The following is a 57,671-nucleotide window of genomic DNA, read 5'->3' as shown; positions in this document are numbered from 1 at the left end:
TCTGTGTACGTAGGGCACTGATCCGGGTGTAGGGTAAATCGCACCGTTCTATTTACCGCTCTTCCTTCGAATTTAATACACTTGTCTTCATTTGGAGTGTACTTATAAATGTATGTCGGTCCATCATTATAGGTGGTAGAATAACAGTAATTCCCCTCCTTAACCATGGAGTTTCGGTTACAATTAGTTGCAGCTGCAGTATCGTATGGAAGTGAAGTGATTTCTTCAGCATTGTCACAGTCATAGCCTGTAGCAGGAGGTTGACAATTTGCCCCTTGAGACAGGTTAAAAGTAAAGTCGAAACACTCACTCCTTGCAGTTACTTGGAAATAATATGTTTTTCCAGCTTTGAGTTGAACGTTTTCGATAGTTGCAGGTTTGGGAGTTCCAACTCTGTTATCTGGGTTTGTAAACTGTGCAACACATTTTCCATTTAGGTCGTCTGGACATCCCTCGGTAATAAACATTGCAATAGGAGCATCCGAGCCAGTTCCTGTTAATACAGGACTTGCCGTTGCAGTTACACAAATGTCGTTGTTGGGAGTAAATTCATACATGAACTCCTCATCCCCCATGTAAAGATTACCACAGCGATCATTTCGTTCGTAGTTGTCTCCTTTACCGCAGGTAGTTTCATTGGTAAGAACTGGTGTAGAATAGGGTATGCCGTTAATTTTAACGGCTGTAGCACAAGTTTCACCTTGTGCAAACACCAAATTTGCCAGCCCTAGGAGGGTGGCCGACAATAATAATTTTAATCTAGACATACTGGTAAACAATATAGTTCTGCTTTACTTTTCGTTAAACTGACGTTTTTGGTTGTCTTGAGTATGCCTTTACTCGATAAAGGAATTAGTAAAACTTGGAGGTCTGATAGAATTTCTTTCCTTTTTAATTATCCCGCATTAATAAGCTACAAGGGAGATGTGTAGCCATTGGTATTAAATGTGCTTTTAGGGTTGCCAATTTTTTTTCTTCGAATTTATAGATGCAATTAAACTGTAGTTTGGGTAGAGATTGGTTTTTAAAGTTGGTATAGTTTAATTTAATACGGAAATCATAGGGTGTTTTTAAATCATTTTTTACCGGGGGTATAAATTGAAATCCTAAGCCTTAAATTTTAGGTGATTGAACGAAATGAATGTTTGTAATAAAAGTTAAGCGCAGAATAATAAGTTGTTAGATGTAGATATGTCAGTTTATAAGGTAGGTTAAATGCTATTTGCTCCCAATCCATGTCTTTAAATTCTTAATAGTCGTTTTTTGGCAATAGTTTATTTGGTAATGGCTTTTTTATTGTTTCACCGTGCGGTCTGGTTTTGCAGAAATAGTATAGGGCAAGATTAGTGAAGCTGGGTAAAGGAATAATTACTGGGTTTGTGGTTAAGTAATGGGCTAATAAAAAAAGGGTTCTCAAATTAATGAGAACCCTTTTCGGTTATACGTGTAGGGTAGTTGTTATGTTACTTGTATATAGTAATACTTCCTGCTTTAGTGTGCGGAATATCATATTGATCTAAGTAGGTGAATCGATAAGCATAAGTGCCAGTCATTACATCATCCCCTCGATATTTACCATCCCACTCTTTGTATTCACCTTCGCAGCTGTAAATTAATTCACCCCAACGGTTGTACACTTCAAAGCTTTGGAATATAATCTTCTCAGACATGGATATTCTAAATGTTTCATTTACTCCATCATTGTTTGGCGTAAACACGTTTGGAATGTATAGGTCGTCAAAGCAGTCCTTATCCTCAAACACCATAACGGTTTGTTCCGATCTACAACCGTGTTCGTTGTAGATTTCAAGGATAAACTTGTCTTTAGGATACACAGTAATAGGGTTGGTTTCTACACCATTCCAGATTGCTCTAGCATTTTCTGTAGTTACCATAAGTTGTGCACTGTCTTTAGGACAAACGTAGATATCTGGGACTTCCTCATCAGGGATGTTGTTAATGGTAACCCAAACGGTGTCTTTAATTACACAAGGTCCGTCTGTTATGGTTGCCACATAAATTCCAGATTCTCTTGGTACAATAGAATGTCCTGCGCCTGCTCCCATGTTCCATGTAGTGGTTAATCCAGGAAGTCCTGTAGAGATCGGCACTAACTCGTTAGCACAAGTTACCACCGGAGGAGTCATGTTGGTAATTGGCATATCTACCACTTTAAGATCGAAGTAGTCGGTATTGAAACAGTGTTCGATTTTAGCGGTTTCCACGTATTGACCAGCAAGTCTCACGGTAATGATTGCCGTATCCTGTCCTGTATTCCAGTTGTACTGGGTTTTGTTGGTATCGAGTTGGTCTTTTTCGAAGAAGTCTCCGATAGTAACCGAATCGATTTCACAGATGGTAGCACCAGGTTGTAGGTCGATGTAGGGGTGAGGAACAAAAATTACATCTGCGCTTTCTGTAACAGCACACACACCATCGATAACGGTAACTGAGTATACGCCGGTACCACTCACCTGAATTTGATCGGAGGTTTCTCCAGTATTCCACAGGTATTGTGGGTTTTGCGCATTGGTACTGGTGCTAAGCAGGTATTCTTCACCTTGACAAAGCAAGCTGTCTTGCGATAAAGTCAGGGTGTGCGGTGTTTGTATGCTCACTTGGATTTCATCGGTATCCGAACAAGTACCTTGTATAGCTTTTACGGAGTATAATCCTGGAGCGGTAATGTTAATGCTGCGGTTGTTTTCACCCGAGATTAAGTTTCCGTTTCGGTACCACTCGTAAGTCTGTGCTACGGTATTTGCGTCAAGTACTGCATCGATTCCGTTACACTGCACGATGTCTTCGCCTAGGTTAGGCTTTTTAAGCTCATCGAACTGCACGTTGATTTCATCCGACTCCACACAAAGTTGTTGTGTAACGGTAAGGATATAGGTATCGGTAGAGGTTACCATGATAGAATCGGTGGTTTCACCTGTATTCCAGCTATAGGTAGCGTTAGGAGCAGTAAATCCAATGGTAAGTGCATCGCCAAGGCAAAGTACTTTGTCTTGTCCTAGATCTACCCCAGGAAGCGGTTGTACACCAAGGTTAAGGTCATCGGTATAAGAACACAGACCGTTGGTAGCGGTAACCGAGTAATTACCAGCATTTTTAATGGTAATAGCTGGTCCAGTATCTCCAGTACTCCAAAGGTGGGTAATGGCTGGATTGTTAATACCCGTAGTAATTACACTATCGTCGGTTTCACAGATACTAAAGTCAGGTCCTAGATCAAAAGTAGGGATGGTGTCTAGGAATAGGGTCATGGTATCGGCGAACGAACACAGTCCGTTGGTTGCTACTAAGATGTGTTCACCTGCGGTGTTCACCGTGTTAGTAGGTCCTGAAGTTCCATCTTCCCATTGGTAGCTAGGCCAAGAGGTGTTGTCAGCTACAAGGGTAGTTTGACTGTCCTCACAAATGGTTTGATCGGCACCAATAGAGAAAGTAGGTACAACATCGTGGGTAAGCTGTAGGGTATCGTTAATGATACAAGGACCCGCTACAATTTCAATGGTGTATTCTCTGGCATTGGCGATCCAACGGGTAGCGCCGTTATATCCATCACCCCAGGTGTAGGAAGCACCTTGGTAGGGGATAGAGGCATCTACGAAGAAGGAATCGGTTTCACAGATGTGTGCATCTGGGAAGTTCAATGCATCGGGAGAAAGTACACTCACGAGCATGGTATCGCTATCGCGACATACGTTGGTGTACGACTCAAGAATGATGTTGTGGTTTCCAGCTTCGGTTACAATAATGTTTGGAGTAGTGTTGATAAGCGTTCCGTTATCGAACCAGTTGTAGTTCTGTCCAGAAGGACTTGCAGTAAGCGCAACCGACTCACCCAAACAAATAGAAGTATCATTAGGCAGCTGTGTTGGAATCAACTGCTCGAAGTTCACGTTGATTTCATCCTCCAGCTGACAAGCACCAGAGATGATGGTTACTGAGTAAGTACCAGAAGGATAATAAACAGTTCTTACCCAATCATCGCTTCCGTCATTCCAGAAGATTTCTTCACCCATATCGGTAAAGTCGAAGGTAAGGCTGTCTCCCTGACAAAGTAGGGTATCGTTGCCCATGGTAAATGCTGCAGGGTCTTGGTAGGTTTAAAATACCGTATCGCTAGATACACACCCGCATTGTTCTACATAAAGGATGTATTCTCCAGTTTGGGTAACGGTAATGCGTTCTATTTCTTCACCGGTATTCCAGTAATATCTGTAGTCGTCTAGCAGTTTGTTTCTGTTTTTGATAGGAATTTTATAGCTATCTCCCAGACAAAGCGTTCTGTCTTTTCCAATATCGGGTTTTACCATGGTGTACTCATCGGCGAATACAGAATCTCTATTGTAACAACCCGTTTCATTATGGTACGTAACATAGTAGTACTCATCGTTCACCAATACTTTAGCGGAAGGACCGTAAGCTACGGTATCTCCATCGGCATTGGTCCACACCATGTTTAGCATAGGGTTTTGTGCGGTAAACTCAACCGAGTCACCCACACAGTTTCTAGCACTTTCAGGAGTGATTTGTGCATCTGGTGCAGGGATTACATTCACTTTCACCGAATCGTAAGCGTACTGACAGTACATAGGGCCATCGTCTAGGTATGCGGTTACGTAATAGTATCCGCCTAAGGAATCGGAAGCTTTAGGATGAATGATTTCTTCACCATCGTAGGTGTATCCATCGGGAGTTTCCCAAACAAGATATTCGATTGGTTTACCAGCATCAGGAATAATGATGATGCTATCGCCTTCACACACGGTAATTTCATCTACCAGCTCTAGCATTTCTTCGTAGTAATCGATGGTTAATATCATCGACATGGTAGAGTCTGGACAGTAGGTGTGCGTGGTGTGTACAAATATCTCAGTGGTAGAATCGGGTTCAGCCCAAGGGAATTGTACTGAAGGATCATCGAAGATATTCGCTGGCGTCCACGAGTAAGAGAACTCATCTTCACCACCTGAGGCGAATAACTTCAGTCTACGATCTAGGAAACACTTATTGGTATCGTCTTTGATTTCGTATGTAGGAAGCGGCACCACATCAATGTAGGTGGTATCGTACCCTTTAACACAGGTATCGGCTTTAAGAATGGCTTCGATAATGTATTCTCCTTCGTTTTGTAATCCAACGATATTCACCAGAGGTGTTCTATCGCTAGAACCGAAACCAGGTCCTGTCCAGCTGTAGGTTACATCTCCAACATCTTCAGCAAATAAACGGGTGGTATCCCCTTGACAAATTACAATGGTATCTATAGCGTTCAGCGGCGGAAGTGTAGGGAAGTCAGGAATGTGAACTTCCTTGATAACGGTATCCACACAACCACCGGTGTTTTTAACGGCAAGACGCACATCATATGTTCCAGGGCCGGGGAAGGCGTGATATCTATTGGTATCGGGATATTCACCGGTTCCATCACCGAAGTTCCAGCTCCACGATTCAATGGGGAAGGATGGAGAGCCAAGAGACTGATCGGCAAAGTCGATAAACTGATCTATACAACCTTCTTCGAAGACAAAGTCTGCAGTAGGTTGGTCGGACATGGTTACTTCTTGCTCTAGGGTTACCTGGCAGTTTAATAGTGGGTTTTGACCGAACGGAGTAAGGATTACCGTGTAATTTCCAGGGGTATTTACGGTTATCGATCTTTCCGTAGAACCGGTAGACCACTGGTAAGAAGCAAATCCATCTGGAGCAGTTAGCGTTAAGGATTCTCCTGGACAAATAGCGTATTTACCAGTATTGGTCAACATTTCAATATCTCCACAGAAGGCATCGATATAAGCATATCCGTAGTGTCCACCTTGATCGCAATCCTTAGTTGTAAATTCAATACGGACATCCTGCCCCATAAAATTATCTAATGGTACCGTAACTAGGGTCCAATCTTTCCATCTAATGGTGGTAGAGGTGGAATTTCTTACGTGGTCGTAAGTCTCCTGGAAGGTTGGGTCATTAGGATCGGCTCTTACTTCGTAGGCCGCACATTGAATTTCTGTTTCAATACCATTATCATCAATGGCTACCATTTCTACACCAAAGAAAGGTTGTTGATTAACGTTATGGCTCGGGTCGTTAAATACTACAGCGTAGTAGTAGAAGAAGTTTTTTGTTTCTGGGGTTACGGTAAATTCGTAATACAGAACATCTGCTTGATATCCAGAGTTTCGGTTTCCAATTCTTGCAGCATAACGCTCCCCAATGGGACCAGTGGTTCTCAATTTATTTTGACCTACAACTGGATCGTATCCACCCGCATTCATGAGTGTGTGTCTTGAAAGAGGGTCGTTGGTGTATGTGGTATCCAGTCCCGGAGTTTGTTTGGGGGTACCGTATCTACCTGTCCAACCCTTCCAGTTTTGGAAGTTACCTGTTTCGAAATCGGCATTTAAACAATCGTCACAATCATTTGGGTCTGGACAGTTTGGATCGGCAGCTTTACATCCATTGGGGGTGTTATAGCGCTTTCTAATTTCAATGTCAAAGCTAAAGAAGCTTCCAGTGGTGGCAGCACCAACAATGTAATAGGTTTTCCCACCCTTAAAGGTAACATCCATATAGATGGAATCGCAGGCTACTTCACAGGCAACTGCACCCTTACAGCTAGATTCGTCATTACTAGCATCTGGACACTTATCAAATAGCATCAATCCACCAGTACCATTCACATTTCTACCCACTATGGTTCCGCAAAAATCTTGTGGTGGGGTATAGGTGAAAACGTAATCCGCACCACCAATTAAAGGAATACCACAAGCGTCAGAAGGATCATAATCATCTTCTTTACACTGTACTGAAATTCCCTGTTTTTTAACGTTAGTCTTAGAGGGAAGGGCATCAGGAGTTGAGCAGTTTATACCGGTTGGGTCGAGCTTAGCGGTAGAGAATCTAAAATCAAAATCGCGATCGTATTCGTAGGTGGTTCCTGACCAAGGAGAAGTATATGTATAACTACTTGCTATAAAGTAATAGGTACCAGGATCGACAATTGTGTACTCTATTCCAGCAGTATAGTCTGGCCATCTTGAGCAGCCATCAGCTAGATGGGTAGGATTGGTTGCACTAGGACAACCTTTGTACATGGATAAATTTAAATAATAGCCGCTTACATTAAACGCCGCTGCAGAAATACATTCATTTCCGTCGGATTCATATTTAAATACCACTTCGTTGAAGGAGCTGTATCTCGAACTGTTAATACATTTTGGCTCCACGGAGATGTCATCTCCCATACACCTTGTGGTAAGGTCTAGTTTTTCGAAATAATTATTGGTAGGTTCTATTTTTATGGCGTCGGAACAAGTCTTTCCTTTCCCATCCACAGTGGAGATGTTTAGGTTGTAGGTCATACATGGTGACCGAGATGATACTTGGAAATAGTAGGTTTTTCCAGAGTCAAGCGTGAGGTATTCAACGTAGGTGGAGCCGTACCAATAATCCGTCCATTTACAAGTGGTGTCTGAGTAAGTTGGGCACTGGTCTTCGTGCATGGTAATTCTACCAGTGGAACCAGATTGTGATCCCGTTATTTTAATACATTCCTTTTGTTTGGGGGTGTATTTATAAAGGTAAGACGCTTCGTCATTATATAGTGTGGAATAACAGTCATTTCCTTCTTTTATAAACGATTTTCGGTTACAGTTACTCGCGCCTGTGGTGTCAAAGGGTAGGGAAGTGATTTCCTGGGCAGTCTCGCAATTGTAGCCCACAGGATCTGGTTGACAATTGTTGCCTTGATTAAGGCTAAAAGTAAAATCGAAACACTCACTCCTAGCGGTAACCTGGAAATAATAAGTTTTTCCAGCTTTAAGATTAATATTCTCAAGGGTGGCCGGTTTGGGTGTATTGTTGGCGTTGTCGGGGTTGGTGAATTGAGCAATACATTTACCATTCAAGTCATCTGGACAACCTTCGGTGATAAAAAGCGCGATGGGAGCATCGGCTCCTATCCCAGTTAAAACTGGGTTTACCGTAGCCGTAACGCACATGTCAGCATTTGGCGTGAATTCGTACATGAATTCTTCGTCATCCATATATATGTTACCACATCGATCTTCTCGGTTGTAGTTATTTCCTTTTCCACAAGTCGTTTCATTTTGAAGAAAGGGCGTGGAGTAGGGGACGTTGTTAATAGTAACAGCGGTAGCGCATGTAAGTCCTTGACCGTATGCTATTGCGGAAAATCCTACTAGAATTCCGCAAAGTAAATAGCGAAGAGTTGCCGTCATATCGGGTGTTTGTTCGATTTAAATCGACAAGATGACGTGAAAATCGGCTTAGCGGCGCCTGAACGATGAAAAATGAAAAGTTTAAAATTGGACGGCTGAAAAAGGCTAATGAAAAATTTGTTGAAAAAGCTTGATTTTATTAGGGTAGTATTGTTCAATTCTGAAATGAAGGATATTTTCCACCTTGTAGGCTAAGAAAAAAATGAGCGCAAATTTTTGGGTTTAAATGCAAGGCTTGTACTAATGACGGTAGATTATATAATTAAGTTTAGATATGAAGTCATTATTAAATTAAATTTTACGAACACCTATTATTGAAAACCTAAAGTTTGAATTTAATTAAATTTGGTTAAATGTAAAATGTGCGGTTTTTAATTTGTCATATAATGTAAATATGAGCACATATATATACCACTCTAGAGATATACCAATTTAAAACGGGTGTGGAAAGTGTTTTTTGGGGTAGGTTAAAAAAAAAGCCCGTTCAATGAGATGAACAGGCTTTGCTATTAGGATTCCAAATAATAGTTATCCGAAATTTTGAGATAAGAAAAGAAGGTTGCTTAGTCGATATAGTATTCTTGCTCCAACATTTGCGTTCCATTCCCCATTTTCTTCTGGAGCCACTTCACATAGGTCAAATCCAACAATTTTCTTGCCGCTTTCTACTATGTAATACAGCAGATATAAGACCTGGTTAAAAGTTAACCCTCCAGGGACTGGTGTTCCTGTGTCTGGAGATAGATAAGGCGCTAAACCGTCTATATCGAATGAGATATAAACATTCTCTGGTAAGCTTCGAGAAATCTCTTCACAAATGCGGCTCCATAATTTACCTTGATATTGTTGCTCGCTCAGATCCCAATCGAAAAAGGTTCTAATTCTACCGTCTTCATCGATTCTGGCTGCTTCTTGTGGGCTTAGATCTCTTATACCTACCTGAGTTAAGTTCGCGATACCCTTAAGTTGCAGCGCATTATACATAATGCTAGCATGTGAGTAGGTAAATCCTTCGTACGAATTGCGAAGATCAGCGTGGGCGTCGATTTGAAGAATTCCAACTCCTGGATAAACCTCAGCAACCGCTTTCATCAAGCCTAATGGCGCTCCATGATCGCCACCCACTAATCCTATCCATTTGTTTTTGTTTAACCAGCGTTTTGCTTCTTGATAAACATAGTTATTGAGTTCTGTACAGGCGCTATTAACCTTTCCAGTTAATTTCTCAACCACATCAGCGTCCAGAGGTGTTTCTCCACAATGACTATCACTAACCATTTTAGCCCATTTCCTGGCCTCAGCATTTTTAACAGCAATATCCTGATCTACCGGGATAGTTGCTCTTTTATAATTCCATGCTTTGGGTACGCAGGGGTCAAAAAAATCGAGTTGGGTGGAAGCTTCTAAAATAGCTTCAGGTCCATGTGAAGTTCCTTTGCCATAGCTAGTTGTGGCATCCCATGGTATGGATAAATAAACTAAATCAGCTTCATCCAATGAAAATGGAAATCCGAAGTATTGTCCGTTCGGAATTCCCACGCCATTGATGTCAAAACTATTATTCATTAAGCATTTTCTTTATGTAATTCGGAAGAATAAATGCTGCTCCATGAAGTGCGGAGCTGTAGTATTTAAGTGCGTTGTTTTTCTCAAAATCGCCTGCTAAATCCTCTTTAACTTTTGTAGGATTAATGTTTCCTTTAGATGCAATTTGGAAACTCCATATTCCAGAAGGGTAGGTAGGGATGTGGAAAAGTAGCGTGTTAACCGAATCTTTACCGAAAATCCCTTTTAAACAGGTATTTAATTCAGCAAAAACTTCGTGGTTAAACATTGGGCTTTCTCCTTGTGTTACCAAAAGTCCATTATCATTCAAGGCTTTTTTACAAGCTTCGTAGAATTTGGCAGAAAACAATCCCTCTGCAGGACCTACAGGATCGGAACCATCCACAATAATCAGGTCGTAGGTCCCAGGAGCGGCGTCGTTTACGAATTTGATACCGTCTGCTATTTGCAAATTAACCTTTGGATGATCGAAGGCGCTAGAAAGGGTAGGGAGGTGTAGCTTTGATGCTTCTACAACGTTCGCATCGATTTCCACCATGTCAACTTTCTCTAAGCTTGGGTGTTTTACCAGCTCTCGGATGGTTCCCCCATCACCACCTCCAATAACCAAAGCTCTTTTTACGTTTCCATGAGATAACATAGCTGGATGCGATATCATTTCATGGTAATGTGCCTCATCGGTTTCGGTACACATAAACATATTGTCTATGGTTAGTGTTTTTCCGTAACCGTAAGTATCTATAACCCTAACTTTTTGGATATCAGAGTCTTTGTCGTATAAAACTTCTCCAGTATGGCGAAGAGATAATGCTTGATTATCATCCTTATCTGTAAACCATACGTTTCTCGTATACTTTCCTGGATTAACATGCTTTTTCGCTTCTTCGCGCATAGAATGCATGTCAAAGTCTACTCTATTTAAAAGGTTGAGTGCACCTCTTCTCATTTCAAGGGCCGAGTAATTCTTAGCACCAAATACCTTTTTCAGGTGATCAAATGAAATCCAGGCATCCATTTCACCACAGGTAAATAAATCTACCGCAGCGTAACCGTATTCTGGCCAGGTATGTATAGCTAAATGGCTTTCTTGGATAACTACAACCCCCGAAACTCCATAAGGAGAAAAATGGTGGAAAGTAGAATTGATAACTGTAGCACCTGCTATTTCAGCACCTGTTACCATGGCTTCTTCAATAACAGAAACATCATTCATTATTTCGGGGATACACCCCATGTACTCAACAATAATGTGATTTCCTAATGCGGTCATTCTTTAATCTTTTGTCAAATGTAATTTTTTACTAATAGTTTATGCAATTCGAACGGTTTTTACGTTTTGAAAGGCTTTAATTCCAGGTTCACCCAACTCCCTTCCAATGCCAGAAATACCTATACCGCCAAAGGGGAGTAGGGGATCTGACTTAACTATTGAATTTATAAATACCGCCCCTTCCTCCAATTCGTCAACTAACCTGTTTTGGATGGATTCATTTTTGGTGAATACTGAGGCTCCAAGCCCAAAATCACTCTTATTTGCTAGGTCTATAGCCTCTTCTATTGTACTAAACTCCGTAATGCAAAAAACCGGTCCAAATAACTCCTCTTCAAACGCAGGGGAATCTGATGTAACATTACTTAAAAGACAGGGCCAAACTTTGGCATCCTCTCTACGAAACTTAACCAATTCTACAGCTCCATTTTTAACCGTGCGCGCTACCTGCTCTTCTAGCTTTTCAGCGAGGTCTAATCTGGCTAATGGTCCCAATTTGGTTTCTTCCGAAAGCGGATCATTAACGCTATAATTGTCGATTATATATTTTAATTTATCGATAAAATTCTGGGACAAATCTTTGTGAATAAGGAATCGCTTAGGAGCAATACATGATTGTCCAGCATTTTGAAGTTTCGCTTCCGCCTGGGATAAAACCAGGTCCATATCAGCGTCGGGAAATACAATAAATGGGTTATTTCCACCTAGTTCAAGAACAATGGGTTTGATTTGTTTTCCGGTTATTTCTCCAACCTTGCTCCCCGCGCCAACTGAGCCGGTTAGCGTTACTCCCTTTACGATGGGGCTTTCTATTACCGTCTTTGCCAGCTCCTCACTAATTATTAAATTTTGAAAGGCATGTTTAGGTGTTCCTGCTTGTTCAAATATGTCTTGAATGAAATTCGCGCATCCAAAAACATTTGGGGCGTGTTTCAGTAAAATAACATTCCCACCTGCAAGGGCTGGTATGGCAAACCGAATTACTTGCCAGAATGGGAAATTCCAAGGCATAATCCCGAAAATAACTCCTAGAGGTTGATACTGAATCCAAGCTTTTCCCTCGGGAACATCGATTGGTGTTTTTTCAAGGTAAGATTTGCTGTAATTGGCGTAATGGCGACAACAGAGGGCGCATTTTTCCACTTCAGCAATTCCTTGGGCTAGGGGTTTTCCCATTTCTATTGCCATCAATTCAGCGGCTTTAAATTTTTGGCTTTCTAGGAGATCAGCTATTTGAAGAAGTAAGACCGATCGTTGCTTAAAGTCTGATTTACGCCAGTTTTTATATGCGATTTGAGCATTTTTAAGAACAATAGGTAGATCTTTTTCGTCTAAATAGTCGTATTTACTAATGACAGATTGATCAAAGGGATTTACAGTCTGGTAATTCATCGATACTTTTTTATATCAGGGCAAATTAAGGAAGAACTTCCTCTAAAAAGCCTTAAATTAAAAGGAAACCAAAACACAGATAATCAATAATATATGGAGCCAAGTTCAAATGCACCTACCATACTTACCATGCGAGATGGAGGTCCTCTCTACACCGAAACCAATTTAGATCAGTTCATTGTTGAGCCATTTAATACCATTTCAGCTTTGCTGTTTTTATTTCTTGCAGGTTACTGGTATCTGCGGTTACGAGGACAATTTGGGAAATTTAAATTCTTAACTGCGGCAACGATAACATTAACCGTAGGAGCAGTGGGAGGGACAATTTACCACGCATTTAGACTTGACGCCTTTTTTATGTATATGGACTGGGTACCCATTGTTTTGTTGTGTTGGGCTGCAGCGGTTTTCTTTGTATACCGGCTTAGCAATTCATTTTGGGTAGCAGCTGGGATGCTAATTTTAAGTCTAGTATCTCAAATATTGGTATTCCGCTTTGTGCCCGATCACCAATCCACCAATATTTCCTATGCCATAATGGGGTTTATGGTAGTGGTTCCTACTGTGTGGAACATTATTAAATCTCGATTTTTTCAATGGTGGTGGGTGGCATATGCCTTTGGTGCCTTTTCTTTGGCTTTACTTTTTAGAATTCTAGATCCTTTGCAGTTGATCTCAATCGGAACTCATTTTCTGTGGCACAGTTTCGGTTTTCTAGCATGTCACTTTATGTTCAAATACATTTTTGAACTTCAGAAGGCAAGAAAAATGCAGCCGTCAGTTGTGAGCGTATAGGGTACAAAAAGAAAAACCCTGACGAGGACTTGCCTGTCAGGGTCTTAAAAGCTTTTATAACTTGATGACTAGTTCACGCTATCAGCTAAGTCAGCACCAGCTTTGAATTTAACAACCTTTTTAGCTGGAATGTTGATTTCTTTTCCAGTTTTAGGGTTACGACCTTTACGTGCAGAACGCTCAGAAACGGCAAATGATCCGAATCCTACAAGAGAAATTCTTCCTCCTTTTTTAAGCTCGCCAGTGGTGGCGGAAATGAAAGCATCTAATGCTTTTTTAGAATCTGCTTTCGACAGACCAGAAGCGTCTGCAATTTGATCGATAAGTTCAGCTTTGTTCATTACTTATTTGATTTAGGGTTAGTACTTTGTTTTGACTCAGACAAATTTAGCCGAAATGTCACGTCAGTCAAGAGATTCAAGAGAAAATCCTAAATTTTGTTGATAAATCTACCTGAATGTTAATAAAGACGGGGCTTTCAGCTCGAAAAAATTATTTTATTGAGTTGGAATCCATTCGCAAATTCCCTTCCAGACATCCTTTGTTTACCTGAAATTTGCACCATTTCTAGTGCAATTACGCCGTTTTCGAGTCCCAGAACCAGCTTTTTCTCCCAAAATTCCAGTTTTCCAGAACCCAATTTTGGTCCTTCATCGAGTAGTTCACTCTTATATATTTTAAGTACGGCGGGTTTATCCAAATAGCTTATATCAAAGAAAGCCCCTGGATAGGGACTTAGTCCTCGTATTTTATTGTGTAATGCCGCAACTGGTTGGGATAAGCTCAGCTTGCAATCGTCTTTAAAGATTTTAGGTGCATGCTTGGGGCTAATGTTTTCTTTATTAATAAGGTCCTGCTGATCAACTGGAGTGATTTCATTAGAAAATAAGCCTCTAATGGTTTCTGCGAGGAGGGGTGCGCCTGCCTGCATTAATTTGTCGTGAAGATCTCCAGCATTATCATTTGGGTCTATGTCCACCTCTTTCTGTAGGAGAATGTTTCCAGTATCAATTTCGTGTTTTAGGAGAAAAGTACTTACTCCCGATTTTTCTTCTCCATTTATTATGGTATGGTTAATTGGTGCGGCACCACGGTAATTGGGTAGAAGTGAGGCGTGTAGATTTATAGTGCCCATATTAGGGAGTTTCCACACTTTTTCTGGAAGCATTCTAAAAGCTACCACCACTTGTAAATCTGGCTTTAAGGCTATTAACTCCTCATTAAACTCCTCAGATTTTAAATTGTTGGGTTCTAATACAGGGATATTATGGGCTAATGCTGTTTCTTTTACCTCACAAGCCTGTAGTTTTCTTCCTCTTCCTTTTGGGCGGTCGGGAGTGGTTACAACCCCTACAATGTTAAAGCCTTCTTTTATTAAATAACGAAGTTGGAAAGCCGCAAATTCTGGTGTTCCAAAAAATATAATTCTATTCTTCATATTGTTATATCTGTATTGCTCTCCAGTTTTTAAACCTGAAGTAGAGTAGCGATCCTATAAGCAAGAGTCCAAAATATACAAACTCCATACACCACACTATTAATATGGGTTGTGGATTGACAACAGTAATATAATAGGCGGTGAAAATGTAAATGGTGATGCAAAGGTTTTCGATAATGAACGCCCATCGGGTATCTCCAACTCCTGCAATAGCATTAAAAATTACGGTAGCAGCCATAAATACAAGGGCTTCGAAGAAAACCAATTGCAGTACGGGTGCGGTGTCTTTAATTAAAGTCCCGTCGTTTGTAAGTATTCCAATAATGGCCTGGGGGTAGAGTAAATACCCATGTATGAGTAATACAATTATTACCAGCGAAACTTTGGTTAAATACTTTATGGCTTGGGGCACAAGTTCGAATTTATGCTGGGCCATGTAATTAGAAACATAGGTTTTGGTGGTTGTTCCAAATCCCATTATGGGAATAAAAGCAAGGAAATAAAGGCTTCTAATTAACTGGCTGATGGCTAATTCATGACGACCAATTTTCTCAATTAGAAAAAAGAAAATGGTCCAGGAAATCATTGCCAGAAAACGCTGTCCCATAATAGGTAAGGACAATTGAACTAGTTTTTTGATTTCCTCTTTTACCAATTTGAACCCCGTAAAACCAATCCAATCCATAACCCGTTTATCCCGCCTAACATAGGATATACAATACAGCAGAGCGCAAGCCTCTGCAATAACCGAGGCCAATGCTGCTCCATTTAACCCCATTTCTGGAAATAACCAGATACCATGAATGAGGAGATAATCGAATACTAGGTTTACCGAGGCCATTACGGTTGTACTGGTAGCTAGGATTTTGGTTTGGGCTATTCCAGAATAAAAACCAATTAAGGTTAGCTGGGCAATTGCAAAGAAGTAACCAACGCTTCGTATTTTAAGAAAGCCTTCTATTGCAACTTTTAACTCGCTATCCGCGGTAACGTAGGTTAACAAAGGGGAAGAAAACCATGCGACCAGAATATAGGCCAACAAAGCCAGTGCAATGAGCAAGAAAAAGGCATTCCAAAATAAATTTCGAAGTGCCAGATGGTTACCCGCACCAATACGCCTAGCCGTAATAATTTGTAGTCCCTCACTTAGTCCTTGGGCAACCAGAAAAAAGGTAATATAAACCAACCCAGCATTCCCAGCTGCATTAAGTTGCAATTCACCAATATGGCCGAGAAAGGCGGTGTCTACAAAGGTTAAAATGAATTGTACAAAACCCCCAAGCATTATGGGGTTTGTAACTTTTAGTACGGATTTTAAATTTAATTGGAGCTCCACTAAATTAATCTACCTGAATTACAAGACCCTTTAAATATTCTCCCTCCGGGTGATAGATGCTGTATGGATGGTCAGCAGGCTGATGTAATTGTCCCAATACTTTTATTTCTCTACCCGTTGGGATAGCCGCGGCTAAGACAGTGCTGTTGAACAAGAATTTATCTACAACCTGACTGCAAGAAAAAGTTAGGATAAGCCCGCCTGGCTTAATGTGTTCTATGGCTCTTGCATTTAGCCTTTTGTAACCCTGAATAGCCTTGTGTCTCGAGGAAATGCTTTTCGCAAATGCAGGAGGGTCTAAAACGATGATATCGTAATCGGTTTCCATGCTCTTGATGTAATCAACAGCATCGGCCTTAATAGTCTTATGATTTGCGTTTTCAAGCCCATTTAGAGCAAGGTTTCTCTCTAGTTCCTGTAAAGCTGTTTCAGAACTATCTAGGGAGTGAACCTCTGCAGCGCCCCCTTTTAGAGCTTCAATTGAAAAACCACCAGTATAACAGAAGGTGTTAAGTACCTTCTTACCTTTAGAGATGCTTCCGAGCCATTTTCTATTGTCTCTTTGATCAATGAAAAAACCTGTTTTCTGGCCTGTTTCCCAGTTAATGTGGTATTTGGTGCCATTTTCTTTGGCAATGCACTCACTTATTTCATTCCCGTACACCAATTCTTCATCAACACCGTGTAGCGTTTTAATGTGTTCGGGCATTTTAACGTAAACAGATTTCAGTTTACTTCCCAGCTTGTTCTTTAAAAATTCAACTACGATGTCTTTGATATGATAGGTTGCTATGGAGTAGGCTTGCATTACTGCATGACCATCGTACATGTCAATAATTAATCCGGGTAAACCATCACCTTCTGCAAATACCAGTCGATACATATTGGTTTCATTATTCTCCACTAGGCCTAGTTTCTCTCTTCTTCGCCATGCTTTTTCTAAGCTGTCGGTCCAAAAGCTGGTACTTGGAGTATTATCACCAAAGGTGATCATCCGGATACATATGGTACTTTGATCCTGAAAATACCCATAGCCCAATAAACCGCCCTTGTTGGATCTTACTTCTACCACGTCTCCGTCTATGGGTTCACCTTCCCACGACTTTACCGCTCCGGAGAATACCCAAGGGTGATATCTTCTAATGGATTGATCCTTTTTTGTTTTTAGGGTTGCTACTGCAGCTATGTTTAACTTTTCCATACTTCTTTAAAATCGTTATCCGAAATAATTTTTCCCGATTCAGCGAGATCGCGCAAATGTCTATAAAATGCTTCGCTTTGCAATCGAAATACCCTGTTAAGCTTAATCAATTCGTCAATTTTTATTCTTTTCTCAGATGGAATGGCTTCAAAAATCAATTTGGAAAAGTCTTTAGTTTCCTCCATGCTTAGGCATAAATCGCATTTGCCACATTTTTCAATTTCATCACCAAAATATGCGCAAAGGTATTGCTGGCGGCAGGTTTCGAGCTCTAAGTAGGATTTTATCTTCTCGAAATGTCTCTTTTTTAAAGCATTAAGAACACCAAGCTTTTTTCCTGAAAGAGCATTTTTCATACTAACCGGCCGATTTTCCAATAAACTTAGTTCCCACTTATTTTCCAATAGGTAAAGTTGAATAAGCTTTAGGTCTGCCAGTCGCTTTAATTGCTTAATTACAGTCTGCTCGTTGGTGGAGCAATACTTGGCCAATTGTCTTGGATGAATAAGCGTAGGAAACTCGAATATTCCTTGATAAAGCCGGCCGAGTGCATCCATTAAACTCGATAATTCAGTGTAGCGTATGCTCGCAGCATAGAATTGTCTGGGGTTAACGGTAATCTGCAATTTGGGCTTTCGAATACTTGGGGTATCCCAGTCTATAAGCCCTTCAACCCTTAACGCATCCAAAAGAGTTGCGATTTCGGCAGTACTTTTTTTAGTGAAAGATGAAAGCAATTTAGGGTCGAAATATACCAGGGTGCCTTTTCCTGTACCCAGAGCGATTTTTAAAAAACTCATCAGTTTGTTGTAAAAATCCAGTAAGTCTTTTTTCTCAACTTGTCGATTGACCAGTTTATCCTCTAAAAGTTTCAAGTCATTATCGTCGTACAGGGTTAGGGCGTATGATTTTTCGCCATTTCTACCCGCTCGTCCTGCCTCTTGTATATAGGCCTCCAGCGATTCAGGGAGTTCGGGGTGGATCACAAATTTTACGTTGGGCTTATCTATTCCCATACCGAAAGCAGAGGTTGCCACCATAACATGCCTATTAGATTCCATCCATTCTTTTTGGTTTGCCTCGCGAAGACTTGTAGGCATTCCAGCATGATAGGGAAGGGCAGGGATTCCATTTTCATTGAGGAAATTACTCCAATGCAGGGTGTTTTTTCTACTTCGGGTATAAATAATGCCACTTCCTTTTTGTTTGGTGCAAGTGTTTAGGATGTATTCTTGCTTTTGCTCCGTTTTTTTTACGAAAAACCGAAGATTTTCCCTGAAAAAGGAGCTTCTTATAAGTTGGGGTTTTTTATGGAATCCAAATTCAACAATGTCTTCAACAACCTTTGAGGTAGCAGTTGCCGTAAGGGCAAGGGTTTGGACATCAGGATTGGGGAAAAACTCTTTAACTTGTAAGTAAGAAGGTCTAAAATCGTGTCCCCATTGCGAAATACAATGAGCTTCGTCTAAAACCAATAAGTTCACCTTCATTTGGCTTATCCTGGTGGATACCAATTCATTTTGGAGCCGTTCTGGAGAAAGAAAAAGGAATTTAACATCTCCGTAAACACAATTATCTAGCAGACGATCTAAATCTTTAGGGTGAATCTTGCCAGCAAGATTGATAGCTTTTATTCCTTTACTTTTTAGTGCCTCTGCTTGGTCATCCATCAGTGAAATTAGCGGTGAAATCACTACTCCGATGCCTTCTTTAAGTAAAACGGGTACTTGATAACAGATAGATTTCCCCCCACCAGTGGGTAGAAGCGCAAGGGTGGATTTACCCTCTATAAGCGATTGGATAACAGGGGTTTGTGCTGGGCGAAAATCTGGATAACCCCATACTTTTTTCAACAAATTTCGTGCCTCTTGCATTTCCGTTCATCCAACTTTGGGGCTAAATATCGGCTTAATGATTAAATTTGTGCGCTTTTAAAGTGGAGAGGTATGAAGGATGTTATGGAAATACGAGTAGATAAAACCACAAATTCTAAGATCGCAGAGGTAGATTTCGACAATCTTCCTTTCGGAAAAATCTTTTCCGATCACATGTTTGTGATGGATTATGCGAATGGGGAGTGGAAGGATCTACGCATTACTCCATATCAGAATATAGAAATTAGTCCTGCTAACTCTACACTGCACTACGGTCAGACCATTTTCGAAGGATTAAAAGCATACAAAGCGGAAAATGGAGAGATTCTAGTTTTTAGGCCTGGGGCAAATTTAGACCGACTTAATAAATCGGCTCAGCGCATGTGTATGCCCGAAATTCCAAAGGAACTGTTCATTGAGGCGCTTAAAAAGCTTATCGATATAGATAGAGCATGGGTGCCAGGCAAGGAGGGGCAAACGTTATATATAAGACCCTTTATGTTTGCAACCGACGAGTTCATTGGAATTCGCCCGTCTGATACATACAGATTTATCATTTTCACTTGCCCGGTGGCGAACTACTACAACAAGCCGGTAAGAGTTAAAATAGAAGAGCACTACTCGAGAGCGGGACAAGGAGGATTAGGTTTTGCAAAAACTGCAGCAAACTATGCCGCTTCACTGTATCCAGCTAAACAAGCACAGAAACAAGGTTACGACCAGTTAATTTGGACCAACAGTGGTTCGCACGAATTTATCGAGGAGAGTGGTACCATGAACGTTATGTTTAGGATAAACGACACCTTGATAACTCCGGCTAGTAACGATTCTATTCTAAGAAGTATTACCCGTATGTCCGTAGTGGAAATTGCTAAGCATTGGGGATATAAAGTAGAAGAAAGAAAGGTTTCGGTTGATGAGGTGATTGCTGCAATTAAAGATGGTAGCTTAAAAGAGGCCTTTGGTCTTGGTACTGCAGCAACTGTTGCCCATATCGAAAGTCTATCTTACCGTGATGAAGATTTTGATTTGCCTCCTATAGAGCAAAGAGAATTCTCCAACAAAGTGGCCGATTACCTAAATGCTTACAAAAGAGGCCTAGAAGAAGACGTATTTGCTTGGAATATCCGCGTATAATTCACTTTCTTATTAGAGGTTAGGGGAGAACTTTTTAGGATACACAAAGTCCTTTAGCGTTCCCGTTCCCAGAAAAATTTCATTCCAAGATTTGATTTCGAGTTGGATGTGAGCTATCCCCAGTGTTGGGATATTGCTTATGTTTTCTCCGCATAGCTCATTAACAAAATCGGTTACACCTGGATTGTGTCCAATATAAAATGCCTTCTTGCAGCTAGTTGGTATTTCACTGATGGCAGAGAAAATGGTTTGGCTGGAGGCGTGATACAAAATCCGGTTAGGAGATATTTTTAATTGATCCGATTGAACAAAGGGGAGAAGCCCCTCAAAGGTTTCGGTAGTCCGTTTAGCGGTGGAATAAAGAATTATGTCGGGCTTAATTTGTTGGCTTTTAAGGTGTTCACCCATGATTTCTATGGATTTATAACCTCGATTATTAAGGGGTCGGTCGTAATCTTTTAACTGATTTTCAGCCCAAGAGGACTTTGCATGGCGAATAACAAAAAGTTCTAAACTCATTGGTTTAACAAGTATTTTAATCAAATATTTTGTTGCTGTGGTCGAAAAATTAAATTTGCACAAAATCGCAACAATTAACAATTAAAAGACCTATGAAAACTTTAAAGAAAGTAATGCTTGGTTTGGCATTGCCATTTTTAGCTGGTGCAGTACTAGTTTCTTGTGAATCAGATGGAAACGGTGGAGAAAGCAAAAGGCCAACCCTAGTATTGGATAACGAAAACAATTTTATTGCAGGTGATACCGCAGTAGCTCCTCAAGCTCTTCTTAACTTTAGGGTAGTGGCTACTGAAAACTCTCAATCTAAGAAAAACCTTAAGAATTTTAAAATAGAGCGTATTTTCAACAACACTCCAATAACTATTAAGGATACTAGTATTAGTGGAACATCTTTCCAATTTGAGCTACAGGATACTGCAAGATCTGTTTCTGGTGTAGAGAAGTTTATTTTTTCTGTAACAGATAGAGATGGAGAAACTGCAAGAAGAGAAGTTAACGTAACTACCATTGGATTAGAGTTAAGAGAAGGTAACATCCGCCACATCGCAGGTCCCGCAAGCTGTCTTGGTTCCTTCGATTTGATAAACGTTCTAGCGGTAAGTTCAAGCTCAAGTGATGATAATAAGGATATGGTAAATACCGACCAGGCAGATGCTGCATTCACTGGATCTTTTACGTCTAAAAACGGAACTCGTTTCGTAGTAGGAAATGCAGTTAATACTGCAAACTTTAACTTCGAAAATGCAACTGAATCCCAAATTCAAACCGCATACGGTTTAGGTCAATCGAGCACAACAGTTAATAATCCAGCAAATGCTGCGCAAGGACTTATCTTTGTTAACCTAAGAGGTTTAAATAGATACGCTGTAATACGCGTTGTTGAAGTAGATGCTTCGAATAAAGAATGTAACCCAGGTGCACAAAGAAATTTTGGTAAATTCTCTTTCGAGTACAAGATTGCTAACGACGTAGTAATGAACTAAGCTTTATAGCTAATACATTTTAAAGGGCGATCCAAAGGGTCGCCCTTTTTTTGTGCTTTGCAATTTTATGGTTGGTTGAAATAAAAAGACCGCCCGTAAAGAGCGGTCTTATCCATTTTCCTAAAACATTGGTTTAAAATAATGCTTCTTCCTCCAGCGGTTTTCTAAAGACCACCTTGCCCTCAAAAACATCCATTACCAATTCTTCTCCAGCCTTAACCTCGCCACCTAATATAGCTTTCGACAGTTCGTTCAGGATTTGATTTTGAATCAATCGCTTAACTGGACGCGCTCCAAAACTTGGGTCATATCCTTGATTTATAAGCCATTCTAATCCTTCCTCGGATAATTTGATGTTTAGGCCCTTGTCCTCGAGTCGAGCATTTACGGCGTTCATCTGAATTCGAATGATGTCTTTAATCACACTTTGATTCAGTGGTCGGAAGGTTACCACTTCATCAATACGGTTTAAAAACTCGGGGCGCAAACTTTTCTTCAATAGTTCGAATACCTGAATTTTCGTGGTTTCGTAGGTTTCATCAAGTTCGTTGTCGCCCGCATTTTCGAAATTGCTGGCAATAATATCCGACCCTATGTTGGAGGTCATAATAATTATGGTGTTTTTAAAATCTACGGTGCGGCCTTTGTTGTCAGTTAATCTTCCATCGTCAAGAACCTGAAGTAGAATGTTAAATACATCGGGGTGGGCCTTTTCGATTTCGTCTAACAATATTACCGAATAAGGGCGGCGTCTAACCGCTTCGGTTAATTGACCACCTTCGTCGTACCCCACATAACCAGGAGGAGAACCTACCAAGCGGCTAACAGCGTGACGCTCTTGGAACTCACTCATGTCAATTCGCGTCATGGCTTTTTCGTCGTTAAATAAGAATTCACTTAGTGCTTTAGCCAATTCCGTTTTTCCTACCCCTGTTGATCCTAGGAATAAAAAGGATCCAATTGGTTTCTTTTCGTCCTGTAAACCAGCCCTAGATCTTCGAACGGCATCTGCAACAGCGGTAAGAGCCTCGTCTTGCCCTACAACGCGCTTTACAAGTCGTTCTTCTAATTTTAAAAGCTTCTCCCTTTCGCTTTCCAGCATTCTATTTAGAGGAATTCCTGTCCATTTACTAACCACATCGGCTATTTCCTCGGCATCAACTTCTTCCTTTAACAATTTAGAGCTGTGTGCACGCTCTTGAATTGCCTTTTTCGCTTCTTCTAGTTTTAACTCTAGCTCTTTTAATTTTCCATATCTAATTTCTGCTACTTTTCCGTAGTCGCCTTCTCTTTCAGCCTTTTCAGCAGCGAGTTTAAGCTCGTCTATTTCCTCCTTTACGCTTTGTACACCGTTTATTATTTCTTTTTCCTTTTCCCATTGGGCCTTAAGGTCGCGGCGTTTTTTATTAAGGTCGGCTAATTCTTCTCCAAGTTTGGATAATTTCTCTTCGTCTTTTTCTCTTTTGATGGCTTCTCTCTCAATTTCCAACTGAAGGATTCTTCTGTCCACCTCATCTAACTCCTCGGGTTTAGAATTCATTTCCATGCGAAGCTTAGATGCCGCTTCATCCATTAAGTCAATGGCTTTGTCTGGTAGGAATCTATCGGAAATGTACCTTGTAGAAAGATCCACTGCACTTATAATGGCTTCGTCCTTTATAAGAACCTTGTGGTGGGTTTCATATCTGTCTTTAATACCTCTAAGTATCGATATAGCGGCCTCTCTATCTGGTTCACTTACAAATACTTTCTGGAATCTTCTTTCTAGGGCCTTATCCTTTTCAAAATACTTTTGGTATTCGTTTAGGGTGGTGGCTCCTATAGCGCGTAATTCTCCTCTAGCAAGGGCTGGTTTAAGAATGTTAGCGGCATCCATAGCTCCTTCGCCGCCACCGGCTCCAACCAAAGTGTGAATTTCGTCTATAAAGAGTATGATATTACCATCGGAGTTTACCACCTCTTTTACAACCCCTTTGAGGCGTTCTTCAAACTCTCCTTTGTACTTAGCACCAGCAATTAAGGCACCCATATCCAAGGCATAAATTTGTTTGGATAATAGGTTTTCTGGAACATCCTCCTTCACCATTCTATGAGCAATTCCCTCTGCAATGGCCGTTTTACCAACACCAGGTTCTCCAATAAGAATGGGGTTGTTTTTGGTTTTTCTGGATAGTATTTGAATTACACGTCTAATTTCATCGTCACGGCCAATAACGGGGTCTAATTTTCCATTTCTAGCCTGCTCTTTAAGGTTGATTGCAAATTTCTCAAGCGCTTTGTATGCCGTTTCCTGGGTATTTGATGAAACACGGTCTCCGTTTCTTAAATCGGCTATGGTATTGATTACGGATTTCAATTTGAGTCCGGCATCTTTTAGCATTTGCCCTGTTTTGCCGCCGTTATCTAGAATTGATAAAAGGAGGTGTTCCGAGGCGACATACTCATCTTTAAATTCTTTCAGGTAATTCTCTGCTTTCACCAAAACTTTGGAACTGTTCTGGCTCAATTGAACGTTTCCGCCTTGTACTTTTGGTAAACGATCTAAATCTAGCTCTAATACCGATTTAAGATTTAGAAGGTTGGCGGAATGTTTCTTAAAAACATAGGAGATAAACTCCTCTTCCTTATCAATTAATGCTTTTAGTAGGTGAGAGGGTTCTATAAATTGATGATCCCTTTTAATGGCTTCAGCCTGCGCGCTTTGAACGACTTGCTGGGCATTTTGGGTATATCTGTCAAAATTCATTGCTATTGTTTTTTCCTATTTACAACAAAAAGCAATCCAACAGATTTTTATTTCTAAGCTTCGGATTTTTTGTCAGCAGCAAAAAATAAAAATGGAAAATTAGTCAGACACTCACTTTTAAGCAAGTCTAATTGACATGGTATAAATGTCAGAATATCAGTTAGTTAAAACCTTCTGATTGTAGCGTCTTACTAAATTGATGATTTGGTTGTATTCCACCTCCTCGTAATACAGCTTATCGGAAATTTCGTCTACCCCTGTTAGGTGGTCTGAAAGAATTTCGAGGTAGTTGTCGGTGTTAAGCTGAAAAACCGTTCCGTTTTCATTTTCGAAATAGTAGAAGGTTCTTATTTCGTTTTTATAATACTGGTCAAAGGCGTATAAATTAACTTTTCCATAGGCCACCATTTCTAGGAGCTTTTCCTGTCCGTTAATTTCGATTTTGCCATACCGAACAAGGTTTATTTTCAGATCCTTAATTTCAGAAACAGGGATTTTTCTCTTGTTTTTACTTCCCTCGGGCTTAATTTTAAGCGATCGGGTATAAACCGGTTTAATTTTGATTTTACCCTCAACTTGTTCTCCCGTTTCCAGATTAACGTATCCATGAAAATACTTTTGACTTGGTCTTTTGTACTTTCCAAGCGAGCAAGAGAGGAGGACACTTGAGAGGATGACCAGTAAAAGTTTAATGCTCGAATTCATAAACGCGTTTAACGGAATGTAGTTTGTGAGTTAAATTATTGATGTCGTTAAGGTCTCTAATACCTTCTTCCGACAAAAGATCTATGCGAACCCTTCCGGAGGCGTGGATGATTTTTTGATCTTCCCAGATTATCCCTACGTGGGTTACTTTGCCATTTGATTCAAAAAAAGCTAAATCACCTTTTTTCCATGAAGATGCGTTCCCTATTAACTCACCTTTTTGCTGCTGTTGCCATGCATCTCTGGGTAAGTAAACTCCCAAATAAGCAAAACATTGTTGTACAAACCCACTACAATCTACACCCATAAGTGTTTTACCACCCCATAGGTATGGTGTGTTAATCCAAGTGATTACATAGCTTGACCAGTTATCTGCTTTGCATTGGATGGTGGATTTAATAGATATCCGCCAATCACCGATATTAATAGCTTGGGAATCTGGCACCCAGGCACCATAGGATAGGTGGATACTTCCTCGGTTGGAAAGTAGGGTGAACTGAGGAACACAGTTGTAAGATTTATTAACTGAATTCCACACTTCAAACTCTTCATCCTCAACAAAGGTGAGTTGCTTTTTATCAACCCAGCATTCGTAATCATCCTCCAAGTTTTTAACCTTACACCATTTCTCTTGTTCTTCAAGAAGTTCTAGGCTTTCCCCAAAAAGGAGCTGAGTAATCATTTCAGCTTTATCGGAAGGTTCTGCTCTACCGGGAATTACGTACAGGAGGTTGATTATTTTCATAAAAAAAGGCCGAAAATTTCTTTTCGGCCCTAATATATGATTTCTGGAATTTGCTTAAACGTTTTCTACGACAAGTGCAGAAGCACCTCCACCACCGTTGCAAATACCGGCAGCTCCGTATTTTCCGTTGTTTTGCTTAAGAACGTTTATTAGGGTAACTACAATTCTTGAACCTGAAGAACCCAGAGGGTGACCAAGAGAAACAGCACCACCATTAACGTTTACTTTATCAGAAGCTAGATCAAGGATTTTGCAGTTTGCGATACCTACCACAGAAAAGGCTTCGTTTAATTCGTAAAAATCAATTTGATCCTTAGATAAACCAGCTTTTTTAAGGGCAATTGGAAGTGCCTTTGCAGGCGCCGTGGTAAAACGCTCAGGTTCTTGAGCAGCATCGGCGTAGCTAACCAATTTAGCGATAGGCTTCAACCCAAGCTCTTCCATTTTTTCTTTACTAACTAGCACCAATGCAGAAGCACCGTCATTTAGTGTCGAAGCATTTGCAGCAGTTACGGTTCCATCTTTTTGGAAAACAGGACGTAGAGCTGGAATTTTTTCCATTTTTACGTTTCTGTATTCTTCATCTTCAGAAATTACGATAGGATCACCCTTTCTTTGAGGAACCTCAACAGGTACGATTTCATCCTTGAATTTTCCAGCTTCCCAGGCAGCAGCAGATCTTTTATAAGATTCTATTGCGAAATTATCTTGCTCTTCGCGAGAAATGTTGTGTTCTGATGCACATAGTTCAGCAGCGTTACCCATGTGATACTTGTTGTATACATCCGTTAACCCGTCTTTTACCAATCCATCAATCACTTTATTATCCCCTAAACGCATACCATTTCTAGCTGCGGGAAGGTAATAAGGAACAGAGCTCATGTTTTCCATTCCACCAGCTACCACAAGGTCGTTATCACCGCACATAATACTTTGTGCTGCAAACATGATAGACTTCATTCCCGATGCACATACCTTGTTTATAGTAGTACAAGGAACATCGTTGCTCAATCCAGCTGCTTTTGCTGCTTGACGAGCAGGAGCTTGACCGTTATTAGCCTGAAGAACATTTCCCATAAACACTTCATTTACGTGCTCTGGTTTAACTCCAGCTTTATCTAAGGCACCTTTGATTGCTGTAGCCCCAAGTTGGGTTGCAGGAACAGAAGATAATGCTCCTTGGAAAGATCCCATAGGAGTACGAACGGCTGATACAATAAAAACTTCTTTCATTATATGGTATTTAATTTTTTTCGCGGCACGAAGGTAATGAATTGTAAGGATGCAAAATATTTAGCGAAGGTGTTGTTTGATTTAGACAATGTATTATATTTGCGCCCCCAATGGAGAGGTGGGTGAGTGGCTGAAACCACATGTTTGCTAAACATGCGTGCGAGAAATCGTACCGGGGGTTCGAATCCCCCTCTCTCCGCCAGAAAAAGGCAGTAAAACGAAAGTTTTACTGCCTTTTTTGCTTTCTAAGAAAATCCCAAGCCGCAGGCTTGAGGGTTTTCGTGAAAGCAAAAAAGCAAGTACGCGATAGCGGACTGCCTTTTTCTGAAGCTCCCCCTAAGGGATCACGAGGCGGAGCCGAGTAATCCTTATGGTGATTAAGTGATTAGTTAATAGGCAGATTGCCGCAGGCTTGAGGGTTTTCGTGAAAGCAAAAAAGCAAGGACACGAAAGTGGACTGCCTTTTTCTGAAGCACCCACCTCTAGGGATCACGAGGCGGAGCCGAGTAATCCCTGTGGCTAATAGGCAGACTGCCGCAGGCTTGAGGGTTTTCGTGAAAGCAAAAAAGCAAGGACACGAAAGTGGACTGCCTTTTTCTGAAGCTACCGCCCTTGGGATCACGAGGCGAAGCCGAGTAATCGCTTTGGCTAATTAGCTTATTAGCGAATTCGCTAATTGGCTGCAAGGAATTAGAAACGTGCCTTTTTCACCATACTAGTTCCTACGATATCGGAACAGGGGATGCTTTTTGGTTTTTTGCGTTTGGGATTAAATCCATAGGCAAAAATCATTGTGATTTCGTGTGCACCATGGCTCTGAATATTCCCCAGTTTGGACATGGAAAAGTCGTAATTGTATCCAAAATGGATATTTAACCACTGAAAACCGATGTATCCAATAAATGCTTCATTATTAGCGTAGCCTGGTTTGTAAGCTTTTAACCCAGGAATTCCTCTGTAGAATAACCCAAATTCCATGGCGTCGTAGTGATAGATGGCTCCAAAATCCAATTGATCCCAGGATAGTTGAGCCTTATACAAAGCAGCATAACTAACGTAGGAACTGCTTTTTTGGGATGTGTTACCTTTTATGACCATGTCGTACAATACGTATGCCGAGTAACGTATGGGAAGATGGTTTTTAGTGTTTGTAAAGGATTGATTGGGACGAGTTAAATGGTCGGCAGCAAAGCCAAAACGTAAATTTTGCTTGTTGAGCTTGTACTCAATACCAAAGCTAAAATCTAGGTAGGATACCTGGTTGTTATCAAAGCCTTCTATGGTACTTGGGGCGTTGTCTCGTACAAACTGATCGGTAAAAACCAGTTTATTGAAATTAATACTTCGCATGGCTAAGGCTGTACGCAAACCAAAGCGTATCATTTGGTTGTAGTTTACCCTTAAACCGTATGCGTAAGAGCCTGCTATATAGTCGTACTGAAGGGCACCATCGCCAGCTACATCTTCTAGAACATATAGGCCTATTCCAGAGTTTATTCCTGCCAATCTTTTGTCAACGTAAGCGCTATACGTTTTGTAGTTGTTTTTAATTCCGGGCCACTGATTGCGGTAATGCAATCCGATCCGGTTGTATTTACTAGCTCCTGCAAGTGCAGGGTTTAGCTGGTACGGATCGTTATAAAATTGAGCATACTGAACCTCCTGAGCCTTAGCCCATGAAGAGCATAGAACCAGAGCGAGACCTAAAATGATATGTAGTTTTTTACCTACTTCCATATCAGGGTTACATTTCCAGATTCTTCAATTACCTCTCCGGTGACAAAGCCAGCCGTTATTTTCCAGATGTAAACATCTTGCTGCGAAAGTTTTCCCTTGTAATATCCATCCCAACCTCTGTGAATATCGTTGGATTCGAACACCAATTCTCCCCAGCGATTAAAAATCTTCATATTGAAGTTGTTTACGAAATCTGCTGTTGGGTGGAAAACATCGTTGTTTAAATCATTTTTATTGTAGTATCCGCCATTTCCTCCCTGTGTGTTTGGAGTAAATGCCGTGGGTACTTTAAAGCTTACATATGGATTTACTCTTACCGTTATTTGGAATTCATCGAAACATCCAAATTGGTTGAGTACGCCCAAGTTTACTATATAGTTTCCAGTATCGGCGAAGGTTACAACGGGGTTGTTTTCTTGGCTTGAGTTACCGTTGGGTAGGTCCCAAATAAAGGAAGTATAACCGGATGATAGGTTGAAGAACTGAATTTTAGGATCAAGTAAGCTCGTGCTAATTTTATCTGAACTTGCATTTGCTATGGGGCTGGGTTTAACAAATATCTTGTAGGGTTGTGAAGCCTTGGTGTTACAACCATAGGCAGAACTAATGGTTAAATCCAATTCGTACTCTCCAGGATTATCAAACTGATAACGGAAAGGGTTGGTATTGTACATCTCTCCACTTTCTAGCGTCCAGGTATAATTTAAGTAGGCTGAGTTTTTATTTACTGTATCTACCAATACTATTTCTAGTGGAGCACAGTCTTGAGCAATGGTATCTGGCAGAAATAATTTGGGTGACGGCGTGGTTCTTACAAGTTTGTTTGCAGAAATGGTATCCAGACAAGCGTTTACAATTTTAAGTTCAAATTCTGTATTAGCATCAATAGAATGGGAGTAAGGGCCTAAATCATTTCCTAAATCTGGAGACCAAATAAACTCATAAGGGCCAACTGTTGATTCATGAGTACCATAAATCGTAAAAGGAACATCGGTACAAAGCGTATCGGGTGCTACAATATTTACCGATTCTTTCGCCGCATTGCGCACAAAGAGGGTGATCTCTTTAATTCCACTGTAACAATTGTTGGCGTCTGTTCCGTACACGCGATATTTAGTTGTAGTATCGGGATTAACAACCTGGTTATAGCCATTTCCTAAATTGTGGTTCCAATGTGCTTTTAATGAACCTGTACCACCACTAAGGGCAACAGCCATAGTTCTGGACTGTCCAGCACATAGGGTATCATCAGCCGATGCCGTTATGTCTAGTGGACCTGGTTCCTGGATATTAAAGAACACCTTAGAGGGGCAATCGTTTGCGTCGTAAATACTGAAAAAGAAATTCCCAGGTCCTAATGCACTTACCTTATAGATGGCAGTATCTTCGAAGTTAGCACCGTTAAACCCTATCATGTAAGGTTCGGTTCCACCCGAAATTACCTGAATTCTAGCACCACCGTTTTCTTGGCCAAAGCATTGAACATCCTGGATTACTGTATCCGCCACAATAGGAGCAGGTTCGTTGATCAGGATACTTCTTTCGTAGGTGCAATTGTTTTTATCAGTTACCACTACAGCGTGATTCCCCGCATTGAGATTATAAAATTCCCCACTATTAGAACTGGTGGTATTATCCAAAAGGAAGCTGAAGTTAGGTGTGCCGCCAATGGGAGAAACCTTTATAAATCCATCCTTGCTATTATAGCAGGTTAAGTTGCCTTTATCAATGTTTGCTGAAAGGGGAGAAGGCTGGGTTAATTCCACAGTATCCACTTTAAAGCAACCGTTAGCATCAACAATCCTTACCCAATATCTACCAGCGAATAGATTTTCATGTGCACTTGCATTTCCCGAAGGAATGTTCCAGCTGTACTCGTACGGTGAAGTTCCTCCACTCACCTGAGCCTCAACCTTTCCATCGTTAAATCCGAAACAGCTTACCGGGGTAGAATTGGTTACAATGGCAATAGGGGAGCCTGGTGCTTTAATTTCCACCTCCTCAAATGAGCTACAACCCCTGCTGTCTGTAACCTCCACTTGGTAAATCCCCACGGGTAAGCTACTGGCTAGCCTTGAATTTTGGTTTCTACTATCGTTCCATAAGTATTGGTAAGGTGCAATTCCACCCGATACAGTAGCTTCTGCAGTTCCAAGAGAATCTCCATAACACTTGTTATGTGTTGGCTTTATTTCAATTTCTAGCTTTTGGCTAGGTTGATTAATATTGATTGAGGCATTTGTGGAACATCCATTTGCGTCCGTAACAACTAATTTATACTGTCCAGCAGCAAGGTTTTCTAATGCAGAGTCGATTGGTTCTCCGGGAGCATCCCATTTGTAGCTATATGGTTTTGTACCTCCTTTTACGTAACTCAATACGCTGCCATCATTTCCTCCAAGACAGGATACATCCTTTTTAAAGAAGCTAATTTGCAGCGGGCTAATTGGTCCGCCAACTTCTACCTTTTCAATTAGTTCGCAGCCATTGTCATCCTTTATTTTAACGAAGTATTCCCCAGGCAATAAATTATCAGCAACCGGTGAAACTTGCTTGTTAATATCATTCCATTGGTATTGGTACGGAGGTGTTCCCCCGTCTACCTGAACCGCGGCTGAACCATTGGCTTCGTTGAAACACTTTGCATCAACCGAGGAGGTGACTGCGGAAACAGGTTTCTCTGGTTCGGTTATGGTTACCAGAGCTGAATCTAAACAGCCAAATCTATCACTAACTATAACTTTATACGGTCCCGCGGCAAGTCCAAAGGCAGTATCAGTTTTTTGTTGTTGTGGATCACTCCAGGTAATATTATAGGGTGGATATGCACCTGTAATATTTACCCATGCTTTCCCTGTTTTACTGCCAAAACAGCGAATTGTTCTACTTTGTACTGAAATTCTAAGCGTAATTGGCGGCTCCTTTATTTCGAAAGATTTTTGCTTTACACAGCCGTTAGCATCTTCTATCCTAATAGTATGGTTACCAGAATTTAGACCGTTTCTTACTTCGTTTGAAGCTGCTTCACTATTCCAAAAATACTGGTAGGGTGCGGTTCCTCCGTTCACCTGAGCAATGGCTTTACCATTATTTCCTTGTCCACACTTAACGTGATCTAAAATTAGGCTTACAGACAGTGAATCGCGGTTATTAAGGAAAATTGAGTCGACTCTACTACAGTTTTTAGCATCGGTTAACTCAACCGTATAAGAACCAGAAACAAGGTTAGTAATAGTTTGACTGTTTGATGAAACAGGGAAACTCCATTGAAAATTGTAGGGACCAGTTCCGCCAACTCCTTCTACCGTTATTTCTCCATCATTTCCATTATAACAAGAAGGTGCAATTGGTGTGAAAATGGATTTTAATGCACTAAATGGTTGCTTAATCTCCACCAACTCATTTATTCTACATCCGTTTTGATCTGTGATTTCAGCAAGATAATTACCGGCCAATAAATTGCTAGCCGTAATTCCATTCTGGTTTTCAGGATCGTTCCACGAAATATCGTATGGAGCCAGTCCGCCAGAAATATTGAGTGATGCGGATCCAGTATTTTCACCAAAACAGTCAACATCTGAAGTGGTATGGGTAACATTTAAAAATTCATCTGGCTCTTGAATAAAAATATTTCCAGAGATGGTGCATCCGGCAGCATCAGTTATTTGGCACACATAATTTCCACTTTTGAGGTTCGTGGCCACCGCAGTTGTTTGAGCATTTTCGTCATTCCATAAATAGGAGTATGGCTTAACACCACCACTAACGGCAGCGCTTGCTATTCCAGAACTATCGCCTTTACATGAGATGGTATTACCAGAGAGAGAAAGGGTTAGAGGAGAGTTGGGTTCGGTTATTACCACCGATTTAACCAGTTTACATCCATTAGCATCGGTAATGTTTACCGTGTAATTACCCGCTGTAAGTTGTGTTGCTTTAGCGCCTGACTGGTTATTGGGGTCGTTCCAAAGGTATAGGTAGGGAGGTGTGCCACCTTTAACCAGTACCTCCGCCCATCCCGAATTATCTCCATAGCAGCTTAGGTTTTTAACTTGTGTGGTTGCTTTTAAGGGCTCTAAAGGCTGTGAAATTTCTTTACTAGCTTTTTTAACACAAGAATTCTGATCTAAAACTGTTAGCTCGTAATTACCCGGCGCAAGTAATACAGCTTTATTTCCTGTCTGTGAGTTTGGGTCATTCCATTGATAGCTATAGGGGGCGACCCCGCCACTTACCTGTGCAGCTAACTCACCGTTGTTATCTCCAAAACACGCAATGTGTTGAGGCGTGATATCAATGTTAATTTCCGTTGCAGGAATTATATCATCTGTAATGTTGAGCGTACAATTATTTTGGTCTCTTACCGAGATGGTATAAGTTCCTGCAGCTAAATTTTGAGCAAAGGATGTTGTTCTTGAAGCGTCGTCTGACCAGGCATAATTAAATGGCTCCGAACCACCAGTTATCGTTATCAGAATTTGTCCATCGGATTTATTAAAGCACGACTCATGGGTTAAATCAACATTAGGAACCATTGCATTTGGTTCAGCCAATTGTGCTGAGGCGGTGTATTTACATCCATTAAAGTCGGTTACTGTTAACTCATAGTTCCCAGGGCCTTTGTTTACTATGTTTTTAGATTGCTCCCCACCTGGGCTCCATGAATAGCTATAGGGGTCAGATCCACCAATAATTTCGCTTTCTATTCTACCGTTTGCTATACCATTGCAGGTTGGGTCCACAGTTTTAAGTCTAATCTCAGTTGCTACCGTGGAGTTTAATGTTACCGCCTGTTGTTCAAAACAACCTTTGCTATCGGTTACTCGAACTTGATAAGTTCCAGGTGGAAGACCAGAAGCGCTAGAACCTGTTGTTCCGTTTTCATCATCCCAATTGTAGATATAAGGAGGGGTTCCACCTGTTACCTCCACCTCAACATGGCCATTGTTGCTACCTGCGCAAACCACTTCGGAATACTTGATATTTAATTCCAAAGGATTTGGGGCCTCAACCGTTGATGCACCAACAATTTCGCAGCCTTGTGCATCAATCACGGTAACCTGATAAGCACCTTTAACAAGTCCCGTAGCGGTGCTTGTGGTTTGATTATTGGCGTCATTCCATTGGTAGGTGTATGGAGAAACACCTCCATTTACGGTGGCTACAATTTGTCCATCTGACGAGTTAGAACAACTAGGTGACTGGGGTGATAACTGTAAACTCAATTTTTCAGAAGGCTCAGTGATTACAGCTGTTCCACGAACTTCGCAACCATTAAAGTCCACAACTACTACTTGGTAGCTGCCCGCCTTTAGATCAATAGCATTTGCACTTTGTTGTTTTTGAGGGTCATCCCACTGGTAGATATAAGGGGCTGTACCTCCAGTAACGTTGGCTGTTGCTATTCCAGAATTACCATCCTTACATTTTACTGCCGCTACGTCTATGCTAAGTTGTAAAGGGGCTGGAGGTTGATTTATAGTTCCAGATAAAGGGATTTCACATCCTGCGTCATCTTTAATAACTACGGTGTATGTACCTGGAGCCAAGTTTAATGCGGTACTTCCCGTTTGGTTGTTATTGTCGTCCCATTGATAGGTGTAGGGTGGTGTTCCTCCCGAGATTTCAGCGCTTAAACTTCCATCGGATCCTCCAAAACACTTTACGTCATTTATCTTATTTACAATTCCATTAAGTGGAGCGCTGGGCTGGCTGATTTCGAATTCGGTTTTGTAGGAGCATCCATTTTTATCAACTACACTTAGTTCATGGATTCCAGGTCCTAAGCCGTAGACTGTATCGGTGGTCATTCCAGAGGGAGACCAAAATAATTGATAAGGGGGGGAACCACCAAAAGCCTTTGCGGTAGCTGCACCGTTTGCATTACCAAAACAATCAATATGATTTAGAATTGTAACATCCGAAAAAAGAGGGTTTTGAGGTTCGTTTATCGTGTACGAAGCCGAAACCTGACAATTATTAGCATCCTTTACCCTTACGGTATATGTGCCTGTTTTTAAGTTTTCAATTCGTTTGGTGGTAGAATTATTTACATCGTTCCATTGGAAGGAATAGGGCGCAGTACCACCGAAGGCTGTTACCTCGATGTATCCATCGTTGTTCCCCTTACAATCATTGTGTTTTATATCTACTAACTGAATAATTACCGGTGAATTAGGTTCGGAAATAACCACGGTAGCTTCAGCGCTACAACCCGCATTATCTGTTGCAGTTACTTTGTATGTACCAGCAGTAAGGTTGGATGCAGTTGGGCCAGTTTGTTGGTTTGGATCATTCCATTGGTAATTATATCCTGGGGTTCCCCCAGCAGCTTCAGCAAGAGCAATTCCGCTTGAGCCACCATGGCATTTTACATTTTGTTGTGTTTGCGCACTTACGGTTAGCGGTGGTGGGTCATTTACAACAATTGATAGGGTGGTGTCGCAGCCATTGGCATCGGTTATTCTCACGGAATGAGAACCGGCTCCTACATTATTTTCAATTTGATTAGAATTCCCAGTGTTCAACCACAGGTAAGAATAGGGGGGGACTCCGCCTTCTGCATCTGCCAACAAACTTCCGTCATTTTTCCCCGTACAAGAAGGGTTTTTAATCAGTTGTAGTTTGGGAAGCACCTTAGATGCAGGTTGGGAAATAAGCTCCGATATAACAATTTCACATCCATTTTGGTCGGTAATGGTCGCGGTGTAATATCCTGATACTAAATTATTCGCCTTATTTCCTGTTTGAGTATTTGGGTCATTCCAATTTATGGTATAACCAGGAGAACCGCCATAAACATTTAAGGTGATTTCTCCAGTTGCTTCCCCATGGCAAGCAACATTGGTTTTAGCGACAACCTCGGCTCTTAGTGGTTCTGCGGGTCCATTAATCGTTACCGAACCCGTTCCCTCACATCCATTGGCATCGAATACTGTAACGTTGTAAGTTCCGGCGATTAAATTACTTGCAATTTTAGTTTTCTGGTTGTTTGCGTCGTTCCATAAATAGGAATAGGGGGATGTTCCTCCAGAAGGATTGGCTTGAGCCCAGCCGGTGTTTTCGCCCTCACATTCAATGTCTGACTTAATAAAGGAAATGGTAATAGGAGTGGGTTCTTCTAAAGATTCGTTTAGAATTAAAATACATCCATTCGCATCGGTAACAACTAGTTGGTATTCTCCAGCACTAAGGTTTATTGCGGTATTTGTGGTCTGATTTTGCCCATCGTTCCATTGAAAAGTATAGGGAGTGGTTCCTCCTGAGATGGTAGCAGTTATTTTACCATCGGCACCTTGGAAACAGGTTGGGGCTGAACCCTGTGTTGTTCCAGATAAAAGATCTGGTTCTGAGATGGTAACTACGGTATCAAAAGTACAAGAGTTGGCATCCTCAATTTCTATTGTGTATGTTCCTGCGATCAGGTTTTCGAAAGTGCCGTCTGTTTGCCAAGCAGAATTGTTTAATCTATACCGGAAAGGATCCGTGCCACCGGTGGAATTGGCATTAATAGCTCCCGTATTTTCTCCCTTGCACAGAACATCCATGATGTTTAAATCACCAGCAAGTGGGAAGTCGGGTTGTTCGATTTGAAATGCTTCTTCAAGAGTACACCCGTTTGCATCCGTAATAACCACTGTGTACCAACCAGCTGATAGGTTTGTGGGGTTTGGGCCAGAATGCGAAATCCCACTCCATTCGTAACTGTAGGGGCTTGTTCCTCCCGAAACATTAATGCTTATGCTTCCTGTGTTGCCGCCAAAACAATCGACATCCGATATAGATGTTGATGTAATTTCAAGGGGATTGGCCGGTTCTGTAACTTCGATTTGTGCTGAAACTTGGCAACCAGCCGAATCAGTTACTAATACCTCGTAAATGCCAGCAACCAATTCCGTTGCTGTAGCAGTTTGTTGGTTTAGAGCATCATTCCATAAAATGCTATAAGGGGAGTACCCTCCAGAAATTACAACCGTAGCAGAACCATCGCTACCTCCATTACAAGATGTAGGTGTTGAACTTAGATTTAGTGATATTTCCTTTGGAGGAAGTACGGTATAAGTTTCGGTAACAATCTCACAATTTTTGGCATCGCTTACGGAAACTGTATAGGTTCCAGGGCCCACTAAAATACTATTGCCAGCGGCTCCAGTGCTCCAGTTTACATTATAAGGAGGAGTTCCACCATTGATCTCGGCAGTTAATCGTAACTCCTCTGTTTCGGAACATAGAACCTTGTTTTCCTGAACTATATTAACCCGAGGGCCCGGTAAAACCACAACTAGAACGGTATCCCTAAAAGTGTTTAAGTCACCACAATCTCCAGCTCCCGGTCCTGATATTTCAAAATACAGTGAATCTGGTATAACTCCAGTTAAATTTACCTGAGGATTAGGACAAGTAATACAGCTAAGTAGGTAGTCGAAATCACCTCGATTTCCAGGTAAAACGGAGGTCCAAGTAATTTCATCTTCTTTATATCCAGAGCTTGATAGGTCTCCACTACAACCCTCCTGAATTTGAATATCATCTCCTACTGATGGCCTAGGAATGGACTGGATACAAAAAGTGTTTTCGTTTTTCCCAGGCTTACAGAAGGTTAATAGATGTGGTCCTTCTCCATTTAAGCATATGGGCTCTCCGACTGGAGTTTTTGGTCCACAATTAATTTGGTAATATAAAGAACCCGATGGCTCCGCACCTTCGCAAACTCCAAAATTTATTCCAGTAGCTTCTGGATGCAGGGTAATATTAAATGCAACGCATGGTGCGTTTTTGGCGGCATCGCAACAGGTGCCTTTTCTTTCTAAATCGGGCACTACCCATGAAGTATCTGGGTTAGAGCTTAGGTCGACCTCAATTACAGGTACTTCGGAATCGCAAATCTGCGCATTTAGCTTGGAACTGATAAGTATCAGGAAACTAAGTAGTGAAATTCCAAGATAATATTTGAGCTTTGGTCGAAGCAAGATTTAAGGTGTGGTTTAAGGTTGGTTTAAAGTAAGTAAAAAGATTTGACTGTACCATCCTATTTATCGACGAGATGTATATAAAAATGGTTGTTCGGCTATTTTAAATGAACTTCTAGGGAAGGAGGAATTGGACGTTTTTCCTCATCCCCAATCGTAAAAGATTGACGCTGATTAGCGGGGTTGGTGACTTTTATTAGAAACGTAAATTAAAGTTTACGTACCTGTTTTTGAAAGATTTTTTGGTTTCCATAAGAGGCAACCACTAAATAAAGACCACTTTCAAATGTTTCAAGACTCAGTAAATCACGTTCTTGGTAATTGCTTTTTAAGCTGATTACCTTTCCTGAATTGTCTATTAATTGTATATCAATTGATTTGCCTCTTAAGCCTATTAGTTGGTAGGTGTCTTGGTAATTAGGTATGGGGAGAAGTGCTATTGAAGGAATTTCTTCGATATTTTGAATTTCTGTTGTTGGTGTGAAAAGCACCTCATATAAATTACCCTCAGCGCCTCCATATTCTATAACGTATAGGCGATTTCTGGCGATTACAAGGTCTATTGGTAAACTGAATCCTTTAATAAGCTGGTGGGTATAAATTTCATCGAAACTATTTCCCTCTTTTGGGGATATGACCACCAAATCCTGACTATCGTCGATAAAAGTGCCTAAACCGGTGGTGTCTCCATTTTTTATTACGTATCTATTTTCATCCCCACCTGGTGTCCAGCTTAGCATAAAAGCTTTTCCAGCGTACCGACCATCAGAAAGGTTGCCCTTTTCAAATTCAAAACCAAGTGGACTTCTATGTCCGGTGAAAGTGGTAATGTATCCTCCCAAATTTGAAGCCTTGAATATTTTTCCGCTACCAGGATTTCGGAAATAATCTGCATCTGGCCCATAGTTTTTTACTCCTTGTGTAATAACTAAGGTATCCGGCTTTTTTGGAAAGCTAGGGTCATTTGTAAATAAACCTAGATTCATAGCACGGCAGTCGGGATGAATCATTTTGTCCTGACTGGGATCGAAAGGGGTGAATTGTTGTGGGTTGAGATTTCCCCCCATATCCCAAGGAAAACCATAATGAGCACCTTTAATTACTTCATTCATCTCCTCGGGGTCGTCCCTATCTCCAGAGTTCTCGACCGCATATAACTTACCGTTTGGAGCATAGTCGAAATCAAAAAAGTTGCGGCTACCATATGCAAACAATACGTCGTTCTCCATTAACCATGTACTGTCGTTCTGAATTATGAAACTGTCTACCGAAAGCGGGACAGAGAGCAAAGCCGAGGTAAAAGCGTGGTTTCTAATGTTTGGGAATCGGCCATCATAGTCTTGAATTTCACCGTGAGTCCCCCTTGCACCCGAACACCATATAACGCGTTGGTTATCGCGAGTTATTTTAATGCCGCTAAATAAATGATCAAATGCTGGAGTGGTTTCATAGAGTACCGTTTCTGCTAAAACCTCGAATTTCCAGTTGGGGCTGCTAATATCCACCTTAACGATTCTTCCAACGGTATAAAACTCCTGAGGAAAGTGATTTCCACTTAAAACCATTAAGTCGCCTTCCAAGTCCATTCCTTGAAGTTGGGTTATTCCATGATCCTCCTTGGTGTATAACAGGGTGCTTATATAACTATTACCTACTTTGTCTATTCTGTAGATGTCTCCTAAAATTGTTGCGTAAATAAGTTGATCGGTTGCCTGGTGATATTCCAACTTTACTGCGAGTCCTTCTATTTTCCCTAGTTGATTTATGGTTATTCCAGTATCCAGAGGAGTCGGCGATTGGGCGAAGCAGAATTTTGCTGTAAGAAATAGTAGGAAGAATATGGATTTAAGCTGCATAGGGAATTATTATTTCCACAAGGTAATAAAAGCGAAACCTCCAGAAACATTTTTTCATTTTGAAAAAGCTTTTCACTTTGAAAGAGGATATTTGAATGTAGTAATCGCATTATAATCTATTTAAATAATTGATAGTCAATACGTTAGATGTATAGTCATGAGTTTTGGCACGGGCATTGTCTTAGTATAGGCGAAACCAAAAAACGAATACCTATGTTACTCAGAAGAATGAAATTTTTATCAATGGCAATTTTGGCTTTAACCTTTGTGGCTTGTGATAAGTCCAACAATGGAGGCCCTAATTCATCAAAGGCAAATTTCTACCTAACCGATGCACCGGGTGATTTCGATGCGGTGAACGTAGAAATAGAAAAAGTAGAAGTAAAAACCGATGCAAGTGGATTCACAGAAATTGCGATCAATCCTGGGGTTTATGATCTATTACAATTAACCAATGGTGTAGACACCTTACTTGGTGAGGTTGAATTAACCGGGGACACACTTAAGGAGATAAGACTGGTACTTGGCGCAAATAACACTGTTGTTGTAGACGGAGAAACTAAAAGCTTAAAAGTACCAAGTGGACAAAGCTCTGGTCTTAAAATTAAAGTTAACCATGAGATTACTGCTGGTTTAACCTACGACTTTACCCTTGACTTTGATGCTGGACAATCTGTTAAAGAAAGAGGTAATGGTGAGTATATTTTAAAGCCAGTAATTAGAGTGTTTAGCGACAGAAAGCAAGGAGCTACGGTGGATGGTGATGTACAACCTGATTCATCTGGAACTAGTGTAATGATGATCTCTCAATTTAACGATACCCTTTCTACCTATACCGATGAAGATGGATCCTTTAAGTTTAAAAATGTAAGCGAAGGAATCTACACAGTAAAAGCACAACATGGAGAAATGGTTGGAATTAAAACCGGAGTTGCAATTAATGCCAATGCTCAAGTTGATATTGGAACTATAGTTCTTCAATAATAAGAACACACCTAGAACAAAAAAAGGGGGCCTGTTGGGGCCCTTTTTTTATTTCAACGGATTTTTAAGCAAACTATCGACTCCGAAAAGAGCTTTGTCGTACTCTCCATTTTCACCGCCTAATCGGATATACATTTGGGTTCCATTTAGCCAATGAAATCACTTTAGGATTGTATCGGATCGATAATTGGGGTTATGGGGCACCGATACAATCGTGGGGACTGAAGTGATCAAGGGGAGGATTTTTATCCTCCCTTTTTTTATTCCCTTTATTGCTTAATGTATTTTCGCAAAAAACAATTTTAGCATGTTGGGAAAGGGGAACAAACTGTATAGTATTATCAATTTCAAATGTCCACGGTGTCACGAGGGAAATTTGTTTACCAGCTCTATTTATAACTTAAAACAAGTAGGTAAAATGGAATCTGATTGTCCAAATTGCAAACTGAAGTATGCCAAGGAGCCAGGCTTTTTTTATGGAGCAGCCTATGTAAGCTACGCACTTACTGTTGGCTTTGCTGGGGCCATTTATCTCTTTAGTTTCTTGCTCCTTGCTTCCTTAGGTTGGAAGGTACACCTCGCATTAATTATTATTGGATTGGTGCTATTATTTCCCTTAGCATTTGCTTTATCTCGCAGTATTTGGCTTAATATGTTTTTTAAGTACGAGAATCATCGGGATTAGCGTTCCGTTCATTTTCTACATTTTGAAAAGTCTGGATAATAATATCGTCTAGGTTTTGGGCAGTTTGCCGCAACATTTTAGCCAGCATGCCTTCTCCAATTCCTTTTAATTTATCTTCAATTAATTCGCTCAGACTAAGGATATTAACAAGAGGATTTCTTATCAAATGGGTTTGATCCCATGCAATTTGATCAAGTATTTTCTTGTGCTTTGCCAACTGCCTTCTTTTTTCTATTTCTCTAGTGTTATCGTGTATAGAAACTACAATTCCCATAACTTTTTTACTACCGGTGCCCATTACGGGATTTAGATGAATCTTTAAATGAATATCTCTTGATCTCTGCTCAAATTCAAGTGATTTTCCTTTGAAAACTTCTCTAAAGGACTTTTTCAAATGCTCTAAATTTTCGGGAAGTATGTAATTGAATGCGTTGTCTCCTGGGTCGGGTGATTTATTGAATAATTCAACACAAATGTCTTTGCATGCTTGGTTGAGATATTGAATCTTATAATTTCTGTCCAGATATGCCATTGCATTGGAAGTACTATCTAGAAAAGTGCGGAGGACATCCAATTGATCTTTAACCTTGGATTGTTCCTGTAGCAGTTTTTTTCTGTTTGCGATTACTCTTTCAATAATCTTTCCAATTTTCCTGATGCTTTTTAAATCCTTTTCGGCAACTATTCTAGGCTCGTGATCCATTAAAGCTAAGGTTCCAAGCTTATAATTCTCGGCTATTGTAATGGGAAATCCTATGTAGCTTCTAATATTAAAGGGGCCTGATACCAGTGAATTGGTTTTTGCCAGATCATTACTTTGAGTATCTGGTATGTAATAAATGTCATTGCCATTTAGTGCTGAGGTGCATAGACCAGGATCTCTATTAATACGCTCAAAGGGTATTCCTTTTGATACATGAAAATTGATTTCATTCGCCTCAACAATGGTTAAAGCGGCAATGGGAAAGCCTGCTATTTCAGAGGCCAGGTGGACTAATTCCTCAAGTTCCTCGAATTCCGCCTGGCGAGTTGATTTGCTAAGTTGAAGCTCGTCAATTAATTTTAGTTTCAACAACTCAGTCATGTTACTACGGCATTATATTCTACGAGAGAATACGGGGATTTAAGGGATTTATTTCTTCATTTTAGATTGTACATCTAGGGTGCTTTCTAGGTTGTCTATGCTATTTCTTATTATGCTATCTAATTCTTCGGAGGCAATTTTCAGGTTTCTAGCTATGTTTTTCTCCTTACCGCCATCTAGCTTGCCGAAAAGTAGCTGGCATAACCCCAGAATATTCGCTACAGGTTTTCTAACCAAGTGTGTTTGTTCCCAGGCTATTTGTTTTAAAATTTTGTTGTGTTCGTTAAGCTGATTTAGTCTGGTTACGCGATCGGTTATTTCGGAAACAGTGTACACGAGACCTACAATTTCGTTTGGACCAGAGTAAACAGGGTCTAAGGTTAATGTCCAAGTTTTTTCCTTCACTGTTTTTTCCATGATGATACGCTCTCCTTCGAAGACTTTTTTATAGGCTACCTTGAAATCCGCATGATCTTCTGGTAAAATGTAATCGAAACTGTAGTCTCCTGGATCTGGAGATTTTCCAAAAATGTATCTGCAGATATCTTTTCCCGCCTGATTGATGTATTGCGTTCTCCAATTCTTATCTACATAGGAAATGGCATCATCCGTACTGTCGAGAAACTGTCTGAATAATTTAAGTTGGGCTTCAGTTTTTTCAACTTGGATTAACTCCTGCCGTCTATTCTCCAAGTAGTCTTCTAAAATTGCTCCTAATCTTTCGAATTGTGCAATTTGTTCTGGAGAGACTTCCCTTGGTTTTTGGTCCAAAAGGGCCAAGGTTCCCATGCGGTACTTGTCAGAAATTGTGATGGGGTAGCCCAAGTAACAACGAATCTTAAATGGACCTGTAACCAGCGAGTTTTTAGATGCAAGTTCATTTTGAAGGGTGTCTGGAATGTATAAGGTAGAGTCTTTTTCGATAGCAGTATCACAAAACCCAGCTTCTCTTGGAATATGTTTCACCGGTACCCCCTTTGAAGCATAGATATTAATTTCATTGGTTTCAATTACGGTGATCACCGCCATTGGGAAACCCAACATTTCTGCCGCTAAGTTTACGATGTTTTCGAATGCGGAGCTCGGTTTGTTATAATCAAATCCGTGCTCCTCAATGGCTTGAATTCTTAGAATCTCTTCCATTATGGGTAATTGCAATGGTTGGTTAGACCATAAAAATTAGTTATTCAAATTCGTAAAATCTTAAGGTAATTGTTGGAAGAGGGTAAAGGCTTGACGAATTAACAAAATAAAACGATAGTTTATAAATTTTTGGTAGAAATTAATTGATATCTAAAATGCGAACTTTATTATGTTTAAGGGTTGCCGGTAGGGCTTCGACAATCATGTTGTTCAGTTCTTGGATTAACTGTTTTTTCAGATAGGTCCGGCTAACAACAATGCTTATTTCTCTACCAGGTTGGTTTTTTTCAATGGGTCTTACGTGTTTTTTTTGCTCTGGAGCCAAGGTAAATAAAGCGGTTTCGGGAATCATGGTAAGCCCATTATGACTGTCAATAATTTTAATAATGGTTTCAATGGATCCGCTTTCAAACGCCAAGCCTTGGATGTGATCTTTATTGAATCTCTCACACAATTTTAATACCTGGTTTCTAAAGCAATGTCCTTTGTGTAATAACCACATATCTTTACCATCTATCTCATTTATATCAATACTTTCTTTTTGATAAAGTGGATGTTTCGGAGAAACATAGAAATACATTCCCTCTGAATATAGTGGATATTCAGTAATTCGAGGGTTGCTCAATGGTGTGGCTAGGATTCCGATGTCAATATGGTCTGCTAGTAAGTTGTCAATAATTTCCTCAGTTGTCTTTTCCTCAATTTGTAAGTTCAAGGTTGGATAAGCCTTTATAACATTGGGAAGAAAAAGAGGGAGGAGGTAGGGGGCTACCGTAGGAATAATCCCCACTTTTAATTCTCCCGCAATCGCTCCTTTATATTGAGATACTAACTCCTTAATAGCCTTCTCTCCACTAACTAGGTCTCTTGCCTGCTCAACAACCATCTCTCCAATTTCCGTAGTTCCAATGGGTTTCTTTTTTCTATCAAATAGGATTACCCCCAATTCATCTTCTAACTTTTGAATTTGCATAGAAAGAGTAGGCTGTGTAACAAAACATGCCTCTGAAGCCTTGCTAAAGCTTTTGTGGTTGTGAACCGCAATTACATATTCCAGTTGAATTAGTGTCATATAGCTTAAATCTATACGAATATACAAATTATCAATTTGACTGATGGCTTTATATCCTGTATTTTAGCAGTGTAATTAATTGATAATCAGAAAAATAAAAATAGAATTTATGGAAACTACTTTGAATAAAAACTACATTGGACTCGGAGAAAAGGAAACTAAAAATTTGGCAACTGAGCTAAACCAGCTATTGGCGGATTACCACGTTTTTTATCAAAATCTTCGTGCAGCCCATTGGAACATTAAAGGTGAAAACTTCTTTACGTTGCATGAGAAATTTGAGGAGCTCTACAATAATGCCAAAGAGAATGTTGATGAGGTGGCAGAGCGTGTTCTAACCCTAGGATATGTGCCAATTCATAAGCTGAAGGACATTTTAGCTGAAAGTAATATAGTGGAGGTAGATACCACAGGGAATGATAAGGAATTGGTATCCACCTTACTGGACAACTTTAAAACTTTGCTAACGCAAGAAAGAAAAGTACTAGAACTGGCAAGCGGAGCAGGAGATGAAGCCACAGTAGACCTTATGACGGGGTACATTTCTGCCCAAGAGAAAATCTGCTGGATGCTGGCCGCTTTCCTTAAATAAAACTAATGTTTAATGAGTAAAATGAGATCCACCTATATTAGCAATATGGGTGGATTTTTGTTTTCTATATGTTTATTTGTCCTTCCAATATTAGGCATGGCGCAGGATAAAAAAGTCGACAGTTTCGCATTTAGGATGTTACTGAATAGTATGCTCAAACACGATGTTCGGGAAATACTTATCGATTCGGCTTACACGCTACATCAAAAAGGAGAGGCTGTTTTTCTCGATGCTCGCGAGCGAGGGGAGTATGAAGTTTCCCATATAAAAGAGGCTAAATGGGTGGGCTTTGATGATTTTAAAATAGAACGCGTGGAGGATATCAAAAAATCTTCACCGGTTGTTGTATACTGTTCTATAGGTGCGCGAAGCGAAAAAATTACCAGAACACTGAAAGAACAGGGGTTTACCCAAGTTTATAACCTTTACGGCGGAATTTTCGAATGGGTAAATAAAGAGTACCCCATTTACAAAGAGGGGAAGCCTACCGATAGTGTTCATGGCTACAGTAAAATGTGGTCGGTATGGCTAAATAAAGGAACAGTGGTGTATGAGTAGCTTTATTGAGACTATATTCAGATCCTATAGGGATTACGCAAATTACCTTTGGATGGAAGTAACCGGACGGTCTGAACACCATTACTTTTATTGGTTGATAGGACTTTCACTCTTGGTTTGGTTCCTAGAATTCCTTAATCCGTGGCGCAAAGGACAGCCATTGATTCGTAGAGATTTTTGGCTGGATTTCTTTTACATGTTTTTCAACTTCTTTTTGTTCTCACTAATTGTCTACAATGCGCTATCCAATGTTTTTGTTGATGCCTTTAATGAATTTTTGGCTGTCTTAGGACTAGAGAATTTGGTGGCGATAGAAATTGGATCTTGGCCGGGATGGACGCAATATCTTTTTCTTTTTGTCTTTGTAGATTTTATCCAGTGGAATGTACACAGGCTTTTACACAGGGTGCCCTGGCTATGGGAGTTTCATAAAGTACATCATTCGGTGCGGGAGATGGGTTTTGCAGCACATCTCCGTTTTCATTTTATGGAGACGGTAGTATATAAGTCAATTCAATATATCCCTGTGGCGATGATAGGGTTTGGCATTGACGATTTTTTCCTGGTTCACATAATTGCGCTACTAATAGGGCATTTAAATCACGCTAACCTTCCATGGGGATATGGAAAGGTTGGATATCTGTTTAATAACCCCAAGATGCATATTTGGCATCACGCTAAGGATTTACCGCCTAATCATAAATATGGGGTTAATTTCGGGCTGAGCCTAAGTCTATGGGACTACCTTTTCGGTACAGCCTATATTCCGAAGTCTGGAAAAAACATTGAATTGGGATTCGAAAAGGTAGAGGAATATCCCAGTGGATTTATCAACCAGGTGATTTACCCCTTTAAGAAGGCATTCAAGAAATCGAAAAATTAAGATGGAAAAAATTCTGAAGGACAAGGGTTTAACGGTAATAGTAATGTTGTGTCTTACCCTTGGGTTAGCGCCGTATAAACCTGAACCTCATATTTGGGGGAAATTAAAATGGGTTTGGGGTGGTGCTAATGGAATGGAGGCTATGGACTTCTTTGACCTTCTTATGCATGGCACTCCATGGTTATTGCTTTTAGGCTGGATAATCGTAAAAGTCAAAGGTCTTGGAGTTAAAAATTAATCCCGTTTGGAAGGATATTTTGGCGTCGGAATTTAGCCAAGATTACTTCAAAGAATTGATGGTTTTCTTAAATGAAGAATGCAAGGAAAACACCATTTACCCGCCGAAAGAGTTAATTTTTAATGCCTTTAACCATTGCGACCCACATGAGATAAAAGTCGTAATTCTTGGTCAGGATCCTTACCATGGACCAAACCAGGCAAATGGTTTGGCTTTTAGCGTTAACCCAGGAGTTAAAATCCCACCTAGCCTCAGGAATATTTTCAAGGAATTACAATTGGAATATCGGTTTGATATTCCAAAATCTGGTGATTTATCTTTTTGGGCGGATCAGGGAGTTCTTTTGTTAAACACCACTTTAACCGTGAGGGCAGGAGAAGCCGCAAGTCATCAAAATAAAGGTTGGGAACTATTTACGGACCGCGTTATTAAGCATTTAGCAGGGACGTTTGAAAACCTTGTGTATTTATTGTGGGGTAGCCATGCCCATAAAAAGGAGTCTCACATTCCCGAGTCCAAAAACCTGATATTAAAGGCGGTGCATCCTTCTCCATTAAGCGCAAGCCGCGGATTTTTTGGGTGTAATCATTTTATAGAATGTAATGAGTACCTTTTAAAAGTGGGAAAAACACCCATTCAATGGGGGAGTACCACACCCACTTTATTTGACTAAAAATTGCACTTTTCTTTGTAAACAGACTTGGCGTATTTATTGCCCATTTTTTTTGCTGTTTTTAAATATTCGCAGGCCTTATCTATTTTTCTGATGTGATAGTAGCAAATACCAAGGTTGTAAGGGTAGAAGTCATTTTCAGGTTCAAAAGCCATTCCTTCTTCGAAATAGCTAATGGCTTCTTTATACTTCCCATCGTTAACTAATTCCAGCCCTTTATCCCTAAAAATGATATTGGAAATATTACGGGAGTCTCGGTAAATATTGTGTTCAGGATAGTAAAAGACAGAATCTTTATGAACCCAATTAGAGTCGCTACTTAGCTTGTTCCATGAAGGACAAACTTTATCTGAAAACAAAAATCCTACAGGTTGGAATACAAAATAAGAAGAGGCTTTTCCGTTTTTACCTTTGAAGGAGTTGAATTTTTCAATCTTGCTCGCAAAGGCCTGTACTTTTTCGTCAAAAGCATTATTCAGACCAGTATTTCTATAAAACACACTATCAATTTCCCCATTAACATCAACATGAAAAATGGTACTAATGTATCCGCATTCTAATGTTTTGAGGTTTACCTGAGGAAATTGGATTTCCTCATTTAAAATTTGCTTATATGCTTCTTTTCCATTTACGTATTGCGGTAATTTTTGGGCATTTAGAGTGATAACTAGGAGGGAGGTGCTTAAAAAGCTTAAGATTCTCATTGTAAAAATTCCTTCAGTTTAGCAGTTAATTCGGTGTTATGGGTGGCATTATCTATCCACAATAATAGTACTTCTTTGCCTTTGCTTTTTAATTGGGCTGCATCAATAGATTTTGGGTAGTAGGCATCAGGGTGATCATGGGCCTCTTCCATAACGATAATCGCCTTTCCTTGAGAGGGGAAATAGAAGTCCACAAAAATATTTTCTACCAAGGAGTCTGTAATAAAATCATCCCCAACTAGCTGATTGATAATGGGTTCTATTTGCATAAAAAGTATCGCTGCAGATTTGAGGTAAAGGAAAAAGAAAAAATATGCAATTCAAAGTTGCAGAGAAGTAGAAGATACGTATATTTGCCCCCGAATTAACCGATCGGGGTGTAGCGCAGCTGGTAGCGCACCTGCTTTGGGAGCAGGGGGTCCCAGGTTCGAGTCCTGGTACCCCGACGACGAAAAGCCTTTCAGAAATGAAAGGCTTTTTTGTTTTCTGCTCCTGATATACTAGCCCAAATTTTAATACCATTCACCTTCTTGTTCCAGCTTTCTCAAGTCTGATAGCATCATAATCTGAAGACCTAGTAATCCAGAATAAAAAATTAGCATGTAAAGAATGTTAGCTGAAAAATCTGGAAAAACGAATAACAGAATGATACAAACGGCTGTAATAATCATATTTCCAATATTCCAGCCATAAATGGATTCACTATAGCGTTTTAGGCTATAAACCATAACTAGATGATAGGCTGTAAGAAAGGGGGGAATAAGAAAAAAGATGAAGAATAAAGCTAAAAGTGCTGACCCCGCTGAATTGTCGTTATGCTTGCTCATAATTTAATTTTAATCCAAAAATGAAGGTTCGCACCGCAATCTATTTGAGGAATAAAAAGGCTTAAAAAATGTTAGGGGAGGGCGTTAAAAAATATCAAGCCCACAAAGGTGTGCAGCGTTTTTTGCTAATATGAGGTATGCCTAAAATTACACTTGAAACAGATTTACATTGTCAATCCTGTAAGGATAAATTGGAAAGCGTAACAAAGGGGGTAGACCTGATTTCTAAAGTGGATGTTGATTTATCCTCCTCGCCGGTAAAAGTTACTATGGAGGGTGACCGCTTAACCGAAGGAAAGGCAAAGTATTACATACAAAAGGCGGGATTTAAAGTAAAAGAGGGCACAACCCAAGGTGGATTTTGGTCTAATACAAAAACCTGGAGGAGGGCCTCGTTCAACACCTTAAACTGTTTATTAGGCTGCTCTATTGGTGATTTTGGTATGATCATTTATTTACAGGCTTATCATCCCGATACATCCATTTTTTGGCAAATGACTTTGGCCATTATAGCAGGTTTGATTACTAGTATCGCCTTAGAGACAGTACTGTTAAAATCACGGGAAGAGTTTGGTTGGCTCGATGCTCTTAAAACAGCTTTTGGAATGTCTTTTATTTCCATGGTAGGAATGGAAATAGCAATGAATACCACTGATTTTATGATAACTGGCGCAAAAGCAAATTTTTCAGATCCAGTTTATTGGTTGGCATTAATCGCAGCGCTCATTGCTGGTTTTATCGCTCCTTTACCATACAACTACTATAAGCTGGAGAAGTTTAAGAAAGCTTGTCATTAGGGGCTCTATTAAGCCATTGATGAATTAAAATAGCCCCTATAAACATGGGTATTGGCGCCCATATTCCCCAAGGGTATATAACATAAAACAAATAAATGGGTAGTGATAAAAAAAGAACCGTAAAAGCTATTTTTACCACTTTATCGACTCCTAAAATCGCTTTGTGAGTAAAATGGCCTACAACAAATGCTATATAAAACCCAATAACGGTTAAGGTCCATTTAACTGGAGAAACGCTGTTTACCCGCTTCATTACAATAGCCGGGTCTGTTGAATTCATTAATTCCTCGGGGGTGGGGATTAGGTAATTAATTAAAGCACCGAGCAAACCATAGGTTATAAGGGCCACCATTATGGCTGCAACTAAAGTGAATATCCGTTTTCCCATAATGTATTAGATTTACTCAACGTGTTGATCAACTAAAATCGGATTTCCATCTGGATCTGTAATTACAAAACTTCCAATTCCAGATTTTTCCTCATCTGTCTCAATGTCGAATTTTATTCCCTTTTTCTTTAGGTTCTTTTGTATTTCTCTCACGTTGGTAAAACCATCTACCAACAGTGCATTTTCGTCCCATCCAGGATTAAATGTAAGTATGTTTTTCTCGAACATTCCCTGAAATAATCCAACAAGCGCATTGCCGTTTTTCATGATGAGGTAATTTTTATCCATCGCTCCACCAAAAACACTAAACCCAAGTTTTTCATAAAACTCCTTGGAGCGTTTTAAGTCTTTAACTGCAAGGCTTATTGAGAAAGCACCTAATTTCATACGTTATCTTTTTGGGAAAGATACTCAGATTAGAATTATTGAAGGGAAGAAGCTTGTTTAAAGCAGTTGTAAAATTAATCTGCCAAAGAAAATGGCTTAATCTACCTGACATAGCTTCATCGAACGACGTGCAGTGGATAACCAGCTTACATCCGCTTCGCGTATGATTTGGTTTTTTTGTTTGGCTGTATTGATGGGTAAGGATTATTTCATGATCCTTTATCGAACGACGTGTAATGGATAATCAGCATACATCCGCTTGGCGTATGTGCTGCTTTTTTGTTTGGCTGTATTGAAGGGTAAGGATTATTTCATGATCCTTTATCGAACGACGTGCAATGGATAATCAGCATACATCCGCTTGGCGTATGTGCTGCTTTTTTGTTTTAACCGCTTACAAAAGCAAGCTTTTGGCGCTATTAAAACAAAAAAGCAGCATCCAAATGAATGCTGCTTATCAGAGTGATCGCGGAAGGATTCGAACCTTCGACCGTCTGCTTAGAAGGCAGATGCTCTATCCAGCTGAGCTACGCGACCAATATTTCAATATCTCTATATTTAGAAGGTGAGAAGAACCTTCGTCCGTCCCGCAGAAAAAGCGGGATGCTCTATCCAGCTGAGCTACGCGACCAATATTTCAATTGAAAACCAAAAAATCCTTCTTATGTTTGGACTTCCCGTCGGTTTTCGGAGGGCAAATTTACACTTTTGTTTGAATTACCAAGAAAAAAATAATGGCTAGATATATCAAATCCGTAAAATCGAAAGCGGGAATTGCTCCAGGAACGCTTTTATACGATGATTATCAGGAAGTTCCGGTTTCTATTGATTGTTATCTCCGGAAAAATGAAAACACGATATTTTCTCAAATTACACTCGATGAAGTTATACCTATAGTCCAAGGTGATGGAAATTTTTGGATTAACATTACTGGAACGCCACCGCTTTCGTGGTATGAAAAGCTTTCTCAGGATTTGGGAATTCACAAACTTACCCTAGAAGATATTTTAAGCTCCAACCAACGGCCAAAAATTGAAAGTTACGAGACCTACAATTTTGTTTCCGTTAAAATGATCTACAAGGCCAAGCAAAAGGGGCAGGGAGCTTTGATGGAGCAGCTGAGTTTAATTGAAACGAATAAAGGTGTAATCACCTTTCAACACACAGAGCTTGATACTTTTTCTGGAATTAGAAGTCGCCTTGAAAATGTCAATACCAGAATTTACAAGTTAGACCCCGATTACATGGTATTCTGTATTCTAGATACTATAGTAGATAACTACATGATTATAACCGAAAAAGTAGGGGCTAGAATAGATAAGTTGGAGGATCAACTGTTATCTGGAGCTAAAATGCCGCACTTTGTCGCGAAATTCAGTGCGCACCAACGGGAGTTAAATGTGCTCCGGAAAAATGTAAGGCCCGTAAAGGAGGTGATGATTCAGATAATGAAGCAAGACAATGTTTGGGTTAAACCAGAGCACTTACCCTTTTATAACGATGTACACGATCATTTACTATTAGTGGTGGAGACCATTGATGCCTACAGAGATTTATTATCCGATCTGTTAAATATCCACTCGACCCAGGTAAACAACTCCATGAACGAGGTAATGAAAACCCTCACTATTTTCTCAGCAATTTTTATCCCAATAACCTTTATTGCAGGGGTTTATGGTACCAATTTCGATTATCTACCTGAGTTACATTACAAATACAGCTACTTTATTTTCTGGTGTGTATTGGTAGTGGTAGCTGGTGCTATGCTTTGGTATTTTAAGCGAAAAAGATGGTTTTAATATTGAATATTTAGCTTTTCTAAGGTGTTTTGTACCTGACGGTAAAGGCTAGACTTAATGCGTTCTAATTTACCCGCGTTTTGGGTATAAGCTGAAATCTTGTATTTCACACGCCCATTGTCCATTTCAGTAATTAGGAGAATAGGCTTTGGGTTATCTACAATGGATTCTGCCTTTAAAGCAGCTTCCACAATCTCTTTTTCTATGTCCCGAAAATGGAAACGGGCATCCAACCAAAACTCGCAGTACACCACCAAGCCCAATTCCTTTTCAGAAGCTGAATAGTTAATAACGTGGGCATCCATCATTTTTGAGTTGGGAAGGGTGATGTATTCGTTAGATCGGGTTTTAATTCTGGTAATAAACAGGTTTTTATCTACCACAACACCAGAGGATTCATCCACCCTAATTCTATCGCCAACCCTAAATGCACGCATGTAGGTGATTAATATTCCGGAAACAAAGTTGGAAAGAGGTTTACTAGCCGATAAAGCAAGGGTGAGCCCCAGTACGGAAAGTACGCCCAGAAAAATTGGGGTGTTAGATCCAGGTAAATGCTGGATAATAAAAACAATGGTGATCAAGTAAATCGTAAAGCGAAGTAGGTTAAAGGTAGGTTTGGCCCATTCAGCATAAAAGCCTTTAAGAACCAATCTTTCACCTTCAATTTCTTTTCTCCAAAATGCTAGGAAGCGAATGAGATACTTAGCTCCTATGATCACCAATACGATAAGGATGAGCTCCGGGAAATAATTAAAAAAGCCCTTTATAAAATCGTTTAATGGGTTAAAAATGTATCCAAATAGCTTATACGCCATTTCTTGGGTATCGGGAAAAAAGCTAAAAACGGTTGGGATAAGAAGATAAACCAAAATAATTACCACCAGTATCCTTAGGGCTTTGAGAAAAAAGCTAACCAATTGAAACAGGCGTTCTTGGTTTAGAACCTCCACATCTTTGTAATGAAGAGGCCTTAGATTAATAAGTTTATCAGTTCGCAATTTTGCTTCAAGCCATTTATATACAAGGTTTACCCCACGGAAAATGAGGTAACTAAGAATAATGATTAATACAATGATGCCAAATTGCTTCAAAGTTTCATATAAGTCATCCATATTAACTTGAGCAGAAGGATTGGCAATGGGGCTCATGCTGGATTTTAAATGCATGGCCATTTCATCAATACTTACGTGATTACCTAAGGTGTCGTCGGGGTAAAGGACAGCAAATGAGTAGTTTACGTATTTTAATTCGGTAAGACTATCTGATTGAGATATGAGTATTTTAATTGGATTAAATCCTTCGGTTCTTTGTAGGGAATCTACTTTGGAGTTTATTGATAGTGCTCTATCCTTGAGTTGAATTAGAGAGTCGGAATAGCTAATAAAAAAGAGCGTATCGCTCTGAACCAGAATTGGTTCTTTCACAACACGCTCTAATTTATTTGGTTTTTGTGCTGCTGCGAAGAAAGCACAAAAGATTAGAAATAAAAAACTAAGACTCCTTAAATAGGTGGATATCTCTCTGCGGATATGGCATTTCAATTTTATTTGCATCAAATTCCTTCTTAATTTTTTCGTACATCTCATAATGTACCGCCCAAAAGTCTCCAGAATTAGCCCAAGCCTTTATGGTAAAATTAACTGAGCTGTCACCTAATTCGGATACATATACCTGGGGGGACGGATCCTTCAATATTCTTGGCTCCGAAGTTAATATATCCATCAATACTTTTTTAGCTTTATCAATGTCATCATCATATCCGATACCTGCAGTAAGTACCATTCTTCTGGTTTCTTCTCTAGAGTAATTGGTTATCGATTCATTGGAAAGTTTACCATTGGGAAGTATAATAACCTGATTATCAAAGGTTTTAATCAGCGTGTAAAATACCTGTATTTCACTAACGGTACCCATAAAGCCTTGAGCCTGAATTACATCTCCAACTTTAAAGGGCTTGAGAAGTAATATAATAACTCCGCCTGCAAAATTCTGAAGGGTTCCGGAAAGGGCCATACCAACGGCCAAACCGGCCGCTGCAATAATTGCTGCAAAGGAGGTCATTTCTATCCCCAAGGTTCCAAGTACCGATACAAATACTAATACCTTTAATAGGGTGCTAACAACACTTGTTAAAAAAGGTTTTAGGGAAGGAGCTACATCTTGCTTATCCAAGGTTTTGCTGAATCCTTTGGTAATCATTTTGGCAACTTTTAAACCTACCCAAAGGATTATTATGGCAACCAAAATTTTGGTTCCGTAGCTTACTATGAGAGGTTTTAAATCGTTAATCCAGTTTGTAACAGTTTCCATGGTGTTTTTTTAGTTAGTTGTCCGCAATTAGCGAAAAATCGCTGAATTTTGAAAGGACTAGAATCATTACAAACCCATGTTAACTAGAATGGTTCTAAATAGATTATTAAAAAATCCTAATCTATAACTGGGGCGTATCTACCAATAAACAGTTATGAAAAAGTGGATTAAAATATCTCTGATTTCCTCAGCAAGCATAATGATAGTACTGGTTGCTATTTTGGCCGTACATATTTATATGGTTACGGGGAATGGTCCTAAGCATCCAACCGCTAATTGGCAATTGGGTAAAATAGATTTCCAGGAACCACTTGACTCTTTGCAAACCGTAAGTGCAAAAAAGGCCATTTGGTCTGTTGCGGGAGTAAAACAGGCGGTATTTCATCCAGAGGGAAAGAATGTAGTTTTTGCCATCAATACCAATGGGGATTTAACCCATGATAAAGTGTACGAACAATTCAGTACAAAAATCGATTTCCAGGCCGAGTTATTTCAACCTTCTGGTGAACAATTAGCTGCCAGTTGCCCTGTAATTGATGAAGAGTCGATTACCTATAAGTTGGGATCCTATTTCCAAAACCTTTTTGCATCCAAATAATAAATCCAAACAACACAAAACCCTTAATTATGAAAATTAGAATTACCAAGGTTGCAATGGCATTAAGCTTGCCAGCGATCTTACTCTCCTCATGTGCAAAGGAAGACGAAGCTCCTAAGACCACCAACAACAACGAACCCTCTATTTATGCGGATTTAGGTGGTAGTGCAATGGTAGATGATCCAGCAAATCCTGGAAACCAGATAGAACAAGGTTATTTAACTCTAAGAAGTGTAGTAGACTCCACCATATTTGTCATTGCCGGAGATGCAGAATTAAACGGGTATTTCGCACCACTTTTAGCAGAGGTAGGATCAGGTGAATTATCTGGATTCGCTAGTTTGAGTTTAAGCCTAACTAACTTCTTTGCTGCTGCAACAGGTGGTGAATTCACCTATAACGGCTTAAACATGGTCGATGCGCACAAACCTTCTACCAATAGAAGAAATGAGTTTTTGGTGAATAATGCTGCTTTCGATGCATTTGTTGGAGCGGTTGTTACCGGTGCAGGTAAAAATGGTGTTCCAGCTAATGCTCCAATAATCGCTAGACTAGGTGCTTTATTGGAAACGCTTCGTGAACCTATTGTTCAGACCACTGCTGATATTTCTGCTCAAACTGATCTTTACAAAAGACTGGGTGGAAATGTAATGGTAGATGATCCGAACAACCCCGGAACAAAGATAGAACAGGGATATTTGAGTTTACGTAGTGTTGTTGATTCTACGATTTTCGTAATCGCTGGAGACGACAGATTAAATCAGGAGTATTTCTCGGTTCTACTTGGAGAAGTAGGATCTGGTGATTTATCTGGATTCAGTGCATTAAGCTTATCTCTTACCAACTTCTTTGCAACTGCAACGGGTGCAGATAATCCAGCGACTGCCTACACTGGTATGGATATGGTATCTGCGCACGATCCATCTATTAATGCTAGAATGGGTGCTGCTGCCGACGATAATGCATACAACGCCTTTGTAGAAGACGTTGTTATTGGTGCCGGTAAAAATGGGGTAGAAGCAAACAGCTCTATCGTAGCAGATTTAGGGGCATTACTAGAAACTCTAAGAGGAGATATCGTTCAGCGTTAAGCTTCCAAATAAGTAAGATTGATTAAAGGTTCACTACGGTGAACCTTTTTTTTTGCTTTTATTTGGATATTTTTGGTCAAAAGGCAATCCATCAAGCCAGTTATTAATATGAAGCAAAAGGTTTTAAATACGCTTATAAGCAATTTGCTTTTGGTGCTGGTGGTTTCCCTATATGTAATTCCTACCCAAGGTTTTACCGCTGGATTATCTTGTGATCTTGAAATAGAAAACCTCATAGATTTCGAAGATTTGTCTGAGGAGGAAGAGAATAAGAGCGAAGAGGAAAAGGAGAGCGATGATAAATTTGGGGACAAATTAAAGTACGTAAACGATCAAAATAGGTCCAAAAATATAGCCTATTTACAACGATTATTACGAGTATCAGGAGACGGAAATCTTTTAAAGTTTTCCATTGAAAATCAAACGCCCCCTCCTGAATTGTAAAAACCAAATTTCAAGTTTTTACAAATTTCATTTTTCAATTTTATGAGTTATTTCAAAGAAGATTTTAAGTACGACTTAACGTCGAGTATTGTAGTGTTTTTAGTGGCCTTGCCACTTTGTTTGGGAATTGCCTTAGCCTCTGAGGCCCCTTTAATTTCCGGTTTAATTTCTGGTATCATAGGAGGTATAATAATTGGTTTTTTCAGTAAGTCTAGTCTCTCTGTTTCCGGTCCGGCGGCAGGTTTAGTTGTAATTGTACTGGATAATGTAGAAGCTCTGGGAGGGTACGAACCCTTTTTGGTTGCGGTAAGTTTAGCTGGTTTATTACAACTGATTCTCGGTTTCGCAAAGGCTGGAATCATAGGGCTTTACTTTCCTACCTCTGTAATCCGAGGAATGCTTGCAGCTATTGGGTTAATTCTAATATTAAAGCAAATCCCTCATTTAGTTGGATTCGATAGCGATGCTTTCGGAGAAATGGAATTCTTCCAGGCCGACGGAAACAATACCTTTTCTGCGATTATAGCCAGTTTAGAAAACTTTAATAATGGAAGTTTTGTGATTGGTATAATCTGTCTTGGTCTGTTAGTGCTTTGGGAAAGTAAGTACATAAAGGGCGTTAAGGCTCTGAAACAAATCCCCGGTTCAGTATTAGCG

General features: G+C 40.1%; 45 protein-coding genes and 3 tRNA genes (2 of these 48 cut by a window edge). 18 read left to right on the top strand and 30 right to left on the bottom strand.

Going from position 1 to position 57,671, the window contains the following annotated elements; translation table 11 throughout:
* The 6 genes from FRX97_RS10900 to FRX97_RS10875 form a co-directional block, all read right to left on the bottom strand.
* Window positions 1-767: the beginning of a T9SS type B sorting domain-containing protein gene (locus tag FRX97_RS10900; protein ID WP_147015248.1), read on the bottom strand. Its footprint begins 6,025 nt before the window's first position; 767 of the gene's 6,792 nt are visible here — the first part of the coding sequence; it begins with the start codon at window positions 765-767; its stop codon lies beyond the left edge, outside the window.
* 696 nt (window positions 768-1,463) lie between these two features.
* A complete protein-coding gene (locus tag FRX97_RS10895) occupies window positions 1,464-4,088 on the bottom strand; it encodes a gliding motility-associated C-terminal domain-containing protein (RefSeq protein ID WP_147015247.1) in 2,625 nt (874 codons plus the stop codon).
* A 27-nt stretch (window positions 4,089-4,115) separates the two neighbouring features.
* Window positions 4,116-8,252, bottom strand: a complete 4,137-nt coding sequence (locus tag FRX97_RS10890; protein ID WP_147015246.1) for a PKD domain-containing protein — start codon at window positions 8,250-8,252, stop codon at window positions 4,116-4,118.
* A 528-nt stretch (window positions 8,253-8,780) separates the two neighbouring features.
* Window positions 8,781-9,818 (bottom strand): agmatinase family protein, encoded by a 1,038-nt coding sequence (locus tag FRX97_RS10885; RefSeq protein WP_147015245.1) that lies wholly within the window; start codon window positions 9,816-9,818, stop codon window positions 8,781-8,783.
* Window positions 9,811-11,088, bottom strand: coding sequence for a polyamine aminopropyltransferase (gene speE / locus FRX97_RS10880; RefSeq protein ID WP_147015244.1), 1,278 nt, complete (start codon window positions 11,086-11,088; stop codon window positions 9,811-9,813). Before speE ends, FRX97_RS10885 begins: the two co-directional genes overlap by 8 nt.
* A gap of 39 nt (window positions 11,089-11,127) precedes the next feature.
* Window positions 11,128-12,480: an aldehyde dehydrogenase family protein gene (locus FRX97_RS10875; protein WP_147015243.1), complete on the bottom strand. Its 1,353-nt coding sequence runs from the start codon at window positions 12,478-12,480 to the stop codon at window positions 11,128-11,130.
* Window positions 12,481-12,573: 93 nt separating this feature from the next.
* Here FRX97_RS10875 and FRX97_RS10870 point away from each other — a divergent pair, with 93 nt between their 5' ends.
* Window positions 12,574-13,275: a hypothetical protein gene (locus FRX97_RS10870; protein WP_147015242.1), complete on the top strand. Its 702-nt coding sequence runs from the start codon at window positions 12,574-12,576 to the stop codon at window positions 13,273-13,275.
* 68 nt (window positions 13,276-13,343) lie between these two features.
* On the opposite strand, the gene FRX97_RS10865 is transcribed toward FRX97_RS10870, so the two are convergent.
* The 5 genes from FRX97_RS10865 to FRX97_RS10845 all read right to left on the bottom strand — a co-directional run bounded on the left by FRX97_RS10865 (window position 13,344) and on the right by FRX97_RS10845 (window position 19,124).
* Window positions 13,344-13,616 carry an HU family DNA-binding protein gene (locus tag FRX97_RS10865; protein ID WP_147015241.1) on the bottom strand — a complete coding sequence of 91 codons (273 nt, stop codon included), beginning with the start codon at window positions 13,614-13,616 and terminating at the stop codon, window positions 13,344-13,346.
* A gap of 137 nt (window positions 13,617-13,753) precedes the next feature.
* Window positions 13,754-14,713, bottom strand: a complete 960-nt coding sequence (gene fmt, locus FRX97_RS10860; RefSeq protein WP_147015240.1) for a methionyl-tRNA formyltransferase — start codon at window positions 14,711-14,713, stop codon at window positions 13,754-13,756.
* 4 nt (window positions 14,714-14,717) lie between these two features.
* Complete coding sequence (locus FRX97_RS10855; protein WP_147015239.1) at window positions 14,718-15,998, bottom strand: MATE family efflux transporter; 1,281 nt, start codon at window positions 15,996-15,998, stop codon at window positions 14,718-14,720.
* Window positions 15,999-16,053: 55 nt separating this feature from the next.
* Window positions 16,054-17,250, bottom strand: a complete 1,197-nt coding sequence (locus FRX97_RS10850; RefSeq protein WP_147015238.1) for a class I SAM-dependent rRNA methyltransferase — start codon at window positions 17,248-17,250, stop codon at window positions 16,054-16,056.
* Window positions 17,238-19,124, bottom strand: a complete 1,887-nt coding sequence (locus FRX97_RS10845) for a RecQ family ATP-dependent DNA helicase (protein WP_147015237.1) — start codon at window positions 19,122-19,124, stop codon at window positions 17,238-17,240. Before FRX97_RS10845 ends, FRX97_RS10850 begins: the two co-directional genes overlap by 13 nt.
* 72 nt (window positions 19,125-19,196) lie before the next feature.
* Here FRX97_RS10845 and FRX97_RS10840 point away from each other — a divergent pair, with 72 nt between their 5' ends.
* Window positions 19,197-20,261, top strand: coding sequence for a branched-chain amino acid aminotransferase (locus tag FRX97_RS10840; protein WP_147015236.1), 1,065 nt, complete (start codon window positions 19,197-19,199; stop codon window positions 20,259-20,261).
* Between the two features lie 12 nt (window positions 20,262-20,273).
* Here the strand turns inward: FRX97_RS10840 and FRX97_RS10835 are convergent, their stop codons facing one another.
* Window positions 20,274-20,780 carry a SixA phosphatase family protein gene (locus FRX97_RS10835; protein ID WP_147015235.1) on the bottom strand — a complete coding sequence of 169 codons (507 nt, stop codon included), beginning with the start codon at window positions 20,778-20,780 and terminating at the stop codon, window positions 20,274-20,276.
* 92 nt (window positions 20,781-20,872) lie between these two features.
* Between FRX97_RS10835 and FRX97_RS10830 the strand changes: the two genes are divergently transcribed.
* Window positions 20,873-21,763: a hypothetical protein gene (locus tag FRX97_RS10830; protein WP_147015234.1), complete on the top strand. Its 891-nt coding sequence runs from the start codon at window positions 20,873-20,875 to the stop codon at window positions 21,761-21,763.
* Between the two features lie 133 nt (window positions 21,764-21,896).
* On the opposite strand, the gene clpB is transcribed toward FRX97_RS10830, so the two are convergent.
* From clpB to FRX97_RS10810, 4 genes are all read right to left on the bottom strand, one after another.
* Window positions 21,897-24,509 (bottom strand): ATP-dependent chaperone ClpB, encoded by a 2,613-nt coding sequence (gene clpB / locus FRX97_RS10825; protein ID WP_147015233.1) that lies wholly within the window; start codon window positions 24,507-24,509, stop codon window positions 21,897-21,899.
* Between the two features lie 156 nt (window positions 24,510-24,665).
* A complete protein-coding gene (locus FRX97_RS10820) occupies window positions 24,666-25,214 on the bottom strand; it encodes a hypothetical protein (RefSeq protein ID WP_147015232.1) in 549 nt (182 codons plus the stop codon).
* Window positions 25,198-25,959 carry a C40 family peptidase gene (locus FRX97_RS10815; RefSeq protein WP_147015231.1) on the bottom strand — a complete coding sequence of 254 codons (762 nt, stop codon included), beginning with the start codon at window positions 25,957-25,959 and terminating at the stop codon, window positions 25,198-25,200. Before FRX97_RS10815 ends, FRX97_RS10820 begins: the two co-directional genes overlap by 17 nt.
* A 54-nt stretch (window positions 25,960-26,013) precedes the next feature.
* Window positions 26,014-27,192 carry an acetyl-CoA C-acyltransferase gene (locus FRX97_RS10810; protein ID WP_147015230.1) on the bottom strand — a complete coding sequence of 393 codons (1,179 nt, stop codon included), beginning with the start codon at window positions 27,190-27,192 and terminating at the stop codon, window positions 26,014-26,016.
* Window positions 27,193-27,304: 112 nt separating this feature from the next.
* On the opposite strand from FRX97_RS10810, the gene FRX97_RS10805 reads away from it, so the two are divergent.
* A tRNA-Ser gene (locus FRX97_RS10805) sits at window positions 27,305-27,394 on the top strand.
* A 488-nt stretch (window positions 27,395-27,882) separates the two neighbouring features.
* On the opposite strand, the gene FRX97_RS10800 is transcribed toward FRX97_RS10805, so the two are convergent.
* The 3 genes from FRX97_RS10800 to FRX97_RS10790 form a co-directional block, all read right to left on the bottom strand.
* Window positions 27,883-28,929, bottom strand: coding sequence for a PorP/SprF family type IX secretion system membrane protein (locus FRX97_RS10800; RefSeq protein WP_147015229.1), 1,047 nt, complete (start codon window positions 28,927-28,929; stop codon window positions 27,883-27,885).
* The gene (locus FRX97_RS10795) at window positions 28,920-37,898 is read right to left on the bottom strand and encodes a T9SS type B sorting domain-containing protein (RefSeq protein WP_147015228.1); all 8,979 of its coding nucleotides are present in this window, start codon (window positions 37,896-37,898) and stop codon (window positions 28,920-28,922) included. The genes FRX97_RS10800 and FRX97_RS10795 overlap by 10 nt, the downstream gene beginning before the upstream one ends.
* 209 nt (window positions 37,899-38,107) lie before the next feature.
* Window positions 38,108-39,754: a T9SS type A sorting domain-containing protein gene (locus FRX97_RS10790; RefSeq protein ID WP_147015227.1), complete on the bottom strand. Its 1,647-nt coding sequence runs from the start codon at window positions 39,752-39,754 to the stop codon at window positions 38,108-38,110.
* 228 nt (window positions 39,755-39,982) lie between these two features.
* Here FRX97_RS10790 and FRX97_RS10785 point away from each other — a divergent pair, with 228 nt between their 5' ends.
* Both FRX97_RS10785 and FRX97_RS12500 read left to right on the top strand, forming a co-directional pair.
* Window positions 39,983-40,738, top strand: coding sequence for a DUF4382 domain-containing protein (locus FRX97_RS10785; protein ID WP_170227114.1), 756 nt, complete (start codon window positions 39,983-39,985; stop codon window positions 40,736-40,738).
* Between the two features lie 307 nt (window positions 40,739-41,045).
* Window positions 41,046-41,423 (top strand): DUF983 domain-containing protein, encoded by a 378-nt coding sequence (locus tag FRX97_RS12500; protein ID WP_147015225.1) that lies wholly within the window; start codon window positions 41,046-41,048, stop codon window positions 41,421-41,423.
* Here FRX97_RS12500 and FRX97_RS10775 read toward each other — a convergent pair.
* The 3 genes from FRX97_RS10775 to FRX97_RS10765 all read right to left on the bottom strand — a co-directional run bounded on the left by FRX97_RS10775 (window position 41,398) and on the right by FRX97_RS10765 (window position 44,722).
* Entirely contained in the window at window positions 41,398-42,507 is a 1,110-nt protein-coding gene (locus FRX97_RS10775) for a GAF domain-containing protein (RefSeq protein WP_147015224.1), read from the bottom strand. The two genes, FRX97_RS12500 and FRX97_RS10775, sit on opposite strands and share 26 nt — an antisense overlap.
* Window positions 42,508-42,555: 48 nt before the next feature.
* Window positions 42,556-43,650 carry a GAF domain-containing protein gene (locus FRX97_RS10770; RefSeq protein ID WP_147015223.1) on the bottom strand — a complete coding sequence of 365 codons (1,095 nt, stop codon included), beginning with the start codon at window positions 43,648-43,650 and terminating at the stop codon, window positions 42,556-42,558.
* A gap of 139 nt (window positions 43,651-43,789) precedes the next feature.
* A complete protein-coding gene (locus FRX97_RS10765) occupies window positions 43,790-44,722 on the bottom strand; it encodes a hydrogen peroxide-inducible genes activator (RefSeq protein WP_147015222.1) in 933 nt (310 codons plus the stop codon).
* 109 nt (window positions 44,723-44,831) lie between these two features.
* Here FRX97_RS10765 and FRX97_RS10760 point away from each other — a divergent pair, with 109 nt between their 5' ends.
* Genes FRX97_RS10760 through ung form a run of 5 tightly spaced genes read left to right on the top strand, consistent with a single transcriptional unit; the run spans window position 44,832 to window position 47,666 of the window.
* Window positions 44,832-45,314, top strand: coding sequence for a Dps family protein (locus tag FRX97_RS10760; protein WP_147015221.1), 483 nt, complete (start codon window positions 44,832-44,834; stop codon window positions 45,312-45,314).
* 12 nt (window positions 45,315-45,326) lie between these two features.
* Window positions 45,327-45,872 carry a rhodanese-like domain-containing protein gene (locus tag FRX97_RS10755; protein ID WP_147015220.1) on the top strand — a complete coding sequence of 182 codons (546 nt, stop codon included), beginning with the start codon at window positions 45,327-45,329 and terminating at the stop codon, window positions 45,870-45,872.
* A complete protein-coding gene (locus FRX97_RS10750; protein WP_147015219.1) occupies window positions 45,865-46,755 on the top strand; it encodes a sterol desaturase family protein in 891 nt (296 codons plus the stop codon). Before FRX97_RS10755 ends, FRX97_RS10750 begins: the two co-directional genes overlap by 8 nt.
* A 1-nt stretch (window position 46,756) precedes the next feature.
* The gene (locus tag FRX97_RS10745) at window positions 46,757-46,993 is read left to right on the top strand and encodes a hypothetical protein (protein ID WP_147015218.1); all 237 of its coding nucleotides are present in this window, start codon (window positions 46,757-46,759) and stop codon (window positions 46,991-46,993) included.
* Complete coding sequence (gene ung, locus FRX97_RS10740) at window positions 46,977-47,666, top strand: uracil-DNA glycosylase (RefSeq protein ID WP_147015217.1); 690 nt, start codon at window positions 46,977-46,979, stop codon at window positions 47,664-47,666. Before FRX97_RS10745 ends, ung begins: the two co-directional genes overlap by 17 nt.
* On the opposite strand, the gene FRX97_RS10735 is transcribed toward ung, so the two are convergent.
* Together FRX97_RS10735 and FRX97_RS10730 are read right to left on the bottom strand one after the other, a co-directional pair.
* Window positions 47,663-48,370 carry a tetratricopeptide repeat protein gene (locus FRX97_RS10735; RefSeq protein WP_147015216.1) on the bottom strand — a complete coding sequence of 236 codons (708 nt, stop codon included), beginning with the start codon at window positions 48,368-48,370 and terminating at the stop codon, window positions 47,663-47,665. The two genes, ung and FRX97_RS10735, sit on opposite strands and share 4 nt — an antisense overlap.
* Window positions 48,367-48,639, bottom strand: coding sequence for a hypothetical protein (locus FRX97_RS10730; protein WP_147015215.1), 273 nt, complete (start codon window positions 48,637-48,639; stop codon window positions 48,367-48,369). The genes FRX97_RS10735 and FRX97_RS10730 overlap by 4 nt, the downstream gene beginning before the upstream one ends.
* Window positions 48,640-48,743: 104 nt before the next feature.
* Between FRX97_RS10730 and FRX97_RS10725 the strand changes: the two genes are divergently transcribed.
* Window positions 48,744-48,816: transfer RNA gene (locus FRX97_RS10725), tRNA-Pro, on the top strand.
* A gap of 66 nt (window positions 48,817-48,882) precedes the next feature.
* Here the strand turns inward: FRX97_RS10725 and FRX97_RS10720 are convergent.
* Window positions 48,883-49,197: a hypothetical protein gene (locus tag FRX97_RS10720; protein WP_147015214.1), complete on the bottom strand. Its 315-nt coding sequence runs from the start codon at window positions 49,195-49,197 to the stop codon at window positions 48,883-48,885.
* A gap of 137 nt (window positions 49,198-49,334) precedes the next feature.
* Between FRX97_RS10720 and FRX97_RS10715 the strand changes: the two genes are divergently transcribed.
* Window positions 49,335-49,994, top strand: coding sequence for a DUF4396 domain-containing protein (locus FRX97_RS10715; RefSeq protein ID WP_223266617.1), 660 nt, complete (start codon window positions 49,335-49,337; stop codon window positions 49,992-49,994).
* Here FRX97_RS10715 and FRX97_RS10710 read toward each other — a convergent pair.
* From FRX97_RS10710 to FRX97_RS10700, 3 genes are all read right to left on the bottom strand, one after another.
* Window positions 49,975-50,382 carry a hypothetical protein gene (locus FRX97_RS10710; RefSeq protein WP_147015213.1) on the bottom strand — a complete coding sequence of 136 codons (408 nt, stop codon included), beginning with the start codon at window positions 50,380-50,382 and terminating at the stop codon, window positions 49,975-49,977. The genes FRX97_RS10715 and FRX97_RS10710 overlap by 20 nt on opposite strands.
* Window positions 50,383-50,394: 12 nt before the next feature.
* On the bottom strand, window positions 50,395-50,769 hold the full coding sequence (locus FRX97_RS10705) for a VOC family protein (protein ID WP_147015212.1): 375 nt from the start codon (window positions 50,767-50,769) through the stop codon (window positions 50,395-50,397).
* Window positions 50,770-51,232: 463 nt separating this feature from the next.
* Window positions 51,233-51,306, bottom strand: a tRNA-Arg gene (locus FRX97_RS10700).
* 197 nt (window positions 51,307-51,503) lie between these two features.
* Here FRX97_RS10700 and corA point away from each other — a divergent pair.
* Entirely contained in the window at window positions 51,504-52,568 is a 1,065-nt protein-coding gene (gene corA, locus FRX97_RS10695; RefSeq protein ID WP_147015211.1) for a magnesium/cobalt transporter CorA, read from the top strand.
* On the opposite strand, the gene FRX97_RS10690 is transcribed toward corA, so the two are convergent.
* Window positions 52,565-53,995, bottom strand: a complete 1,431-nt coding sequence (locus FRX97_RS10690; RefSeq protein WP_170227112.1) for a mechanosensitive ion channel family protein — start codon at window positions 53,993-53,995, stop codon at window positions 52,565-52,567. The genes corA and FRX97_RS10690 overlap by 4 nt on opposite strands.
* Before the next feature lie 67 nt (window positions 53,996-54,062).
* The gene (locus FRX97_RS10685) at window positions 54,063-54,881 is read right to left on the bottom strand and encodes a mechanosensitive ion channel family protein (protein ID WP_147015209.1); all 819 of its coding nucleotides are present in this window, start codon (window positions 54,879-54,881) and stop codon (window positions 54,063-54,065) included.
* Between the two features lie 154 nt (window positions 54,882-55,035).
* On the opposite strand from FRX97_RS10685, the gene FRX97_RS10680 reads away from it, so the two are divergent.
* From FRX97_RS10680 to FRX97_RS10665, 4 genes are all read left to right on the top strand, one after another.
* Window positions 55,036-55,479 (top strand): heavy-metal-associated domain-containing protein, encoded by a 444-nt coding sequence (locus FRX97_RS10680; RefSeq protein WP_147015208.1) that lies wholly within the window; start codon window positions 55,036-55,038, stop codon window positions 55,477-55,479.
* A gap of 29 nt (window positions 55,480-55,508) precedes the next feature.
* Complete coding sequence (locus tag FRX97_RS12305) at window positions 55,509-56,570, top strand: globin family protein (RefSeq protein ID WP_191284425.1); 1,062 nt, start codon at window positions 55,509-55,511, stop codon at window positions 56,568-56,570.
* 108 nt (window positions 56,571-56,678) lie between these two features.
* Window positions 56,679-57,014, top strand: coding sequence for a hypothetical protein (locus FRX97_RS10670; RefSeq protein ID WP_147015207.1), 336 nt, complete (start codon window positions 56,679-56,681; stop codon window positions 57,012-57,014).
* Between the two features lie 42 nt (window positions 57,015-57,056).
* Window positions 57,057-57,671: the start of a SulP family inorganic anion transporter gene (locus FRX97_RS10665; protein ID WP_147015206.1), read on the top strand. It continues 945 nt past the right edge of the window; only the first 615 of its 1,560 coding nucleotides appear in the window; its start codon is at window positions 57,057-57,059; its stop codon lies beyond the right edge, outside the window.

The organism is Luteibaculum oceani, from assembly GCF_007995015.1.
Lineage (GTDB): Bacteria > Bacteroidota > Bacteroidia > Flavobacteriales_D > Luteibaculaceae > Luteibaculum > Luteibaculum oceani.
This window is presented reverse-complemented; position numbering and strand designations above follow the sequence as displayed.

Excerpts from the sequence above, each read along its gene's own strand:
- FRX97_RS10895 (WP_147015247.1), bottom strand. The coding sequence starts at position 4,088 with ATGGGCAACGATACCCTACTTTGTCAGGGAGACAGCCTTACCTTCGAC.
- FRX97_RS10890 (WP_147015246.1), bottom strand. The coding sequence starts at position 8,252 with ATGACGGCAACTCTTCGCTATTTACTTTGCGGAATTCTAGTAGGATTT.
- FRX97_RS10885 (WP_147015245.1), bottom strand. The coding sequence starts at position 9,818 with ATGAATAATAGTTTTGACATCAATGGCGTGGGAATTCCGAACGGACAA.
- speE (WP_147015244.1), bottom strand. The coding sequence starts at position 11,088 with ATGACCGCATTAGGAAATCACATTATTGTTGAGTACATGGGGTGTATC.
- FRX97_RS10875 (WP_147015243.1), bottom strand. The coding sequence starts at position 12,480 with ATGAATTACCAGACTGTAAATCCCTTTGATCAATCTGTCATTAGTAAA.
- FRX97_RS10870 (WP_147015242.1), top strand. The coding sequence starts at position 12,574 with ATGGAGCCAAGTTCAAATGCACCTACCATACTTACCATGCGAGATGGA.
- FRX97_RS10865 (WP_147015241.1), bottom strand. The coding sequence starts at position 13,616 with ATGAACAAAGCTGAACTTATCGATCAAATTGCAGACGCTTCTGGTCTG.
- fmt (WP_147015240.1), bottom strand. The coding sequence starts at position 14,713 with ATGAAGAATAGAATTATATTTTTTGGAACACCAGAATTTGCGGCTTTC.
- FRX97_RS10855 (WP_147015239.1), bottom strand. The coding sequence starts at position 15,998 with ATGCTTGGGGGTTTTGTACAATTCATTTTAACCTTTGTAGACACCGCC.
- FRX97_RS10850 (WP_147015238.1), bottom strand. The coding sequence starts at position 17,250 with ATGGAAAAGTTAAACATAGCTGCAGTAGCAACCCTAAAAACAAAAAAG.
- FRX97_RS10845 (WP_147015237.1), bottom strand. The coding sequence starts at position 19,124 with ATGCAAGAGGCACGAAATTTGTTGAAAAAAGTATGGGGTTATCCAGAT.
- FRX97_RS10840 (WP_147015236.1), top strand. The coding sequence starts at position 19,197 with ATGAAGGATGTTATGGAAATACGAGTAGATAAAACCACAAATTCTAAG.
- FRX97_RS10835 (WP_147015235.1), bottom strand. The coding sequence starts at position 20,780 with ATGAGTTTAGAACTTTTTGTTATTCGCCATGCAAAGTCCTCTTGGGCT.
- FRX97_RS10830 (WP_147015234.1), top strand. The coding sequence starts at position 20,873 with ATGAAAACTTTAAAGAAAGTAATGCTTGGTTTGGCATTGCCATTTTTA.
- clpB (WP_147015233.1), bottom strand. The coding sequence starts at position 24,509 with ATGAATTTTGACAGATATACCCAAAATGCCCAGCAAGTCGTTCAAAGC.
- FRX97_RS10820 (WP_147015232.1), bottom strand. The coding sequence starts at position 25,214 with ATGAATTCGAGCATTAAACTTTTACTGGTCATCCTCTCAAGTGTCCTC.
- FRX97_RS10815 (WP_147015231.1), bottom strand. The coding sequence starts at position 25,959 with ATGAAAATAATCAACCTCCTGTACGTAATTCCCGGTAGAGCAGAACCT.
- FRX97_RS10810 (WP_147015230.1), bottom strand. The coding sequence starts at position 27,192 with ATGAAAGAAGTTTTTATTGTATCAGCCGTTCGTACTCCTATGGGATCT.
- FRX97_RS10800 (WP_147015229.1), bottom strand. The coding sequence starts at position 28,929 with ATGGAAGTAGGTAAAAAACTACATATCATTTTAGGTCTCGCTCTGGTT.
- FRX97_RS10790 (WP_147015227.1), bottom strand. The coding sequence starts at position 39,754 with ATGCAGCTTAAATCCATATTCTTCCTACTATTTCTTACAGCAAAATTC.
- FRX97_RS10785 (WP_170227114.1), top strand. The coding sequence starts at position 39,983 with ATGAAATTTTTATCAATGGCAATTTTGGCTTTAACCTTTGTGGCTTGT.
- FRX97_RS12500 (WP_147015225.1), top strand. The coding sequence starts at position 41,046 with ATGTTGGGAAAGGGGAACAAACTGTATAGTATTATCAATTTCAAATGT.
- FRX97_RS10775 (WP_147015224.1), bottom strand. The coding sequence starts at position 42,507 with ATGACTGAGTTGTTGAAACTAAAATTAATTGACGAGCTTCAACTTAGC.
- FRX97_RS10770 (WP_147015223.1), bottom strand. The coding sequence starts at position 43,650 with ATGGAAGAGATTCTAAGAATTCAAGCCATTGAGGAGCACGGATTTGAT.
- FRX97_RS10765 (WP_147015222.1), bottom strand. The coding sequence starts at position 44,722 with ATGACACTAATTCAACTGGAATATGTAATTGCGGTTCACAACCACAAA.
- FRX97_RS10760 (WP_147015221.1), top strand. The coding sequence starts at position 44,832 with ATGGAAACTACTTTGAATAAAAACTACATTGGACTCGGAGAAAAGGAA.
- FRX97_RS10755 (WP_147015220.1), top strand. The coding sequence starts at position 45,327 with ATGAGTAAAATGAGATCCACCTATATTAGCAATATGGGTGGATTTTTG.
- FRX97_RS10750 (WP_147015219.1), top strand. The coding sequence starts at position 45,865 with ATGAGTAGCTTTATTGAGACTATATTCAGATCCTATAGGGATTACGCA.
- FRX97_RS10745 (WP_147015218.1), top strand. The coding sequence starts at position 46,757 with ATGGAAAAAATTCTGAAGGACAAGGGTTTAACGGTAATAGTAATGTTG.
- FRX97_RS10735 (WP_147015216.1), bottom strand. The coding sequence starts at position 48,370 with ATGAGAATCTTAAGCTTTTTAAGCACCTCCCTCCTAGTTATCACTCTA.
- FRX97_RS10730 (WP_147015215.1), bottom strand. The coding sequence starts at position 48,639 with ATGCAAATAGAACCCATTATCAATCAGCTAGTTGGGGATGATTTTATT.
- FRX97_RS10720 (WP_147015214.1), bottom strand. The coding sequence starts at position 49,197 with ATGAGCAAGCATAACGACAATTCAGCGGGGTCAGCACTTTTAGCTTTA.
- FRX97_RS10715 (WP_223266617.1), top strand. The coding sequence starts at position 49,335 with ATGCCTAAAATTACACTTGAAACAGATTTACATTGTCAATCCTGTAAG.
- FRX97_RS10710 (WP_147015213.1), bottom strand. The coding sequence starts at position 50,382 with ATGGGAAAACGGATATTCACTTTAGTTGCAGCCATAATGGTGGCCCTT.
- FRX97_RS10705 (WP_147015212.1), bottom strand. The coding sequence starts at position 50,769 with ATGAAATTAGGTGCTTTCTCAATAAGCCTTGCAGTTAAAGACTTAAAA.
- corA (WP_147015211.1), top strand. The coding sequence starts at position 51,504 with ATGGCTAGATATATCAAATCCGTAAAATCGAAAGCGGGAATTGCTCCA.
- FRX97_RS10685 (WP_147015209.1), bottom strand. The coding sequence starts at position 54,881 with ATGGAAACTGTTACAAACTGGATTAACGATTTAAAACCTCTCATAGTA.
- FRX97_RS10680 (WP_147015208.1), top strand. The coding sequence starts at position 55,036 with ATGAAAAAGTGGATTAAAATATCTCTGATTTCCTCAGCAAGCATAATG.
- FRX97_RS12305 (WP_191284425.1), top strand. The coding sequence starts at position 55,509 with ATGAAAATTAGAATTACCAAGGTTGCAATGGCATTAAGCTTGCCAGCG.
- FRX97_RS10670 (WP_147015207.1), top strand. The coding sequence starts at position 56,679 with ATGAAGCAAAAGGTTTTAAATACGCTTATAAGCAATTTGCTTTTGGTG.